Raw genomic sequence first — 55,676 nt, forward strand, 5'->3', positions numbered from 1 at the left:
TGGCAAGCAGATCGTCTGCGCAGCGATGCGCAAGCTGCTGAACATCGCCTATGGCGTCTTGAAATCGGGCCAGCCATTTGACGCAAAACTGGCCCTTGCTCACTAGGAATCAAGACGGTATCTACGCGGCGAGGCCCTGTTGTCGGTTCGGAGGCTTCGCGTTTGCGGGGGTTACGGCGCATGACGGTGGTGAACCGGGCGTAGGGTGGACCGCGCTTCATCGGTCCACCCTTCGGGGTCATGCCGGACACCGCCATGATCGCGCCACCCGGTGGGCAGGCTTATTGGGTCAACGACAGCGGCACGCCCCAGATCGGGTCTTCCTTGCCCTGCTGGCGCAGCGGGGTGAGCTGCAGGGGCACGAGCCGGGACAGCATCTCCCGGTGCCTGTCGCTCAGGTAGCGCGGGGAGATGACGGAGGTGGCGAAATCCATGGGCGCCGGCCAGGTGTAGACGGTGAGGTTCTGCAGCGGGCACTCGACCTTCTGCGCATCGGTCGCCCGGCACTTGGAGCGCTGGTACTGGGCGCTGGGGCTCTTCAGGTGCATGCGCGGAGCCAGCACCAGCTGCCCGCCCTGGACGGTGAAGCTGGCGAGCGCCTTGTCCGCCGGCAGGCGTGCCTGGACCTTGATCGACGGGACGTCCCGGGAGTCGGTCTGCTGGTAGTAGCCGGCCCCCGCGCCCTGGGTGGTCTGGCTGTACTGCTGCTCGCCCCAGGCCACGCAGGCGCCGCTGGCCACGTGCACGGCGGTGCAGACCTTCTCGCTCTTCAGCTCGCTGCCGTAGGTTGCGTCCTTCCACACCTCTTCGCGGTAGTACTCGCGGTACAGCTCGGTGGACAGGTACGCGGTGCCGTTGGGGCCTTTGCCCGAGCCGGCCGGGCCGCTGCGGGCGCCGACCTCGTCGAGCACGCCGCGAATCTGGTAGTCGTCGCCCCCGGTGAGCAGGTACTTGCCGGGCGGCAGGATGTGCACTTCGAAGGCCGTGAACAGGTTGTTGGGCTTGGGGTCGCGCTGCAGCTCGTTGGTCTTGAAGCGGCGGCCGAAGGTGATGGTCGGGTCGCTCTCGTTCTGCCAGATCACCGTGGGCGTCCACTGGGTCATGGTCAGCGCGTCGTTCAGCGTCTTGTGCGGCATCACGTCGGCCACCAGCACCACGGCCATGTTCGCCTTGAGCGCGGCGTCCACCTTGTCCAGCAAGGGCCCGTTGCTCGGGTCGTCCATGCCGTAGCCGCTGGTGTAGGGCTCGGGCACGCAACCGGCGAGGGAGAAGGCAAGCAGCAAGGCGGAAGGCAGGGCAAGAAGCGGGCGAGGCAGTCGCATGCATCGATCCTTGATAGGGGCCGGGACGGGATCGGCGATTGTCACCGCCCCGATGCGCCAGCGAAATAGTGCGGATGGGCTAGGCCGGCACGCTCGGCAAGCGTGCCGGCCGCTGCTCAGAACATCTCGTCCAGCTGCTCGAAGAACAGGCGCCTGGCCGGCTGGTCCGGGATACCCAGCCGGGCGATGAAGCGGTCGGCGGTTGCCGGCGACAGCTCCTCGGCGATGTTGCGGTGGGCGAAGGCGATGTCCAGCCAGCGATCCGCCAGGCCGCCGCGCCCCAGGTCGATGAAGTGCAGCCGCTCCCGGGCGTCGAGAAAGAGGTTGGCGTCGCACAGGTCGCCATGGGAGAAGACCCGGTCCTCGGTCGGCACGCTGGCGTGCAGGTGGCCGATCAGCGCCTCGGGCGTCGGCAGCTCGGGCCAGGTGTCCGGGTCCCAGTCATCGGCGATCAGCCCCTGGTCGACCAGGTACTCCAGCTCGTGCAGGCGCACGGCGGCCGAGGAATCGAACGGGCAGCCGTCGACCGGCACCGCCTGCAGCAGGCGCAGGGCTTCGGCGAAGGCCTGGTACACGGAGGGCTCGTCTTCCATCAGCTCGGCGAGCGGCCTGCCGGGCACCGCACGGGTGATCATGAACTCATGCCCGTCGCCGGCGGCGCAGGCCACCACCTCGGGCACCTGGAGCTTGCCGTCGAGCCACTGCAGGACGCTGGCCTCGCGCATCACGCTGTAGGTGGTGGGCGCGTAGATGGCGGCGCTCGCCTTGAGGAAGAAGCGGTCGTTGCCACGCTCGAACGCGTGGACTTCGCATGGGGACTCACCGACGCAATCCCGCGTCAGGGGCGCGCCGTCGATGAAGCACGCGATGCTCTGGGGCAGTACGAATGGCATGGAACCCGCCTGTCGTGGATGGAAAGCGCGCAACGATAGCGCAAGGCGTGAAGCCCGGCAGCGGCGCAATTGTGACAGGCGTTGAACAGCGGCCACGCCGGGTCAACGCCCTGCCGCGGCGGGTTCGCGCCCCTCCTCCTTGCCCAGCGACAGGAACACCACCAGCGCCAGGCCGGCGAGCAGCACGGCAGCGGACAGCAGCACCGTACCGTGGGCGGCGGCGAAGGCTTCGCGCCCGGCCTGGGCCAGCGAGGCGGCCAGGGTGGCGTCGAGGCGTTCGGCAGTGACCAGGGTGTCCGCCAGCGAGCGCATCGCCGGGTCCTTCACCGCCTCGGGCACACCGCCGGGTAGCTGGATGGCGGCCGCATAGACGCTGGAGAGCAGCACGCCGAAGGCGGTGATGCCCAGCCCCGTGCCCATCTCGTAGCCGGTGGCCTCCAGCGCGCCAGCGGCCCCCGCCTTGCTGGCCGGCGCGGCGCCCATGATGGCGATGGACGATGCGGTGAGGCCGATGCTCAGGGCCAGGCCCAGCAACACCAGCAGGCCGGCCACCCAGGCGCCGTCGTTCAGGTCGCTCAACCCCAGGCCCGCCAACGCGACGGCCGAGCACAGCAGCGTGGTGGTCGCCACCCGGCGCAGGCCGACCAGGGCGACGAGGTAGCCGGCCAGCGGCCCGCCGACACCGGCGGCGATCATCAGCGGCAGCAGGAACAGTCCGGCTTGCAGTGGCGTGCGGCCGAGCACCAGTTGCAGCTCCTGGGCGATGGTCAGCTCGGTGCCGGCCAGGGCGCCGGAGACCACCAGCGCCATGATCAGCCCGGAGCGGATCGCCGGCCGCGCGAACAGGCCGAGATCGAGCATCGGCTCGGCGCTGGTGAGCTGGCGGCGCACGAAGTCGGCCAGCAGCGCGAGGCCCAGCAGCAAGGTGGCGGCACTGGCCCAGGACGGGCCGCCGGGCGTGAGGCCGGATTTGAGCGCATGCACGCTGGCGATGATGCCGGCGATCAGCAGCAGTGCCTGGCCGATCTTCCAGCCACCGCTGCCACTGCCGGCATCACGGGGCACCAGCACATGGGCCAGGGGCCAGATGATCGCCATCAACGGCAGGTTGATGAGGAACACCGAGCCCCACCAGTAATGCTCCAGCAACGCGCCCCCCACCAGCGGGCCCAGGGCCGCACCGGCGGAGGCCACCGTGCCCCACAGGCCCAGGGCGATGCCCCGCTCCCTGGGCGACTCGAAGGCGCGCCGGATGATCGCCAGGGTGCAGGGCAGCACCATGGCTCCGCCCACCGCCATCCCCGCGCGGGCGGCGATCAGGGCCGCTGCCGTGGGGGCGTAAGCCGCCGCACAGGACATGGCGACGAACACCAGCAGGCCGGCGAGCAGCATGAAGCGGCTGCCGATGCGGTCCGCCAGGGTGCCCATGGGCACCAGCAGGCCGGCCATGATCAGCGGGTAGATGTCGATGATCCACAGCACCTGCTCGCCGCTGGCCCCGAGGGACAGGGTCAGCGACGGCACGGCGATGTGCAGCACCGTCATGTCGATGACGATGGGCAGGTAGGCCAGGACCACCACCAGCAGGATCAGCCAGCGGTTGCCCGGAGGGTGGCTCGAACTCATCGGCTCTCCAGGCTGGCGTCGGCACCGCTCCAGCCGCCACCCAGGGCGCGGAACAGGTCGACCAGGGCGAGCTGCCGCTGGGTGCTGGTCTCGATCAGCGTGGAGTCGTTGAGGAAGGCGCTGCGCTGGGCATCCAGGTAGCGCAGGTGGCTGTCCACGCCGCCTTCGTAGCGGGCCTTGGCCAGCTTCAGGGTCTCGTTGCTGGTGTTGGCCAGGGCGCGGCGGGCCGCTTCCTCGCGGCGCAGGGTGTCGGTGGCGGCCAGGGCGTCGGCCACTTCGCGGAAGGCGGTCTGGATGCTGCCTTCGTAGGCGGCCACGGCGGCGTCCTTGCGCACTTCGGCGAGGTCCAGGTTGGCGGCGTTGCGGCCGGCATCGAAGATCGGCAGCGTCAGGGTCGGCATGAAGCTCCAGGCGCGCGAGCCGCCATCGAACAGGCCGGACACCTCGGCGCTGGAGCTGCCATAGCTGCCGGTGAGGCTGATGCGCGGGAAGAATGCCGCCCGCGCCGCACCGATATCGGCGTTGCGCGATTTCAGCCGGTGCTCGGCTGCGAGGATGTCCGGGCGCCGCTCCAGCAGTGCCGAGGGCGCGCCGGGGGCGATGTCCTGGATCAGCAGCAGCTCGTCACGGGGCGTCTCGGGCAGCGAGCGGGCGGCATCCGGGGTGCCGACCAGCAGCACCAGCGCGTTGAGTGCCTGCTGCTTCTGCCGCTGGTTGGCCTCCAGTTCGGCGCGGGATTGCTCCACCAGCCCGAGGGCTTCCTGGTGGTCCAGCGCGGTGGCGGCACCGGCGGCGCGGCGCTGGGCGGTGAGGTCGAGGGAGTCCTCGCGGCTTTCCAGGGTCTGCCGGGTCAGGGCCAGGCGGCGCTGGGCGCCGTCGTAGGTCAGGTAGGCCTGGGTGACTTCGGCGACCAGGGCGATGCGCGCGCTGCGACCCGCTTCCTCGGTGGCCAGGTACTGCTCCAGGGCCGAGTCGGTGAGGCTCTTGACCCGGCCGAACAGGTCCAGTTCGTACTCGGGCAGGCTCACGCCCACCTGGTAGCTGCTGGTGACGCTGGAGGCACCGGTGCTGGAAAGCTCCCCCGGCACCCGCTGGCGATTACCCGAGGCACTGGCGGCGAGCCCCGGCACCCGGTCGGCGCGCTGGATGCGGTATTGCGCGCGGGCCTGCTCGATGTCGAGCAGGGTCTGGCGCAGCGAGCGGTTGTTGGCCAGCGCCTCCCCCACCAGCCGACGCAGGTCGGCGTCGACGATGAAGGTGCGCCAGTCCAGCTCGCTGGCGGCCTGGCCCTGCCTGGCGGCGGGGCCGGTCCATTGCGCGGCCACCGGGGCTTCGGGGCGTTCGTAGGTGGGGGCCATGGAGCAGCCGCCCAGGGTCAGTGCGATCAGGAGCGCCGATGCGCTGAAGACGTTTCTGTGCATGGCGATCACTCCAGGACCTTGGTGGTTTCTTGGCTGGCCGCCGGGCGGCTGCGCAGCAGGGACAGCACCCAGACGAAGCAGATGGGCACGAAGATGACGCCCAAGAGCGTGGCGCTGAGCATGCCGCCGATGACGCCGGTGCCGAGGGCGCGCTGGCTGGCGGCACCGGCGCCGGTGGCGAGGGTCAGCGGCACCACGCCGAGGATGAAGGCCATGGAGGTCATGATGATCGGGCGGAAGCGCAGGCGAGCGGCCTCGATGGCGGCCTCGCGCAGGCTGTGGCCCTGCTCCCAGAGCTCCTTGGCGAACTCGACGATGAGGATGGCGTTCTTCGCCGCCAGGCCGATGATGGTGATCAGGCCGACCTTGAAGTACACGTCGTTGGGCATGCCGACCGAGGTCACCGCGAGCACCGCGCCGAGGGCGCCGATGGGCACGATGAGCATCACCGACAGCGGGATCGCCCAGCTCTCGTAGAGCGCCACCAGCAGCAGGAACACGACCAGGATGGCCAGGGCGAACAGCTGCACCGCCTGGCCGCTGGCGACCTTCTCCTGGTACGACAGGCCCGTCCACTCGTAGCCGATGCCTTCGGGCAGCTGGCCCACCAGGTGTTCGAGCTCGGCCATGGCCTCGCCCGTGCTGACGCCGGGCGCGGCGTCGCCGGCGATGCGGATCGACGGGTAGCCGTTGTAGCGCACCAGTTGCACCGGGCCTTCTTCCCAGCGGGTGGTGACGAAGGCGGAGAGCGGCACCTGCTCGCCCCTGGCGTTGCTGACGTAGAGCTTGAGCACGCTTTCCGGCGTCATCCGCGCGCCCTGCTCGGCCTGCACCACCACGCGTTGCTGGCGGCCGGCGTTGGAGAAGTCGTTGATCACCGAGGAGCCGAACGCGGTGGACAGCGCGCTGCCGATGGTCTCGAAGCCGACGCCCAGGGCGCGGGCCTTCTCGCGGTCGATCTCCAGGCGCAGCTGCGGCGCTTCGGCCAGGCCTTCCATCATCGCGTAGAGGATCTTCGGGTTGCCGTTGGCCTGGCCCAGCAGCTGGTCACGGGCGGCCAGCAGGGCTTCGCGGCCGAGGCCGCCACGGTCCTGCAGGCGCAGGGCGAAGCCGCCGGAGTTGCCCAGGCCGTCGATGGGCGGCGGGGTCACGGCCATGATCGCGCCGTCGCTGACGCCGGCGAGGTTCTGGTTGGCCAGCAACGCCTCGGCCCCGGCCGATTGCTCGTCGCTGCGCTCGGACCAGTCCTTCAGGGTGGGGAACGCCAGCGCGGCGTTCTCGCCCATGCCGGAGAAGCTGAAGCCCATGACCAGGAAGGTGTTGGCCACCGCCTCGCGGGCGCCCAGGTACTGCTCCAGCTGCTGGCCGGTGACATCGGTGCGCGCACGGGTGGCGCCGGGCGGCAGCTGCACGTCGACGATCATGTAGCCCTGGTCTTCCACCGGTACGAAGGATTCCGGCAGGCGCAGGTAGAAGTAGCCGAGCAGTGCCACCAGGCCGGCGTACACCAGCATGAAGCGCCCGGCACGTTTCACCAGGCCGCCGTTGAGGCGGGTGTAGCCCTGGGTGAGGCCGGTGAAGCCGCGGTTGAAGGCGCCGAAGAAGCCGCGCTTCTCATGGTGCCCCTGGGGGATCGGCTTGAGCAGCGTGGCGCACAGGGCCGGGGTGAAGGTCAGGGCGAGGAAGCCGGAGAACAGGATCGACACGGCCAGCGACAGGGAGAACTGCTGGTAGATGACGCCCACGGAGCCGGCCATGAAGGCCAGCGGCAGGAACACCGCCGACAGCACCAGGGTGATGCCGACGATGGCGCCGGACACCTGGCCCATCGCCTTGACCGTGGCCGCGCGCGGCGACAGGCCTTCCTCGGCCATGATCCGCTCGACGTTCTCGACCACGACTATGGCGTCGTCCACCAGGATGCCGATGGCCAGCACCATGCCGAACATGGTCATCATGTTCACCGAGAAGCCCAGCAGGTACATGACGCTCAGCGTGCCCGCCAGGCACACCGGCACGACGATGGCCGGGATCAGGGTGTAGCGCACGTTCTGCAGGAACAGGAACATCACCAGGAACACCAGCACCATGGCTTCCAGCAGGGTGTGGATCACCTTCTCGATGGCCACGTCGACGAAGCGCGAGGTGTCGTAGGGCACCGAGTATTCGACGTCGTCGGGGAAGCTCACCGACAGCTCGGCCAGGCGTTGCTTGATCGCCTCGGCGGTCTGGATGGCGTTGGCGCCCGGGGACAGCTGGATGGCACCGGCCACCGAGGGCTTGCCGTTGAGGCGCGAGGAGAAGTTGTAGCTCTCGCTGCCCACTTCCAGGCGGGCCACGTCGGCCAGCTTCACCGAGGAACCATCGGGGTTGGCACGCAGCACGATGCGGCCGAACTCGGTCGCATCGTCCAGGGTGCCCTTCACCGCGAGGGTGGCGGTCAGCTCCTGCTCGGTGCTGCCCGGCGAGCTGCCGAAGGCACCGGCCGGCACCTGCACGTTCTGCCCACGGATGGCGGCGCTCACGTCGTCGATGGACAGGCCGTAGCCCACCAGCTTCTGCGGGTCGATCCAGACGCGCATGGCCGCTTCCGAGGAGAAGAACTGCAGCTTGCCGACGCCGGTCACCCGGCGCAGTTCGTTGTTGATGTTGCGCGCGGCGTAGTCGCCGAGGAAGGTGGTGTCGCTGCGCTGGGCACCTTCCTTGTAATTGAGGGCGTAGATGAGCAGGAAGCCGGCGCTGGTCTGCTCGACCTCGACCCCCTGGGTGAGCACGGCCTGGGGCAGGCGCGACTCGGCCTTCTTCAGGCGGTTCTGCACGTCCACCTGGGCCAGCTCCGGGTTGACGCCGGGCTGGAAGGTGACCACCACCTCGCCGGTGCCATTGGAGTTGCTGGTGGACTCGAAATACAGCAGGCCCTTGGCACCGTTGAGCTCTTCCTCGATCACGCTGGTGACCGAGTCCACCAGCACCTGCGCCGAGGCGCCCGGGTAGGTGGCGGTGATGGTGATCTGCGGCGGCGCGACGTTGGGGTACTGGGCCACCGGCAGCATCGGGATGACCAGCAGGCCGGCCAGGGAGATGAACAGCGCCACCACCCAGGCGAAGTTGGGGCGCTTGATGAAGAACAGAGACATGGACGTTTCCTCGTGGCGATACCGGCCTTACTGGCGGGCTGCCTGTTGCTCCTGGGTGGGACGCGCCTCGACCTTGGCGCCCGGCTGCAGGCCGGTGAGGCCGCCGACGATCACGCGGTCGCCGCTGGCCAGCCCCTGGCTGATCTGCCAGCGCGCGCCCTGCATGGCACCGGTGTGCACGGGGCGGGCCTCGACACGCTCGTCGGCGCCGATCACCAGCACCAGGGCGCTGCCGTCGGCCGCCCGCTGCACAGCGCGCTGGGGCACCAGGATGGCGTTGGCATCGCTGCCCTGGGGCGCACTCACCCGGACGTACATGCCGGGCAGCAGCACACCGTCGGGGTTGGCGAACTTGCCACGCAGGGACACCTGGCCGGTGCCCGGGTCCACCGAGACGTCGGTGAACAGCAGCTCGCCCTGGCGCTCGTAGTCGGTGCCGTCGACGTGGATGCGCAGCGCCTGGCTGTCGTCGGCGGAGAGCGTGCCGCCCTTGAGCGCTTCACGCAGGCGCAGGGCGTCGGCCACCGGCTGGGTGAAGTCGGCATAGATGGGGTCCAACTGCTGGATGCGCGCCATGAGCGTGGTCTCGCCCTGCCCCACCAGCGCACCTTCGGTGACCAGCGCGCGGCCGATGCGACCGGAGATGGGCGCCTTGACCGAGGCATAGCCGAGGTTCAGGCGCGCGGTCTCCAGGTCCGCCTGGGCCGTACGCACCGCCGCCCTGGCGCTGCGCAGGTCGGCGGTGGCGGTGTCGAAGTCCTGCTGGCTGACCGCCTCGATCCTGGCCAGCGGCTCGTAGCGCTTGACCCGCGCCTGGGCCTCGAAGAGGGTCGCCTCGGCGCGCGCCAGCTCGCCCTCGGCACGGGAAACCGCCGCCTTGAGCGGTGCCGGGTCGATCTGGAACAACAGGTCGCCGGCCTTGACGTCCGCCCCCTCCTCGAAACGCTTCTGCACCACGATGCCCGCGACCCGGGCACGCACCTCGGCCACACGCACGGGCTCGATGCGCCCCGGCAGCTCGGTGGTCAGCACCAGCGGCTCGGCCACCACCGCCACGACGTCCACCGGCCTGGCCACTTCGGCAGCCGCTTCCGGCTCGCCCGATGCCCCGCAACCGGCCAGCGCCATGGCTGCAACCCATACCGAGACGGTTCCTACTGCACGCAATCTGCCCATGTTTCACCCGGACCCTAGACTGGAAAGGCGCGCATGATCTTTCATAGATCTAAATGAGTCAATATTGTCTCATTTGAATCTTTTGTTATTAATCATGTCGTTCACCGTTGAAGCCCGAGGGTTTTTCTGCACAATGCGCCCAATCCGAAAATCAACGCAGGACCCTTCCATGGCGCTGACAGCACAAGACGAACGACTCATCAAGGCGCTGGCCGTCGCCTTCGTCGAGCGGCCGCGCGCCACGCTGAAGGAGCTGGCGGAAGCGGCCGGCGTGAGCAAGGCCACGCTGCACCGCTTCTGCGGCACCCGGGACAACCTGGTGGAGATGCTCATCACCCACGGCGAAACGGTGATCGGCCAGATACTCTCCGCCGGCGACCTGCAGCACGCCGAGCCGCTGGACGCGCTGCGCAGGCTGATCGGCGAACACCTGATGCACCGCGAACTGCTGGTGTTCCTGATGTTCCAGTACAACCCCGACACCCTCGACCCGAAGGCCGAGGACGATCGCTGGCAGAGCTATTGCGTCGCCCTGGACAGGTTCTTCCTGCGCGGCCAGCAGGAGGGGGTGTTCCGCATCGATATCAGCGCGGCAGTGCTCTCGGAGCTGTTCCTCTCGCTGATCTTCGGCATCGTCGACGCCGAACGCCGTGGCCGCATGGCCAGGTCCGGCTCGGCGGTGATCCTCGAGCAGATCTTCCTCCACGGTGCGGCGGCGCCGACCCGCGCCTGACGGCGAGAGTGGTCGCAGGCTGCCCCAGCTCCACCGAAGAGCGAACCGCCCCAGCAGCACTCGCGATCGGAGGGCCGCACAACGAAAAACGCCGCCTCCCCAGCAACGGGGAGGCGGCGCTCTTTCAGGGGCGCAGCGGCGGTCAGCGCAGGCCGTCGACCATCGCGGCGGCAACGCTGAGCACGTCCTGGCCGAGCTTCATGGAGCGCTTGCCGTCCCAGCCCGTTTCCGGGTTGGGGTTGTCGTCGTGGTCCTTGAACGGCATCTCGATGGTGAACGACAGGCAGTCGAACTCCATGCCGACGGCGTTGCAGGCCAGGGTGGTGTTGGCCTTGCCGGGTTCGTCCTTCGGGTAGCCGTAGCGGGTCTGGAAATCGGCGCCGATATCCACCAGGCGGTTGCGGAACTCGTCTTCCAGGCGTTCCAGGCGCTTGCTGTAGCCGGGGTTGCCTTCGCAGCCGGCGGTGAACACGTGGGGGATCTCCTCGTCGCCGTGGATGTCGAGGAACAGGTCCACGCCGACCTTGCGCATCTGCTGCTGGACGAAGAACACCTCGGGGCTCTCGGCCTCGCTGGCCGATTGCCAGGCGCGGTTGAGGTCCTTGCCGGCGGCGTTGGTGCGCAGGTGGCCACGGAAGGCGCCATCAGGGTTCATGTTCGGCACCAGGTAGAGGTCGGCCTTGGCCAGCAACTCGTTCAGCTCGGCGTCGTCCTTGTTCTTCAGGCGCTCGATCACGCCTTCCATGTACCACTCGGCCATGTGCTCGCCGGGGTGCTGCTGGGCGATGATCCAGATCTTGCGCTGGGCCGCCGGGTTGCGGCTGACCCGCAGCAGCTGGATGTCGCGGCCCTCGATGCTCTTGCCGGTGGCGAACAGCTCGGCGCCGGCGTTGGCCAGGGCGTCGGCGATCAGGCGGTCGTGGCGTTCGCGGCTGTAGGGCTCGAAGTAGGCGAACCAGATCTGCCCCTCGCGTGGCTGCAGGCCGAAGTGCAGGCCTTTCTCGTCGAAGTGGCTGGGCACGCGGAACCAGTTGACGTGGTCATAGGAGGCAGCGGCGTTGTAGCCGGTCCAGGCGTGGGCGTAGGCCGACTGGCCGGCGTTCACCAGGCTGAAGTCGTGGCGTTGGCCGGGGGTCATGCCCTCGACCTTGAAGTGGAACCACTGGAAGTGATGGCTCTTGAGGTCCGGGCGCATCGCCAGCAACAGGTGCTGCGGATTGCTGGCGTCCTTCACCTCGATATTGCCGCTATCGAAGTCCGAGCTGATTTTCATGGCTACCTCAGGCGTGGGTATCAGGGTTGCGCGAAAGGATGGCAGGTCGCCCGGCACGGCGAAACGCGCCAGGCGACAAAGAGTTGCGCAGAAGGGTAATCAGCGGGCTTCGAGGCGCGCCAGGCGCTCTTCGAGTTCGGCGACGCGGGCCTCCAGCTGCTCGATGCGCGAGTCGCTGGCGGCACGGCTCTCGCTGCGCTCCGGGGCGCTCTGCCGCGCGGCCAGCAGCTCGTCGAGGTCGGCCTTCTCGCCCAGCAGGTGCATGTAGCGATCCTCGCGCTGGCCCGACTGGCGCGGGATCAGGGTGACGAGGCCACGCGCGGCGAGGCGTTCGAGGTTGTGCTGCACCTGCTCGACGTCGTCGAACTCATGCATGCGGCCGCTGCGGGTCAGCAACTCGTTGAGGGTCTGCGGGCCGCGCAGCAGCAACAGGCCGAGCAGGATCAGCTGCCCATGCACCAGCTCCAGGGTCTTCTCCGCACGCTGCTCCCAGCGGTCGGCCCGGCTGCCCATCACCAGGCGCGCGAGCCCGCGTCCCTCGAGCACCCGCATGCCCTGCCCCACCTGGCCGGGAGTCAGGTTCATCACCGGCTCGCGGCTGGTCTTCTGGTTGCTGGCCAGTACCAGCGCGTTGAGGGTCAGCGGGTAGGACTCCGGCGTGGTGGCCTGCTTTTCGATCAGGCTGCCGAGCAGGCGGACCTCGACGGCAGAAAGGGGCTCGTTGCTGAAGGGGGTTTCGATCTCGCTGGACATGTCGCCATCCGATGGTGGGAAAGGGCCATAGCCTAGCGTGACTCCCCGCTCCTTTGCACCGCATCGCGTCCCTGGGCACGCAGTGTTCGCTTCCCTGAACAGCCGAGCCGGCCACGGTACCCGGAAGATGCCTTGATCAACCCAATCAATCGAATAAATAGATTGTTATCATTTGGCGAAAAAGTCTTTTACGGAAGGTTTCAAGTGCCTAACAACACCCCATTTTATTGCGTAAGTATCTGATTTATAAGCATTCCAACTCAACTATCGACGGGATCGATGTAGACCATTACCGATATCCACTTCTTTATCGATTTTTCATCCGTAACATTGGCCCCGTGTTCACTTTAAACCCCACTTGAAACCACGAGGCACCCAAAATGAAAAAGCAAATCCTTGCCAGCCTGTTCATCGCTTCCCTGTCCGCTACCGCGTTCGCCCTGCCCCAAGGCGCCGCGCAGACCCAGCAGACCGTCGCCAGCGGCGCCGAGCGCACCATCAATCGCCTGGCTGAAGACGGTTCCGACCGCACTCCCGGCTTCCGCGTTGCCGAAGACGGTTCCGACCGCACCCCGGGCTTCCGCGTCGCCGAAGACGGCTCCGACCGCACTCCGGGCTTCCGTGTCGCCGAAGACGGTTCCGACCGCACCCCCGGCTTCCGTGTCGCCGAAGACGGTTCCGACCGCACTCCCGGCTTCCGCGTTGCCGAAGACGGCTCCGACCGCACTCCCGGCTTCCGTGTCGCCGAAGACGGCTCCGACCGCACCCCGGGCTTCCGCGTCGCCGAAGACGGCTCCGACCGCACTCCCGGCTTCCGTGTCGCCGAAGACGGTTCCGACCGCACTCCGGGCTTCCGTGTCGCCGAAGACGGTTCCGACCGCACTCCGGGCTTCCGTGTCGCCGAAGATGGTTCCGACCGCACTCCGGGCTTCCGCTTCTCCTGACAGGCCGCTGCACAGGTTGCAATCCGACCCAGGAATCCCGTGCGAGGTCTGAGCGATGTACCCAGCCCGTAAATGCTGAAGGCGCCCTCGAGGCGCCTTCAGTGCTTCTACCCTTCCGCTTTTCCCGCCGTCACTCCGACGCCGTAGCCGGTGGCTGCAAAGGGCGCAGCGGAATCGGCGCCGACATCACGATGGACGTTCGCGTCTCGCCGAAGTGGTTGATGCTGCCGACGAAGCGTTCCAGGTGGCGGATGTTGCGCGTCACCACCCGCAGGATGAACGAGTCCTGCCCCGTCACATGCAGGCATTCCAGCACTTCCGGCATCTGCTGAAGCAGCGCGACCAGGCGTGCCTTGTCCGGCTGGGGCGTGGTCATGCCGATCAACGCCATCACCTCGTAGCCGACATGTTCGGCGGATACGCAGGCGCGATAGCCCTCGATCACCCCGGACTCTTCGAGGCGCTTGAGGCGCTCCGATGTCGCCGGCAGCGAAAGCGCCACCCGGTTGGCCAGTTCGGTGAGCGAAATACGCCCTTCGTCCTGAATGGCCTGGAGGATTTTCCAGGATTTGGCATCGATTTCCACTTTTAAGGCCTCTATCGAAATTCACATAAACAATTCAGGCAAAGCCAGGTAATTACCATAGTTATTGCATTCAAAGATCGGCATCAGCGCCGCAGAATAAGGCCATCCCAATGACCTCACCGGTGGCCCGGATGGACCTCGCGCTGTTCTTCAAATCCGCCCTGATCGGCTTGTCCATCGCTGCCCCCGTGGGCTCCGTGGGCCTGCTCTGCATCCAGCGCAGCCTGGACCACGGCGCCCGCATCGGCTTTCTCAGCGGCCTGGGCGCCGCGCTCGCCGACGCCTGTTTCGGTGCCCTGGGGGCCTTCGGGGTGCAGGCGCTGATCCAGGCCTTCGTGGCACTGGCCACGCCCCTGGCGCTGGTCGGCTCGGGCTTCCTCGCCTGGATGGGCCTGCGCCTGCTGCGCGCCACGCCGGCCCGCCGCGCCGCCGCCCTGGTCGAGCCCGGCAACGGCTGGAAGGCGCTGGCATCGGTCTTCGCGCTGACGCTCACCAACCCCATGACGATCCTGGCCTTCATCGCGGTCTTCGCCGGCCTCGGTGCCGGCGCGACGCCCGGTACGGCGAGCGCGCTGCTGATGGTCGCCGGGGTGTTCTGCGGCTCGGCGCTGTGGTGGCTGGCCCTGGCGCTGGGCGTGGCTGCCGTACGCCACCGCTTGAACGCCGGCCTGCTGCGGCGCATCGACCAGGCGGCCGGGCTGTTCCTGCTCGGTTTCGCCGCCTGGCAGCTGGCGCGGGTTCTGGCCGTCTAGGCCATCTGGGTGATGGTGCGGCGGAACCGGGTCAGGGCGGCGAAGAAGAAGGCGCTGCCGATGCCGATGATGGCGAGGAATTGCGGCCAGACGATGTCCAGCCCCGCACCGCGGTAGAGGATGCCCTGGGCCAGGGCGACGAAATGGGTGGTGGGCGCTGCCAGCATGATCTGCTGCACCAGCTCGGGCATGCTCTCGCGCGGGGTGGTGCCGCCGGAAAGGATCTGCAACGGCATCAGCACCAGGATGGTCAGCAGCCCCAGCTGGGGCATGGAACGCGCCACGGTGCCGAGGAAGATGCCCATCGACGTGGTGGCGAACAGGTGCAGCGCCGCCGCCACCAGGAACAGCCCCAGCGAGCCCTCGATGGGCACCGCCAGCCAGCCGCGCACCACGAACACCAGCGACAGCGCGGCCGCCACCAGTACCACCGCGCCCATGGACCAGACCTTGGCCAGCATGATCTCGAACGCCGACAGCGGCATCACCAGCAGGTGCTCGACGGTGCCGTGCTCGCGCTCGCGGATCAGCGCCGCGCCGGTGAGGATGATCGACAGCATGGTGATCTGGTTGATCACCTCCATCACGCCGCCGAACCAGGCCTGGGTCAGGTTGGGGTTGAACAGCGTGCGTACCGTCAGCTCCGCCGGCATCGCGTTCGTCCCCCGATAGCGGGCGACGAATTCGTTGACCTCGGTGGCAACGATGTTCTGGATGTAGCCCGCGCCGCTGAAGGCCTGGCCGATCTGCGTGGCGTCGACGTTGAGCTGCACCGCCGGGTTGCGGCCGGCGAGCACGTCGCGCTGGAAGTCGGGCGGGATGTCCAGGGTGAAGGTGTAGAGGCCGGTGTCCATGCCCCGGTCCATGCGCCCCTGGTCGATCAGTTCGGGCGCGCGGAAGTACGGCGGCTGGAAGGCGTTGACCAGGCGCGTGGAGAGCTGCGAGCGGTCCTCGTCGACCACCGCGATGGGCGCATGGTGCAGGGTTTCCGGAATGCCGGTGGCGGAGCTGTACACGCCCAGGCTGAAGGCCCAGAGGATCAGCAGCAGCATCGCGTAGTCGCGCTGCAGGCTGCGGAACTCCTTGAGCCCCAGGTTGAAGATATTGGCCAGGCTGCGCATGGGTCAGGCCTCCTGCTTCTTCAGCGCGAGCACGCTGAACAGGGTGAGCAACGGGATGGTCAGCAGCAGCGGCACGAAGTAGTAGGCCAGGTCGGCGAAGCCCAGTGCCTTGGAGAACACGCCCCGGCTGATGATGAGGAAATGGGTGGCGGGATAGGCCTGGCCGATGAGCGCCGCCGCGCCTTCCAGGGACGACACCGGGTGCACCAGCCCGGAGAACTGGATGGCCGGCACCATGGTGGCGATGGCGACGCCGAACACCGCGGCGATCTGGCTGCGCATGAAGGTGGAGAGGAACAGGCCGAGCCCGGTGGCGGCCGTGACGTAGCACAGCGCGGCGAGCACCAGGGTGACGAAGCTGCCCTTGAGCGGCACGCCGAACACGAACACCGCCAACGCCACCATCAGCAGGAAGCTGACCATGCCCATCGCCACATAGGGCAGCTGCTTGCCCAGCAGGAACTCCAGCCGCGTGACCGGCGTGACGTAGAGGTTGGTGATCGAGCCCAGCTCCTTCTCGCGCACCACGCCGAGGGCGGTGAGCATCGCCGGAATCATGATCAGCAGCAGCGGGATCACCGCCGGCACCATGGCCTTGAGGCTTTCCACGTCCGGGTTGTAGCGGTAGCGCACCTCGACGCTGGCGGCACTCCGGCCGCCCCCTTCGGGCGACTGCCGGCCGAGTTCGGCGAGGTAGCCCAGGTGCATGCCCTGCACGTAGCCGGCGACGGTGTTGGCGCGGGTCGGCATGGAGCCGTCGATCCACACGCCGATGGCGGGGCTGGCGCCACGCTTCAGATCACGGCCGTAGCCGGGCGGGATTTCCACGGCCAGGCTCAGCTCGCCGCTGCGCATGCGCCGGTCCAGTTCCGCGTAGTCCTGGATCGGCGCGCGCTCGATGAAGTAGCGCGAGCCGGAGAGGTTCAGTGCGTAGGCCTGGCTGGTGGTGGTCTGGTCGCGGTCGAGCACCGCATAGGAGAGGTCCTCGACGTCCATGCTGATGCCGTAGCCGATGATGAACATCAGCAGCACGGTGCCGAGCAGGGCCAGGGTCAGGCGGATCGGGTCGCGACGCAGCTCCATGGCCTCGCGCCGTGCATAGCTGAACAGCCGCTGCGGGCTGAAGCCGCGCCCGGCACGGGCGGTTTCGGTCGACCGGGTCGCCGGGGCCGCCTCGGCAGGGGCCTTGCCGGCGATGCCGGCGGCCTCCTCCAGGTAGGCGATGAAGGTCGCCTCCAGGCTCGGCAGGCCACGAGCGGCCACGAGGTTCGCCGGGGTGTCGCTGGCCAGCACGCGGCCGGCGTGCATCAGCGAGATACGGTCGCAACGCTCGGCCTCGTTCATGAAGTGGGTGGAGATGAAGATGGTCACGCCATCGTTGCGCGACAGGTCGATCATCAGCTCCCAGAAGCCGTCGCGGGCCACCGGGTCGACCCCGGACGTGGGCTCGTCGAGGATGAGGATCTCCGGCTCGTGGATCACCGCGACCGCCAGGGACAGGCGCTGGCGGATGCCCAGCGGCAGCGCTTCGGGCAGCTCGTCGGCCACGCCCGCCAGGTCGAAGCGCTGCATCATCGCCGCCACCCGCGCCTCGATGCGCTCGGCCGGCAGGTGGAACAGCCGCGCATGCAGCACCAGGTTCTGCCGCACCGTCAGCTCGCGGTACAGGGAGAACGCCTGGGACATGTAGCCCACCCGCCGCCGGGTGGCCATGTCGCCGGCATCCACCGGCTGGCCGAACAGCGCGCAACTGCCTTCGCTGGCGGGCAGCAGGCCGGTGAGCATCTTCATGGTGGTGGATTTGCCGCAGCCATTGGAGCCGAGGAAACCGAAGATCTCGCCGCGCTCGATGCGGAAGCTGACGCGGTCGACGGCGACGAACTCGCCGAAGCGGCAGGTCAGCCCGTCCGCCTCGATGGCCACGGCACGCTCGCCCTCGGGCAGCGGCGGGATCACCAGGCGCCGGTGGTCGCGGCGCTTCTCTTCCGGCAGCAGGGCGATGAAGGCCGCCTCCAGGCTGTCGGTGCCGGTCTGGGTGCGGATTTCGGCGGGGCTGCCGGTGGCCAGCACGCGCCCGGCGTCCATCGCCACCAGGCTGTCGAAGCGCTCGGCTTCTTCCATGTAGGCGGTGGCCACCAGCACGCTCATGCCGTCGCGGCCCTGGCGGATACGGGCGATCAGCTCCCAGAACTGGTTGCGCGACAGCGGGTCGACGCCGGTGGTGGGCTCGTCGAGGATCAGCAGGTCCGGGTCGTGGATCAGCGCGCAGCACAGGCCGAGCTTCTGCTTCATGCCGCCGGAAAGCTTGCCCGCCGGGCGCTCGCGGAACGGGTCGAGGCCGGTGCTGCGCAGCAGGTCGTCGATGCGCCGCTCGCGCTCGGCGCGGTCGTGGCCGAACAGGCGGCCGAAGAAGTCGAGGTTCTCGAACACCGTCAGCGTCGGGTAGAGGTTCTTGCCCAGCCCCTGGGGCATGTAGGCGACGCGCTGGCAGATGGCGCGGCGGTGGCGGGCCGAGCGCATGTCGCCGCCCAGCACCTCGATCTCGCCCTGCTGCATCTTCCGCGCGCCGGCCAGCAACGCCAGCAGGCTGGACTTGCCGACGCCGTCCGGGCCGATCAGGCCGACCATGCGGTTGGCCGGGATCGCCAGGTCGACCTCGTGCAGGGCGAAGGTTTGGCCGTAGGCCAGGCTGACCCCGGCCAGGTGGGCGACGCTGCCGTCGGAGGCGTTCATCAGGGCACCTTCACCTGCAGGTGCTGCGGCCATTGCCGTTCGGCATCCAGGCGCAGGTAGGCCATGCCGGGCACGCCGGTCTTCACCGCGGTCATGTGCTGCTTGAGCAGCGCCGGGTCGATGCGCGCCTTGACGCGGAACATCAGCTTCTCGCGCTCGCTGGCGGTCTCCACCGTCTTCGGCGTGAACTGGGCGACGCTGGCCACGTAGGAGACCTTGGCGGGGATCACGTACTGCGGCACCGCGTCGATGATCAGCCGCACCTCGTCGCCCAGGTGCACGCGCCCGGCCTGGCCGGCGGGCAGGAAGAAGGTCATGTAGACGTCGCCCAGGTCCACCAGGTTGAGCAGCTTGCCGCCAGCCGGCAGCACTTCGCCCGGCTGCGCCACGCGGTATTGCACGCGGCCGGCGCGGGGGGCCTTGAGCAGGCTGTCGTCGATGTCCGCCTGCAGCCGGGCGACGCTGGCATTGGCCGCCTCGATGGCCGACTGCGCCTCGATCACCTGGGACTTGGCCGCCTCGATGCCGGCCTGGGCGGAGATCACCTGGGAGCGCGAGGCGGCCAGTGCCGCCTGGGCGCTCTGCATCACCGCGCGATCATCGTCCAGTTGCTGCTGGGGCATGGCGTTGCGCTTGACCAGGGTCTCGGTACGGGCGAAGCGCTTCTGGGTGGCCACCAGTTCCGCCTCGCGCTGGCTGACCACCGCCTTGGCCGTGGCCTGCTCGCTCTCACGCTGGGCCACCAGCGCCTGGGCGGTGAGCCGCGCGTTCTGGGCCTGGCGCACCTGCGCCTGGGCCTGGGCCAGCTGCGCCTGCAGCACCTGGGTGTCCATCTGCGCCACCGGCTGGCCGGGGGTGAGGAAGTCGCCCTCGTCGACCATTATCTCGGACACGCGGCCGGCGAGCTTGGTCGCCACGTCCACCTCGGTGGCTTCGATCCGCCCGTTGCCGCTGGCGAACCCCTCGCCCAGGCCGACCGGCCGCAACACCCACCAGGCGCCGGCGGCCACCGCCACGGCGGCCAGCAGTGCCGCCGCCCAGGTCAGTTTCTGCTTGCTTGGCTGCTTCATCTTGGTATCCCGAATGGCTGGATTTCGATGGGGGAAATCATCTGCCAAACGGCAATGAGTCACATTGACTCATGTCAGGTCGGCCTTTTTCCGCCCCTTCCGGCTCGACTTCCATCCAGACGAAGCCACGGCAGGCACCAACGACTTGATGTATGATTGCGCGCCTCGAACACGGCCAACCACGATCAACCCGGCGCCCATGCGCCCCCGGACCGACCATGAACACCAGCGAAACCACCAGCCCCGAGCAACAGCCCCAGACCGAAGGCAGCGCCGAGGCGGCCGCCCCGGCCAAGGCCGTGAAGAAGCAGAACGTGCCCTGGTACCAGACCCTCAAGTCCCACGACCGCGGCCAGCGCCCCGGCGCGGCACCACGCGGCTCGCGCCGCTCGATGGGCAAGCGCTGATCCGGCGCACCGGCACAAAAAAAGCCAGCGTGATGCTGGCTTTTTTGTGGGCGCCCGGCGGGGTTACTGGCTGTTCTTGACCAGGCTCATGCGCTTCTCGGTGAACACGCAGATCACCCCGGCGTTGTTGTACATCACCTCGTGGTTGAAGTTGCAGTACGCCGCGGCAACGCTCAAGGGAAGCTGCTCGCTGCTCCAGCGGGCCGGCTTGAACCAGGACAGCTCGCCTTCCTTGCACTGGCGCGCCTCGGCATCGGAGCTGTAGGTGCAAAGCACAGACTGGTCGACTTCCCCCTTGAAGCAACCGGCCAGGGGAAGGAAGCAAAGGCCTGCCAACAGAAGTTTGGTGTGGGTACGCATGACAGCTCCGGAATCGGCATGTGAAGGAATCAGTGCCGATTTGAACCAGCCCAGCGGCACGGGTTCCGTGGCGTCGGCAAAGATTTCCAGCGCATCCGCCCAGCAGGCCCCCGCGTTCGCGGGGGTCCACTGAAGCTCAGCGCCTGCGCCGCCGTCACGCCCCAGGCGGCAAAGCATCGCCGCACGCGCGCAGCCCAAGGCTCTGGTGGAAGCGCAGCAGGTAGCCGTCCGGGTCCTGGAGGAGGAAGTTGAGCTCACCGTGCGCCTGCTCGTCCCGGCGGTACCAGCGTTCCTCGGCTGCGCGCCGCAAGGACACCCCGGCCGCCTCGATGCGCGCGACCAACGCGAGCGCGTCGGCGCAACGGATCGACAGGTTGAGCCCACGCCCGAATGGCGGTTCCAGGGGCTCGACCCGCCACTCCGAGGCCTCGCCGTCGTCCTCCTCCAGCATCAGCTGGGCCTCGCCGAAGCGCAGGTAGGCGAAGCGGTGCTCGGGGCGCTGGTACGCCACGTCGAAACCCAGGACACGGCAATAGAAATCCAGGCTGCGGGCGAAATCGACGACCAGCAACTCCGGGACCAGGGCATTGAAATGCATGATGGGTTCCTTGCTCAGATGCCCACCCCGCATGGGCGGGCGCGCCACCTTAGCGCAGGATTCACCGACACTAAAAGCGCGGAGCACGGGTCTATAGTCCCTGCATCTTTCCCATCCGTAACGGAGCCCTCAATGGATACGACCCCGCACAACCTCGCCACCCTCTTCGAGCAGCTCGGCCTGGCATCCGAGCACGACAGGATCGAGGCCTTCATCGCCGACCACCCCCTCGCCGACGGCCAGAAGATCCACGAAGCGCCCTTCTGGAACGAAGCCCAGAGCGCCTTCCTGCGCAATGCCCTGGTGCAGGACGCCGACTGGGCCGTGGAGGTGGACGAGCTGGCGGTGCGTTTGTCGAAGTGAGTCGGCGAACAGCCAGAGAAGCACGTGGCTCAGATGTAGGGTGTGCTGCGCGCACCTGGACTCGCCGGAAGCACCGAGCGGAGGTGCGCACGGCACAACCTACGGCACGCGTTTGTCCTGATGGGTTCGGAACTCCGGCCCTCACCAGCAGCGCCGATAGCTCAGCAACACTCCTAGGACGCGATGCCTGAAGACCGAATGAAAAACGGCCCATGGGGGCCGTTTCGTTTTGCTGCGCAGGTACACCCGCTCGATCAGAAGTCCTGCACGGTCGGGCGCAGCACCACTTCGCTGATGTCCACGTCCGCCGGTTGCTCCACCGCGTAGGCGATGGCCCGGGCGACGGATTCGGCGGGGATCGCCAGCTTGTAGAACTCGCCCAGGGCCTGGCGGCTTTCCTCGTGGGAGCTGCCCAGCTTCAGTTCCGAATCCACCGCGCCGGGGGAGATGACGGTGACGCGGATATCGCCGCCCACTTCATGACGCAGGCCGTCGCTGATGGCGCGCACGGCGAACTTGGTGCCGCTGTACACGGTGCCGCCCGGGCTGAACACCTTGTGGCCGGCCACCGAGGCGACGTTGATGAACTGGCCACTGCGCTGTGCCTGGAACACCGGCAGCGCCGCCGCGATGCCGTAGAGCACGCCCTTGATGTTGATGTCGATCATGCGGTCCCACTCCTGCACCGGGGTTTCGGAGAGCGGCGCGATGGCCATCAGGCCGGCGTTGTTGACCAGCACGTCGATGCGGCCGAAGGCCTCGATGCCGCCCTGGACCAGGGCGCGGACCTGCGCCGGGTCGGTGACGTCGGTGGCGAAGGCCACGGCCTTGCCGCCGGCAGCGGTGATTTCGCTGACCAGCGCGTCGAGACGGTCGACGCGGCGCGCACCGAGCACCACCGAGGCGCCCAGGGCGGCCAGGTGCCGGGCGGCGGCTTCGCCGAGGCCGCTGCTGGCGCCGGTGATGACGATGACTTTGCCGTTGATGTTGTTGCTCATGTCGGGTTCCTCAGGTTGGCTGCCGGCAGGAGGGGTTCCTGCTGCTGGAGGCCAGTATGGAAATCCGATGACGCCCAGGGAATGGAAGGATTAGGATTGCGGAATTCCAGATTCCGGAACAGTCCGAAGGCCGCCGACATGCTCAACCGAATGGAAATGCTGCGCATCTTCTGCATCGCCGCCGAGTCCGCCAGCTTTCGCGAAGCCGCCACGCGCCTCGGCGCCTCCCCGCAGACGGTGACCCGGGCGATCAAGGACCTGGAGCAACTGGTGGGCGAGCCGCTGTTCCATCGCAGCACGCGACAGGTGCAGATCACCGCCTACGGCGAACTGCTGGCGGCCCAGGCGCGGGAGACCCTGGGCAGCTTCGACCAGCTGTTCCAGCGCCACGTCCGCCGGGGCCGGGACGAGATGGCCGGCCGCGTGGGCGTCGCTGCACCCCGCTCCATCGGCCGGCGCTTCGTGCTGCCGCTGCTGGCCGAGTTGCAACGCGAGCACCCCGAGATCGTGCTGGACATGCGCCTGTCGGACCAGATGACGGATTCGGTCGACGAGCAGATCGATATCGGCGTGCGCATGGGCTTCATCCGCGATCGCCGCTACATCGCCCGCCCCACGGCGACCGTGCCGCTCTACGTGGTGGGCGCGCCGGCACTGATCGAGCGCGTCGGCACCCCGGAAGACATCGATGCCCTGAACCGGCTGCCGACCACCGCGCTGATCGACGGCAATACCGGGCGCCTCTGGCCCTGGACCTTCGCCGAGGACCGCCAGCTGCAACCGCAGCGCGCCGCCTTCACCACCGACGACCAGGAGTGCGAATGCGAGGCGGTGCTGGCGGGCGTCGGCTTCGGGCAACTGCCCAGCTACCTGGTGACGCCGCACATCCGCAGCGGACGCATGGTGCGGGTGCTGGTCGACGACGAATCGCCGTCCTGGCAGATGTTCGTCTACCGGCCCCAGCGCGGCCCGGTGTCACCCCGGGTGCGGCGGGTGTTCGATCGGCTGGTGGAACGGCTTTCCGATCCGACCTGGGTTCCGCTGGAACCCTGACCTCGCGGCAAATCGGATGGGTAGAGCGCGGCGAAACCATCGATCCGTACCTGGAACACCGCGATCATCGGCGCCCCCAGCATGGGTTTCGCACGGCTCTACCCATCCTACGAGTCGAACTCCGGCCCGTAGGATGGCGTGGAGCGCAGCGAAACCCATCGATCCGAGCCTGGAACACCGCGACCATCGGCGACCCCAGCATGGGTTTCCCACGGCTCTACCCATCCTACGAGTCGAACTGCGGCCCGTAGGATGGGTAGAGCGCAGCGAAACCCATCGATCCGTACCTGGAACACCACGATCATCAGCGCCCCCAGCATGGGTTTCGCACGGCTCTACCCATCCTGCGAGTCGAACTGCGGCCCGTAGGATGGCGTAGAGCGCAGCGAAACCCATCGATCCGTACCTGGAACACCACGATCATCGGCGACCCCCAGCATGGGTTTCGCACGGCTCTACCCATCCTGCGAATTGAACTCCGGCGCAGCGAAACCCATCACCGCCGTTGTCCGGGGTTCACTCGGCTATATCGATGACGATCTTGCCGAAGGCGGTGCCCTGCTCCACCGCGTCGTGGGCGTCGTGGGCGGTCGCCAGGGTGAAATGACGCGGGTCGAGCACCGGCTTTAGCTTGCCGGCCTCCACCAGGCGCGTGGCGTCGGCGAGGACTTCGCCGTGGTGGGCACGGCCCTCACCGGTAAGCATCGGCAGCAACACGAACACGCCATTGACGGTCGCCGCCCGCAGCGAGGATGGCGCCAGGCTGTGGGTGCCGAAGGCGGCACAGCTGACCACATGGCCACGGATGCGCACCGACTCCAGGGCGTCGTCGAGGGAGCTGCCGCCCACGGTGTCGTAGACCACGTCGAAGCCCTTGCCGCCGGTGAAGGCCGCCACGTAATCGGCCGCCTTGGTGGTGTGGTAGTCGATGGGCGTGGCGCCCAGGCCGCGCACCATCTCGTGCTTGGCCGGCGAGGCGGTGGCGAACACCTCGGCGCCGAAGGCCTTGGCGATCTGCACGGCGATATGGCCCACGCCGCCGGAACCACCGGTGACCAGCACCGTCTGCCCGGCATGCAGGCGCGCGCTGTCCACCAGGCCTTCCCAGGCGGTGAGGAACACCAGCGGCAGTGCCGCGGCTTCGCGCATGCTCAGGTTCTTCGGCTTCAGCGCCAGCAGGCGCCAGTCCACCGCAGAGAATTCGGCCAGGGTGCCTTGCAGGCCGCGCACGCCGCCGACCAGGCCGTAGACCTCGTCACCCACCTTGAAGCGGCTGACGCCCGCGCCCACCGCCTCGACCACGCCGGCCAGCTCGGTGCCCAGCACCGCCGGCAGCACCGGGTCGGCATAGGGCGCCCGGCCGGTGCGGATCTTGTAGTCGATGGGGTTGACCCCGCTGGCCTCGATACGCACCAGGACCTGGCCCTCGCCGGCGACCGGGCGGGCGATCTCCTGCTGGATGAAACGGCCGCTCTGGTAATCCTCGAGCACGAGGGCGCGCATGGTGACGGGGTTGGACATGGTTTCACTCCTTGCAATCAGTCTCGCCGAGGTCTGCCCCGGCATCCGGCGCCCACTATAGAGCCGCCGCGAAAGCGAGGAAACAGGCGGCGAAACCGCATCCTCCGGCAGCGCAACGGCAAGCATCGACGTCACTGATACTCACCATCAGCCCCTTTCAATTCTCCGATTGCCAGCGCACCGGCAAGATTCGCTCATCGGCCTTGTGCCCCATGAACCGAGATGCCAGCCATGACCGCCTACTCGAAAATCGTCGACAGCAGCTACCTGGTCACCCACGTCACCCTGGATGAATTCCATCTGCACTTCGAAACCGAAGTCGCCGTCTGCCAGGAAGACGGCACCTTCGAGATGCTCCAGGCGCCGACGCCGATTGCCGAGCGTCGCGCCCTGCGCCAGCTGATCCGCAACCAGGCCGCCTGATTCCGGCGGCCCGGTCGCGCCGCCTCAGGCCTTGACCTGGGCGGGGAACGGCAGGGTTCGCAGGCGCACGCCCACCGCCGCATGCAGGGCGTTGGCCAGTGCCGGGGCCAGGGGCGGAACCCCGGGCTCACCCACCCCGGTGGGCTGCTCGGTGGACGGCAGGATGTGCACCTCCACGGCCGGCATCTCGTTGATCCGCAACACCTGGAAGTCGTGGAAGTTGGATTGCTCCACCGCTCCGTCCTTCAGCGTCACCGCGCTATGCAGTGCTGCCGCCAGGCCAAAGCCGATACCGCCCTCCATCTGCGCCCGGATCACATCGGGGTTGATCGGCACGCCGCAATCCACGGCGCAGACCACGCGGTCCACCTTGTAGCTGCCATCGGCCTTCACCGTCACCTCCACCACCTGGGCCACATAGCTGCCGAAGGATTCGTGCACGGCGATCCCGCGACCGCGCTTCTCACCCTCGCCGCCAGCCTTGAGCGGCTGCTTCCAGCCGGCCTTGTCCGCCACCAGCTCCAGCACGCCGCGATGGCGCGGATGCTTCTCCAGCAGCGCGTGGCGGTAGTCGTACGGGTCCTTGCCGGCGGTGGTCGCCGCTTCGTCGATCAGCACCTCGGCAGCGAAGCCGGTGTGGGTGTGGCCCACCGAGCGCCACCACTGCACCGGGACGTGGATGTCCTCGGGGGTGGACAGCTCCACCTGCAGGTTGGGCACGGCGTAGGAGAGGTTCGCCAGCCCTTCCACGGAGGTGTTGTCGATGCCGTCCTTGATCAGGAAGGCCTCCATGCCGGTGCCCTTGATGATGGACTGGCCGACGATGCGGTGATGCCAGGCCAGCAGCTTGCCCTCGGCGTCCAGCGCGAGACGCGCGCGGTGCAGGTAGGCCGGGCGGTAGTAGCCGCCGCGGGTGTCGTCCTCACGGGTCCAGACCAGTTTCACCGGCGCCTTGATGCCCTTGTCGCGCGCGGCCTTGGCCACCGCCACCGCCTCCAGCGGGTAGTCGGAAAGCGGGTTGGCACGGCGGCCGAAGCTGCCGCCGGCGTAGAGCTGGGTGATGGCGACCTTCTCCACGGGGATGCCCAGGTACTTGGCCACCGTCACCTGGTCGCCGGTCTGCCACTGCTCGCCGTTCCACAGCTCGCAGGCACCGTCGGAGAGCCGGACCAGGCAGTTCATCGGCTCCATCGCCGCGTGGGCCAGGTAGGGGAATTCGAAGTCCGCCTCGATCAGCTTCGCCGGCTTGGCCAACGCGGCCTCGACGTCACCGCTGCGCGCGGCCATCAGCCCCGGCCTGCCAGCGCTCTCGCGGTACTTGGCGAAGATCTCGGCGCTGCCCAGCTTGAAGGCCTTGCTCTCGTCCCATTCGATGACCAGCGCGTCGCGGCCCTGGCGTGCGGCCCAGGTGTTCTTCGCCAGTACGGCGACCCCGGCACGGCCATGGGGCAGGTCGCGGAACTCGACCACCTCCACCACATCGGCGATGGCCTTGGCCTTGCTCGCGTCCACCGTCTTCGGCACGCCGCCGAAGCGCGGCGGGTAGGCGACCACCGCCACCAGCATGCCGGGCAGCTTGAAATCCTGGGTGAAGACGGCGCTGCCGTTGGTCTTGTCGTGGCTGTCCTTGCGCTTGGCGGTCATCTGGCCGATGAGCTTGAAGTCCTTGGGTGCCTTGAGCTTCACCTCGGTGGGCACCGATTCCTGCGCGGCCGCCTCGGCCAGCTCGCCGAAGCCGGCCTTGTTGCCGGAGGCGGCATGGGCGACCACGCCTTCGCTGACGGTGATGGATTCCGCCGGCACCTTCCACTTCTTGGCGGCGGCAGCGACCAGCATGGCCCGCGCGCTGGCCCCGGCCTTGCGCATCTGCTCGAAGGAGTTGGCCATGGCGCTGCTGCCACCGGTGCCCTGCAGGGTGCCGAAGGCCAGGTTGTTGTAGACGGCAGCGTTGGCCGGCGCGCCTTCGACCACCACACGGCTCCAGTCGGCGTCCAGTTCCTCGGCCACCAGGGTGGCGAGGCCGGTGTAGGCACCCTGCCCCATCTCCACATGCTTGGCGACCACGGTCACGGTGCCGTCGCGGGCGATGCGCACGAAGGCGTTGGGTTCGAAGCGCGCGTCGGCGGCGAACATCTCGGCGGCGTCCAGGAGCGGCGAGAAGAGCACGCCCAGGGCCAGCCCTCCGCTGCCCTGCAGGAAGGTCCGCCGGCTGATGTTGAGGATGCCGTTGCCCGGCGTGCTCTGGGTCTCGATCTTGCCCATGTCGTTGCTCCTCAGGCCAGTTGGCCGGCTGCTTCGTGGATGGCCGCGCGGATGCGCACATAGGTGGCGCAGCGGCAGATGTTGCCGCTCATGGCGGCATCGATGTCGGCGTCGCTGGGTTTGCGGTTACCCGCCAGCAGAGCCGTGGCCGCCATGATCTGCCCCGACTGGCAGTAGCCGCACTGCACCACGTCGAGCTTGCGCCAGGCGTCCTGCACCGCCTTGCCCACTGCGCCCTCGCCCACCGCCTCGATGGTGGTGATCTTCTTGCCCACCAGCATGGATACCGGGGTCACGCAGGCCCGCGTCGGCTGGCCATCCACGTGCACCGTGCAGGCACCGCACAGGGCCATGCCGCAGCCGTACTTGGTGCCGGTCATTTCGGCGACATCGCGCAATGCCCAGAGCAGCGGCATGTCGGGGGCGATATCGAGTTCCTTGTCTTGGCCATTCAGGTTCAGGGTGATCATCGGCTTCTCCACCTCTACGGGTATGGATTCATGGGGCGCCGGCCACGGGCGGGCCGGTTCAGGGCACGGTTGTTTCAGGGTAGAAGCTCCCTGGCCGCCCCACGGCCGTTGCGACGGCGGGACGACCAGCGGAGCGGGTATCAGGCACTCTGGCGTAGGCGCGCGATGTCGCGCTGCGGCGGCTCGCCGAACAGGCGGCTGTATTCGCGGCTGAACTGCGAAGGGCTCTCGTAGCCCACGCGGCTGCCGGCGGTGGCCGCATCCAGCGCCTCGGCGAGCATCAACCGGCGCGCCTCCTGCAGGCGCAGCTGCTTCTGGAACTGCAGCGGGCTCATGGCGGTGACCGACTTGAAGTGATGGTGCAGCGCCGAGGTGCTCATGTTCACCTCACCGGCCAGGGCACCGATCTGCAACGGGCGGTGATAGTTGTTCTTCAACCAGCTGACGGCCTTGGCGATGCGCTGGGTGTGGCTGCCGACGCAGGCGATCTGGCGCAATTGCGCACTGCGCTCGCCGAGCAGCAGGCGATAGAGGATCTCCCGCTCCACCAGCGGCGCCAGCACGCCGATATCCTCCGGCGTATCGAGCAGGCCGACCAGGCGGATCAGCGCGTCCTGCAGCGGCTCGTCCAGGCTGCACACCGAGATGCCGCGCGCGGAACTGGCGACCATGGGCGAACGCTCCATCTCCAGGAGCAACTGGCTGATGAGCGCGGGCTGCAGGTTCAGGCGCAGGCCGAGGTAGGGCACCTCGGGGCTGGCATCGAGGATCTGGCCGATCACCGGCAGGTCGAGGGAGACGATCAGGTACTGGGATTGGCCATAGATGTAGGTCTCGTCGTTGAGCATGGCCTGCTTGCGCCCCTGCACCACGATGCCAAGGGCAGGCTCGTAGAGACAGTGGATGGGCTCGGTGGCGGTGCTGGCGCGGAACAGCGACAAGCGCGGGATGGGCGTCTCGTGGATGCCGTCCTCCCGGGTGAATCGTTCAATCAATCGTGCGAGGCGTGCCTGCGCGCCCAGGGGGGCGCTTTGCCCCTGCTCTTCGAGGGTTGCGGGTGTGGTCATGGTTTCAGCCCTCCGGATCAGGCGACAACTCTACTTGCGCGCGCGGGGCGCGTCTCGGGCCCGGAAACACTTCGGCAGGATCAGGCAATAATCCTGCAGAATCCTGCTACCGAAGCGGGGGGTGGGAGTCGCACACTGCCACCCCTTCGATCCTGGGCGATCGCCGTCACCGACAGGCGCCCCGTTCTCCACCCAAACGAAATCCGGCGCACGTGGCGCCGGATCCGGTACAGCGGTCACCCCATCAGTCGGCGACGTGGATGACCACGCGGCCACCGGCCGGGCAGGTTTCCATGTAGCGGCTCGCTTCGACGAAGTCGGCGAACTCGAAGACCCGGTCGATGCTCGGCTTGAGCAGGCGGTCACCGGTCATCTGGTTGATGTGCGCCAGAGCCCGCTGCACGGCGGCCTCGTCACGCTCCAGGCCGGTTTCCGGATCACCGGTGAAGTCCATCACGCAGTGGCGGAAGAACTGCAGGTGCTTCTTGAAGGCGGCGCAGGCGGGGAAGGCCGCGTCATTGCCACCGTTGATGCCATAGAGGATCAACTTGCCGCGCGGCGAGGCGACATCGCCCAGCAGCTTCATCTGCGGGCCGGCGCACTGGTCCAGCACCACTTCGACGCCCTTGCCGGCGGTGAAGCGCTCGACCTCCAGGACCAGGTCCTGCTCCTCGGTGACGATGACCTTGTCGGCGCCCAGTTCCTTGAGGAAGGGGCGGCTTTCCGGGTAGCTGGTGGAGGCGATGACGATCGCCCCCAGCGCCTTGGCCAGCTGCACCGATTGCGGCGCCAGGCAATGCCCGGCCTCGGTGATCAGCACGTGCTGCCCGGGCTTGACCTTGGCCAGCTCGACCAGGGCGAAGTAGCCCAGCAGCAGCGGCGTGTAGTGCACGGCGGCCTCGACCGGGGTCAGCACGTCGGGGTAGCGGGTCAGGGCACGGCGCGGCATCAGCACGATGTCGCCCCAGGCCGGATAGGTATTAGGGGTGGCGGACGGGAAGCTGGCCACGGCCATGCCGGGCTGCAGGTCGTCGACGCCTTCGCCGACGGCCTCTACCACACCGGCCAGCTCGAAGCCGAGCCCGGCAGGCAGACGGGCCTGTTCGGAGGCCAGGTTCTGCCGCCAGAGCACGTCTTTCCAACTGACGCCCAGCGCCTGGGTGCGCACCAGAACTTCGCCGAACCCCGGTTTGGGGGTGGGCAGCTCTTCCAGCTTGAGCACATCGGCCTCGCCGAATTGATGAAAACGGATCATGCGGGACATCACACACCTCGCCTGTGACTCTGTCATGGCCATGGACTCTATCCGGGCTTTATCCCTAAAACCACCCGCGCGCATCAATAGTTGTCATAAACACGGATGATGTGAGCCTTGACGACCGCGCTGCAGAGCCTCATTTTTCACACACTCATTTCGGAAGTAGCCCTGCATGAACAGGAACGACCTACGTAGAGTTGACCTCAATCTACTGATCGTGTTCGAGACGCTCATGCATGAGCGCAGCGTGACTCGGGCGGCGGAGAAGCTCTTCCTCGGCCAGCCCGCCATCAGTGCAGCCCTCGCGCGGCTGCGTACCCTCTTCGATGACCCGCTGTTCGTGCGTACCGGCCGCAGCATGGAGCCGTCCGCCCGCGCAGTGGAGATCTTCGCCCTGCTCTCCCCGGCGCTGGACTCCATTTCCACGGCGGTCAGCCGTGCCGCCGACTTCGACCCGGCCACCAGCAACGCGGTGTTCCGCATCGGCCTGTCCGATGACGTCGAGTTCGGCCTGCTGCCCGCCCTGCTCCGCCGCCTGCGTGCCGAAGCGCCGGGCGTGGTGCTGGTGGTGCGCCGCACCAACTACCTGCTCATGCCCAACCTGCTGGCCTCCGGGGAGATCTCAGTGGGTGTCAGCTACACCGACGAGCTGCCGGCCAACGCCAAGCGCAAGACCATCCGCCGCTCCAAGTCCAAGCTCCTGCGTGCCGATGCCGTACCCGGCCCGCTGAGCCTGGAGGACTACTGCGCGCGCCCCCACGCGCTGGTCTCCTATGCGGGCGACCTGTCCGGCTTCGTCGACGAGGAACTGGAGAAACTGGGACGCAAGCGCCGCGTGGTGCTGGCCGTGCCGCAGTTCAATGGCCTCGGTGCCCTGCTCGCCGGGACCGACATCGTCGCCGTGGTGCCCGACTACACCGCCGCAGCCCTCACCGCCGCAGGCGGCCTGCGCGTGGAGGACCCGCCCTACGGCGGCCGTGCCTTCGAACTGTCCATGGCCTGGCGCGGCGCCCAGGACAACGACCCCGCCGAGCGCTGGCTGCGCTCGCGCATCCAGATGTACTGCGGCGACCCGGACAGCCTCGAATAATCCAGCCACGCACCGCTTGGCGACTGAAGTCGCCCCTACAGGGAGCAGCGCTCCGTCGAAACGTCCGGGTCCTGTTGGGGGCACGACTGCAGGGTGGATGACGCTTTTTTCATCCACCAGGCCCGTAGGGTGGGCCGGGCGGCGCTCCGCTTCAGCCCACCGAATCCCCACGGCACGGCACGGCGCTTCGCGAGCAGAGCTCGCGCCTACGACTGAGCGCCAGCGCAGGCCCGAATCGATGAAAAGAACAGCCATTCGCTTCTATCGATAGAACGCCCCGGATACCCCCCTGCAAGCAATCCCGTGAATGCTCGAAAACCGTGCAGTGGACCGCTGAAATCCCCATTCCAGTGCGGTTTTCCAGGGCAAGCCACTTACTATCAATGGAAAAAAGCGATTCATCACTGACGGTGATATTTATCTTCGTGGCGTTCGATTCGTGCATGGACGAGCCAGCCAGCAGACTCCGCCCATCTACAAATCCAATTGGCGGAGCTACACATGGAACAGTCCACGAAATCCACCTGGCGAACCGGCCTCACCCTCGCATCCCTGCTGGTGCTGGTGGCGTGCGGTAAGGCCCCCGAAGCCACGCTTGCACCCGCTGCCGCCAAGGTCAGCGTGGCCGAAGTGCTGCAACAGCCGATCAACGAATGGGACGAATTCACCGGCCGCCTGGAGGCGCCGGAATCCGTCGAGATCCGCCCGCGCGTCTCCGGCTACATCGACAGCGTGTCCTTCCGCGAAGGCAGCCTGGTGAAGAAGGGCGACCTGCTCTTCCAGATCGACCCGCGCCCCTTCCAGGCCGAAGTGAAACGCCTCGAAGCCCAGCTGCAACAAGCCCGCGCCAGCCAGACCCGCGCGCTGAACGAAGCCCGTCGCGGTGACCGCCTGCGCCAGAGCAACGCCATCTCCGCCGAGCTGGCCGATGCCCGCAGCAGCGCTGCCCTGGAAGCCCAGGCCGCCGTCGCCGCCACCCAGGCCGAGCTGGACAACGCCAAGCTCAACCTCAGCTTCACCCGCATCACCTCGCCCATCGACGGCCGCGTCAGCCGCGCCGAGATCACCGAAGGCAACCTGGTCAACGCCGGCCAGTCGCTGCTGACCTCCGTGGTCTCCACCGACAAGGTCTACGCCTACTTCGATGCCGACGAGCGCGTCTTCCTCAAGTACGTCGAACTGGCCCGCAAGGCCGGCGGCGATGCCCGTGGTGCCAGCCCCGTGTACCTGGGCCTGACCAGCGAGACCGGCAACCCGCACCTGGGCCAGCTGGACTTCCTCGACAACCAGGTCAACCCGCGCACCGGCACCATCCGTGGCCGCGCCGTGTTCGACAACAAGGACGGCCGCTTCACCCCCGGCCTCTATGCCCGCATCAAGCTGGTGGGCAGCGACACCTACCCCGCTGCGCTGATCAAGGACGATGCCATCGGCACCGACCTGGGCAAGAAGTTCGTCCTCGTCCTGGGCGAGAACAACACCGTGGCCTACCGCGCCATCGAGCTCGGCCCGAAGGTCCAGGGCCTGCGCATCATCCGCACCGGCCTGGCCAAGGGCGAGAAGATCGTGGTCAACGGCCTGCAGCACACCATGCCCGGCGCCACCGTCGATCCGCAGTCCGTGCCCATGGCCGACGAGAGCACCCTCGCCGAGCTGGCCCGCCTGCGCCAGAGCGTGGAAGGCCGTGACGCACCGCGTGTCGCCGAACAGAACGCCAAACCTGCCGTCGCTCCGCGCGGTTGAGGTAGTACGACATGAATTTTTCCCAGTTCTTCATCCTGCGGCCGATCTTCGCCGCCGTGCTGTCGCTGCTGATCCTGATCGGCGGCGCCATCTCGCTGTTCCAGCTGCCCATCAGCGAATACCCCGAGGTGGTCCCGCCCACCGTGGTCGTGCGCGCCAACTTCCCCGGCGCCAACCCCAAGGTGATCGGTGAAACCGTGGCCTCGCCCCTGGAGCAGGCCATCGTCGGCGTGGAAGGCATGCTCTACATGTCGTCCCAGTCCACCAACGACGGCAAGCTGACCCTGACCATCACCTTCGCCCTGGGTACCGACCTGGACAACGCCCAGGTGCAGGTGCAGAACCGCGTCACCCGGACCATGCCCACCCTGCCCACCGAAGTGCAGCGGCTCGGCGTGACCGTGGACAAGGCCTCCCCGGACCTGACCATGGTGGTGCACCTGACCTCGCCGGATAACCGCTACGACATGCTCTACCTGTCCAACTACGCCGCGCTCAACGTGAAGGACGAGCTGGCGCGCCTGGACGGCGTGGGCGACGTGCAGCTGTTCGGCATGGGCAACTACTCCCTGCGCGTCTGGCTGGACCCGAACAAGGTGGCCTCGCGCAACCTCACCGCCACCGACGTGGTCAACGCCATCCGCGAGCAGAACCGCCAGGTTGCGGCCGGTGCCCTGGGTGCGCCGCCGTCCGATGCGGGCAACAGCTTCCAGCTCTCGATCAACACCCAGGGCCGCCTGGTGACCGAGGAAGAGTTCGAGAACATCATCATCCGTGCCGGCGACGACGGCGAGATCACCCGCCTGCGCGACGTGGCACGCATCGAGCTGGGCTCCAGCCAGTACGCCCTGCGCTCGTTGCTGAACAACCAGCCGGCCGTGGCCATCCCGGTGTTCCAGCGCCCCGGCTCCAACGCCATCGAGATCTCCGACTCCGTGCGGGGCCGCATGGCCGAGCTGAAGAAGAGCTTCCCCCAGGGCATGGACTACGAAATCGTCTATGACCCGACCATCTTCGTGCGCGGCTCCATCGAGGCGGTGGTCCACACCCTGCTCGAAGCCATCGTGCTCGTGGTGCTGGTGGTGATCCTGTTCCTGCAGACCTGGCGCGCCTCGATCATCCCGCTGGTGGCCGTACCGGTCTCGCTGATCGGCACCTTCGCGGTGATGCACCTGTTCGGCTTCTCCCTCAACGCCCTGTCGCTGTTCGGCCTGGTACTGGCCATCGGCATCGTGGTGGACGACGCCATCGTCGTCGTGGAAAACGTCGAGCGGAACATCGGCCTCGGCAAGTCGCCGGTGGACGCCACCCGCCAGGCCATGAAGGAAGTGACCGGCCCCATCGTCGCCACCGCCCTCGTGCTGTGCGCCGTGTTCGTGCCCACCGCCTTCATCTCCGGCCTCACCGGGCAGTTCTACCAGCAGTTCGCGCTGACCATCGCCATCTCCACCGTGATCTCGGCCTTCAACTCGCTGACCCTGTCCCCGGCGCTGGCCGCCGTGCTGCTGAAAGACCACCACGCGCCCAAGGACCGCTTCTCGCGCATCCTCGACAAGCTCTTCGGTGGCTGGCTGTTCGGCCCGTTCAACCGCGTCTTCGAGCGCGCCGGCAACGGCTACGTCGGCACCGTGCGCCGCGTGCTGCGCGGCAGCTCGGTGGCCCTGCTGGTCTACGGCGGCATCCTGGTGCTCGGCTACATGGGCTTCTCCAGCACCCCGGCCGGCTTCGTGCCGCAGCAGGACAAGCAGTATCTGGTGGCCTTCGCCCAACTGCCCGACGCCGCGACCCTGGATCGCACCGAAGCGGTGATCAAGCGCATGTCCGAGATCGCCGCCAAGCACCCGGGCGTGGAAAACACCGTGGCCTTCCCCGGCCTCTCCATCAACGGCTTCACCAACAGCCCCAACAGCGGCATCGTGTTCACCCCGCTCAAGCCCTTCGACGAGCGCCGTGACCCGTCCATGTCCGCCGGTGCCATCGCCGCCGAGCTGAACAAGGAGTTCGCCGGCATCCAGGACGCCTACATCGCCATCTTCCCGCCGCCGCCCGTACAAGGCCTCGGCACCATCGGCGGCTTCCGCCTGCAGGTGGAGGATCGCGGCAACCTGGGCTACGAGGAGCTGTACAAGCAGACCCAGAACATCATCAACAAGGCGCGCCAGCTTCCCGAGCTGAACCCCATGTCGGTGTTCACCAGCTACCAGGTCAACGTCCCGCAGGTGGATGCCAACATCGACCGCGAAAAGGCCAAGACCCACGGCGTCGCCATCAGCGACATCTTCGACACCATGCAGGTCTACCTCGGCTCGCTGTACGCGAACGACTTCAACCGCTTCGGCCGTACCTACCAGGTCAACGTCCAGGCCGACCAGCCGTTCCGCCTCGAACCCGAGCAGATCGGCCAGCTGAAGGTGCGCAACAACCGTGGCGAGATGATCCCGCTGTCCACCTTCGTCAAGGTCGACAACGCCTCCGGCCCGGACCGCGTGATGCACTACAACGGCTTCATCACCGCCGAGATCAACGGTGCCGCCGCCCCGGGCTACAGCTCCGGCCAGGCCGAGGAAGCGATCGCCAAGCTGCTCAAGGAAGAACTGCCCAACGGCATGACCTACGAATGGACGGACCTGACCTACCAGCAGATCCTCGCCGGCAACACCGCGATCTTCATCTTCCCGCTCTGCGTGCTGCTGGCCTTCCTGGTGCTGGCCGCCCAGTACGAAAGCTGGAGCCTGCCGCTGGCGGTGATCCTGATCGTGCCGACCGTGCTGTTCTCGGCCATCGTCGGGGTAATGCTCGCCGGTAGCGACAACAACATCTTCACCCAGATCGGCTTGATCGTCCTGGTGGGCCTGGCGTGCAAGAACGCCATCCTCATCGTCGAGTTCGCCAAGGAGAAACAGGAAGAAGGCCTCGACCGCCTGGCCGCGGTCCTGGAAGCCTGCCGCCTGCGTCTGCGCCCGATCCTGATGACCTCCATCGCCTTCATCATGGGCGTGGTACCCCTGGTGCTCTCCTCCGGCGCCGGCGCCGAAATGCGCCACGCCATGGGTGTAGCGGTGTTCAGCGGGATGATCGGCGTGACCTTCTTCGGCCTGCTGCTGACCCCCGTGTTCTATGTGCTGATCCGCGGCTTCGTCGAGAAAGGCGAAGCCCGCAAGGCGGCCAAGGCCCAGAAACTCAAGGAACTGCACGCATGATCAACAAGGCTTTCGCCCCTGCCCTGCTGGCCCTCGCCTTGAGCGCCTGCGCCGTGGGCCCGGACTACAAGGCCCCCGACAGCGAGCCCGCGCGGCTCGCTGCCGCGGACGCCGGCCACTACGACCGCGCCCGCTTCGAAACCCTCTGGTGGCAACAGTTCGACGACCCGACCCTGAACCAGCTGGTGCAGCAGTCCCTCGAACAGAACCGCGAGCTGCGCGTGGCCTTCGCCCGCCTGCGCGCCGCCCGCGCCATCCGTGACGACGTCGGCAACGACCAGCTGCCGACCATCACCAGCCGCGCCAGTGCCGAAGTCGGCAAGGGCCAGCAGCCCGGCCAGACCGAGCAGCGCGTCAACGCCGAGCGCTACGACCTGGGCCTGGACATGGCCTGGGAGCTGGACCTGTTCGGCCGCATCCAGCGCCAGATCGAGGCCAGCGATGCCGAGATCGGCGTCGCCCAGGCCGAACTGCAACAGCTGCAGGTCAGCCTGATCGCCGAATTGGTGGACGCCTACGGCAACCTGCGCGGCGCCCAGCTGCGTGAACGCATCGCCCGCGAAAACCTGAAGAACCAGCAGGAATCCCGCGGCCTCACCGAGCAACTGCGTGACGCCGGCGTCGGCAACGAGCTGGACGTGCTGCGCGCCGACGGCCGCCTGGCCGCCACCGAAGCCACCCTGCCGCAACTGCAGGCCCTCGAAGTGCGCTCGCGCAACCGCATCGCCACCCTGCTCGGCCAGCGCCCGGAGCAGCTGACCGTGGACCTGGCGCCCAAGCCGCTGCCGGTGATCGCCAAGGAACTGCCCATCGGCGACCCCGCCGAGCTGCTGCGTCGCCGCCCCGACGTCGCCGCCGCCGAGCGCCAGCTGGCCGCCGCCACCGCCAATGTCGGCGTGGCCACGGCGGACCTGTTCCCCCGGGTCAGCCTCTCCGGCTTCCTCGGCTTCACCGCCGGGCGCGGCTCGCAGATCGGCTCCTCCGCCGCCCGTGCCTGGGGCGTGGCGCCGACCATCAGCTGGGCCGCCTTCGACCTCGGCAGCGTGCGGGCCCGCCTGCGCGGCGCCGAAGCCGAAGCCGACGGCGCCCTGGCCGGTTACGAGCAGCAGGTGCTGCTGGCCCTGGAAGAGTCGGAGAACGCCTTCAGTGACTACGCCAAGCGCCAGCAGCGGCTGATCGCCCTGGTCCGCCAGTCGGAGGCCACCCGCGCCGCCGCCCAGCAGGCCGCCGTGCGCTACCGCGAAGGCACCGTGGACTTCCTCGTGCTGCTGGACGCCGAACGCGAGCGCCTGGCCGCCGAAGACGCCCAGGCCCAGGCCGAAGTGGAGCTCTACAGCGGCATCGTCGCCATCTACAAGGCCCTCGGCGGCGGCTGGCAACCCCAGGCCTGACCTCTCCTCCTGGCTCGGCCGCCCCCCGGCCGACCTCTCGCCCCGCGACGGTGCCCCTGTCGCGGGGCTTTTTTTGCCTGACGAAATCCAGCCGGCGCGCTGCCCCATCGTGGGAGCGAATTCATTCGCGATGGAGCATCCGACCACTCGCGGCCCAGTGCCGGCGGCAGGTCTTTCGCGGCTGAAGCCGCTCCCACAGGGAGTGTCCGCAGCGAGGCCGGGGATCGCTGTGTTGGGCCTCGCTGCGCTCGGCACCAACCTACGCACCGTGCCACCGTAGGTCGGGTGCAACCCGACGCCTGCGGTGCAAGACTTTCGCGGGTTTCACCCACCCTACGAAGCTGAACGCTGTGTAGGGTGGATGACGCTCTTTTCATCCACCAGGCGATGCATCAACCCCTCACCGCAACGGCGAGAAACGCGCCGGCAGGCACGCGGTGGAGTGCATGTCGCGCAGCTGCGGGCCGGAGTTTTCCGGCGGCCAGACGCCATCGGCCACCGCGCGGGTGCGCACGTCGAGGCGTTGCTCCAGGCTGGCGTAGGGCCAGATGTGCAGATAGCGCGGAGTGCGGCCATCGGTAGCGTAGAAGGCTGCGTAGACCTGGGAATAGTCCTCGCCGGTGCGCGGGCCGACGGCCTTCTTCCAGCCTTCCAGGGTCGGCGCCAGGCCGGAGGGGATCAGGTCGTACACCCGCAGTTCGTAGAAGGGCCCATGGGCGCCCGGTGCCAGGGGTTCGAGGAAGGGGAACAGCGTGTAGTTCTCCACCTTCATGTCGGTCATGAAGCATTCGATGCCGAAGGCGTCCCGCGCCAGCAGGTAGCGCTCGCGCTCGGCCTGGCGGGCCAGCTCGTCGGTGAAGCCGCGCAGCACGATGACCTGGTTCAACGGGCCGATTTCCGAGGCCCAGCAGCCCATCAGGGTGCAGCCGGGGCCGCTGCTGGCCAGGGTTTCTTCCAGGCGTGCCAGGGCATCGGCCGTGGTGCGCACACGCAGGGTGAAGGTGATCAGTTCGAACAGGCGCATCGTTACCTCGTGGTCCGTGGTTCATGTAGATACGGCGGCGGGCACTGTGCCCGCCGCCCGGCAACCGGGGCCGCGAGGGACGTGCTCACGCCTGCCTCAAGGCCCCGTTGAAACGCGGGGCGAGCCCCATCAGGTCGAGCTTGCGGGTGAATTCGCCGAGGCGGCGCAGCTTGTAGGCCTCCACGTCCACACCTGCGTAGTCATAGAAGCCCTGCCCCTCGCGCAGGCCGTTGCGGCCCTCGTGCATGTTGTCGGCGATCACCTGGGGCGAGGCGAAGCGCGGGTCGATGGCACCGGCCAGGTAGCGCGAGGCGTAGTAGAGGATGTCGCCGCCCCCCCAGTCGATGAATTCCAGCAGGCCCAGCACCGAGAAGCGCAGGCCGAAGCCGACGCGGATCGCGGTGTCGATATCCTCGGCGCTGGCCACGCCCTCTTCCACCATGCGCGCGGCCTCGTTCATCGCCAGGGCCTGGATGCGCGGCACGATGTAGCCCGCCGCCGGGGCGCAGAGCACCGGCACCTTGCCCACCCGGCGCAGCAACGCCAGCAGGCGCTCGACCACCGTGCCGTCGGTGGCCTCGCTGCGGCTCACCTCCACCAGCGGGATCAGGAAGGCCGGGTTGAGCCAGTGGGCGTTGACGAAGCGCCCGGGGTGGCTGACCAGCCCGGCCAGTTCGGTGACCAGGAAGGTGGAGGTGGTCGAGGCGATGATGCAGTCGCCGCTGCAATGCAGGCTCAGCCAGGCGAAGCACTCGCGCTTCACCTCCAGCACCTCGGGCACCGCCTCGAACACCAGCTCGGCGCAGGCCAGGTCGGCCCGCGCCTGCTCGCGGTCGCACAGGCGCACGCGGCCCAACGCCTCGTCCGCCTGCCCGGGTTCGAGCACGCCGAGGCGTACCAGGGTCTGCAGCTCGCTGGCGAGACTGGCGCGCACCTTGTCGAAATACCCCCGCTGCTGCTCGGCATCGCGGGCCTTGATGTCGATGAGGGTCACCGGCAGCCCGGCGTGCATGAAGGCCAGGGCGATGCCTTCGCCCATGCGCCCGGCGCCGACCACGGCGATGCGCGCGGCCATCAGTGGATGCCCTCGCGCAGCAGCTCGACCATCTCGGCGCGGCTCAAACCCGCCAGGCCGAGGCGCTCCAGGGTGCGGCCCTCGGCATAGAGATCGAAGCCGGCCACCGCCGAGGCGATGCTCAGCAGGCCCTGGGCGACGGGCATCGGTACACCGGCCCAGCGGCCGACCGAGACCAGGAAGGACAGGCCCAGGCGCGTGTCTTCCAGCATGTAGCGGTGGCGCTGCAGGTCGATGTCCTCGCGCCAGTCGCCGCTGTCGGTGAGCGTGCCGTGGGCACCGCGGCCGTACATCCACTCATCGCCCTCGGTGGTGTTGTAGTGGTCGGCCAGGGGGAAATGCGGCGCCGGGTAGCCGAGGGCCTCGCGCAGGGCCATGCGCTCGGCGTCCAGCGCGGTGGTGACGCGGCGGATGGCCGGCTGGGTGCCTTCGTTGTGGATGTCCCAGGTCTCGAAGTGCTCCAGGGGGCCGGCGTTCATCATGATCAGCGGCGGGTGGATGATCGGCCCGGCGTTCATCAGCGCACCGCTGAGGCCGTCCTCGATGGGCTCGACGCTCGGGTAGGCCTGGCGCAGCAGGGCGAAGGCCGGCTCGGCCAGGCGGCTGGGGAACACCCCGGTGGGCAGGCGCGTGGCGTAGCCGCTGATCACCACGTCGGCCGCGCCGTGCTTGCGGGCCAGGTAGGGCAAGGTGCCGGTCTCGGCGAAGGCCACTTCGGCGCGGTTACCAGCCTCGTGCATGGCCTTGGCGAACAGGTAGCTGCCGAAGGTGCCCGGCGGCAGGAACAGCACCTGGCCGTCGCGCAGCAACGGCGCCATTTCCCGCGCCAGGCTCTCGTGGGTGGTGGACGGCAGCGGCACCACCAGCAGCTCGGCGAAAGCCACGGCTTCGGCCAGGTCGTCGGTCAGGCCGAGGTTGGCGCCCTCGCCGCCCACCGCCACCTGGCGGGTGCCCCGGTAGTCCTTCACGGTGAGGCTGCCGATCGCCGCAAGCGCCCTGAGCGCCGCGCCGTCACGCCGCCACAGGCACACGCGATGGCCCTTTTCCGCCAGTTCGATGGCTGCTGCGTAGCAACCGTGTCCACCGCCGATAACGCTGATGTTCATGGGTCAAGCTCCTCGTTCAAGAGCCTCGATCCTAGGGGCCCGACCCGCACCTGGCTGCGCGGAATGCGCAACGAGGATTCGGAATGTGCAAGGGATTGGTGCCGGTTCGGCAATCAATCCCGCAGGGGCGAACTCATTGGCTATGTCTGCGTTAAGTGTTGCTATAAGAATTGAGCCCAGCTGATTGCCGAGCTCTGGTGATGTTTCTGGTTTCGCCCCCCCGGGCGAGTCTCTTTTGGCAGTCGCCCCAAAAGAAACCAAAAGGGCTTGCCCCATCATCCGGCCCCGGCTTCGCCGTGGTTCCCTCACTCCATCGTTGCTCTGGGGGCCGGCGCGATGGGCCATCCATGGCCTGGCGCGCCTCTCGCGGCATCCATGCCGCTCGCCCCCCGGCGCAACGACTGCGTTCGGCCTCCTGGAGGGGCGTTGGCGGCTGCTCCAACTTTCTTCGTCCAGCGCATCGCCACGTGGTGCGCACAGGCTTTCGTAGGATGGGTCGGGCGGCGTTCCGCGAGCGAAGCGAAACCCATGCGGTGGAGGTGGCACAAACCCTCAAGCGCCCGGAAAGTACCGTGCTTGAGCGCTTGCATTAAAACCACAACAGCTAACGCCGACAGAGCCAATTCATTCGCCCAAGGGCCGCGCAGCGGCCCGCGTGTCCCCTCCCCGCGCAGGCCCCACATCGCCGCACGCCACAACACCGCTGGTGGATGAGAAGAGCGTTATCCACCCTACGCCCCGGTCATCGTCGTTGATCGGAAAAGGCACGGTGCTGCGGCGGCTCTGTGGGAGTGGCTTCAGCCGCGAAAGGCCCATCGCCGGCACAAAAAAACCACGCCGGCATGACCACCGGCGTGGTTGAAAACAGCGGGGAAAATCGGGTGAAACCCCGCCGGAACCAGGAGCCTCAGGCTTCCAGGGCGCGGACGCGATCGCGGCGCGCTTCTTCATCCGGCTTGGCGGCGGCCTGCAGCTGGAAGTCGAAGTCGATCTCGGCGAAGCGTCCTTCGATGCCACGGGCGTCGGCCGCAGCGGCGTCCTCGATGAAGCGCACCTCGGCCACCAGGCCTTCGCGGGTGGCGTAGGCGAAGTCGTCCCACAGGTACTGGTCGCCCGAGAGGTTGATCTGGGTGGTCAGGTGGCGATGGCCGGGGGCGGAGATGAAGAAGTGGATGTGCGCCGGGCGGTTGCCGTGGCGGCCCAGGCTGTCGAGCAGCTCCTGGGTGGGGCCGTCCGGCGGGCAGCCGTAGCCGGAGGGCACGATGCTGCGGGCACGGTAGCGACCTTCGCCGTCGGTGATGATGCGGCGGCGCAGGTTGAACTCGGACTGGGTGCTGTCGAAGTAGGAATAGGTGCCATTGGTATTGGCGTGCCACAGGTCGACGGTGGCGCCGGCGATGGGCTGGCCCTCGGCGTCCAGCACCTGGCCCTGGAGGAACAGCACGGTGCCCAGGTCGGTGCCGTCGTCCATGCGTGCCTCGCCCTCGGACAGCGGCGCACCGGCCACGTAGAGCGGGCCCTCGATGGTGCGCGGGGTGCCACCGCTGTAGCCGGCGGCTTCGTCCTGGGCATCCAGCAGCAGGTCCAGGTAGTGCTCGACGCCCAGGCCGGCCACCAGCAGGCCGGCCTCCTGGCGGCTGCCCAGGCGGTTGAGGTAATCCACCGCCTTCCAGAACTCCTCGGTGGTCACCTCCAGGTCCTCGATGATCTTCACGGTGTCGAGGAGGATGCGGTTCACCAGCGTCTTCATGCGCGGGTTGCCCTGGTCGTTGTCGAAGCCGGAGGCTTGCTTGAAGAACTGCTGGACGCTTTCGGTCTGGGAGAGTTTGACAGTCATGGTTGGAACCTCATCTTGTAGTTATTGGCCGGGCTTGGCTGGGGCTAGGCGGCGATCAGCGATCGTCCTGGTGGATCGACGAAGGGTGGCGGCAGAGCCCGTCGACCTCGATCTCCATGTAGGGGAACAGCGGCAGCTGCATCAGGGTGCCATGCAGCTCCTCGACGCTGGCCAGGTCGAACACGCTGTAGTTGGCGTAGTGGCCGGCGATGCGCCACAGGTGGCGCCACTTGCCCTCGCGCTGCAGGCGCTGGGCCAGTTCCTTCTCGTCGGCCTTGAGCTTCGCGGCCTTGTCCGGGTCCATGTCGAGCGGCAGCTTCACGGTCATCTTCACGTGGAACAGCATGCGTGGGTCTCCTTCTTCAGGCGGTATCAGGTGCGACGGAAGCGCGCCAGGCGCTCCTCGTCGAGGGTCAGGCCGAGGCCGGGCAGGCGCGGCACGTGCAGCTGGAAGTCCTGGTAGCGCGGCGGCTCGGTGACGATCTCCTCGGTCAGCAGCAGCGGGCCGAACAGTTCGGTGTCCCAGGCCAGTTCGGCCAGGGTGATGAAGGCATGGGCCGCGGCCAGGGTGCCGACGCTGCCTTCGAGCATGGTGCCGCCGTAGAGGCCGATACCGGCCGCCTCGGCGATAGCGGCAGTGCGCAGTACGGCGCGCGGGCCGCCGTTCTTGGCGATCTTCAGGGCGAACACCGGGGCGGCGCCTTCGCGGGCCAGGTTGAAGGCGTCCTCGACGCATTCGATGGACTCGTCCGCCATGATCGGCGCCGGGCTGCGCATCGCGAGGCGCGCCTGGCCGGCGCGGTTGTTGCGCGAGATGGGCTGCTCGATCAGGTCGATGCCGTTCTCGCCCAGTACCTGGCAGGCACGCAGGGCGACGGCCTCGTCCCAGTACTGGTTGACGTCCACGCGCACGCTGGCACGGTCGCCCAGGGCCTTCTTGATGGCGATGACGTGGCGCAGGTCCTGGTTCACCTCGTTGGCGCCGATCTTCAGCTTGAAGATGCGATGGCGGCGCACCTCCAGCATCTGCTCGCCCTCGGCGATGTCGCGGGCGGTGTCGCCGCTGGCCAGGGTCCAGGCCACTTCCAGGCTGTCGCGCACACGGCCACCGAGCAGCTCGCTCACCGGCAGGCCCAGGCGCTTGCCCTGGGCGTCCAGCAGCGCGGTTTCCACCGCCGAGCGGGCGAAGGTGTTGCCCTTCACCACGCGGTCGATGCGCTGCATGGCGGCATTGACGTTGCTGGCGTCCTGGCCGACCAGCAGCGGCGCGAAGTAGCGGTCGAGGTTGGTCTTGATGCTCTCGGGGCTTTCGTAGCCGTAGGCCAGGCCGCCGATGGTGGTGGCTTCGCCGATGCCCTCGATGCCGTCGGCGCAGCGGATGCGCAGGATCACCAGGGTCTGGTTCTGCATGGTGTGCATCGCCAGCTTGTGCGGGCGAATGGTCGGCAGGTCGACGATGATCGCTTCGAGGGACTCGATCGCGGTAGAAATCATTTCAATACCCATCAGGTTCTGTTTTCAATGAACTGGAGCCTAAATCCACGATTCAACCGGTTCCAATATTGAGTTTGTCTGGCACCATACTCACCAGGTATCAAACCAGGCACAGAGAGATCCCCATGGAGCTTCGCCACCTGCGCTACTTCCAGGCCCTTGCCGAAACCCTCAACTTCACCCGCGCCGCCGAGCGCCTGCATATCGCCCAGCCCCCCTTGAGCCGGCAGATCCAGCAGCTCGAGGAAGAGCTCGGCGTCACCCTGCTCGAGCGCGGCCGGCCCCTGCGCCTGACCGAGGCCGGGCGCTTCTTCCACGAGCACTCCAGCGCCCTGCTGGAGCAATTGGCCAAGGTCTGCGACAACACCCGGCGCATCGGCCAGGGCGAGAAGACCTGGCTCGGCATCGGCTTCGCCCCCTCGACCCTCTACGGCGTGCTGCCGGAGCTGATCCGCCGCCTGCGCAGCGACGCCGAGCTGGAGCTCGGGCTCAACGAGATGACCACCCTGCAGCAGGTGGAGGCGCTCAAGGCCGGGCGCATCGACATCGGCTTCGGCCGCATCCACATCGAGGACCCGGCCATCCACCAGCAGGTACTGACCCTGGACCCGCTGGTCGCCGCCCTCCCCGCCGGCCACCCGCTGCTGGCCGCCCCGGCGAGCCTGGAGGCCCTGGCCCGCGAGCCCTTCGTGCTCTACCCGGGCAACCCGCGCCCGAGCTACGCCGACCATGTGCTCGCGCTGTTCGCCACCCACGGCTTGCAGATCCGCGTGGCGCAGTGGACCAACGAACTGCAGACCGCCATCGGCCTGGTCGCCGCCGGCATCGGCATCACCCTGGTGCCCGCCTCGGTGCAGCTGCAGCACCGCGACGACATCGGCTACACCCGCCTGCTGGAAGGCAACGCCACCTCGCCGATCATCATCAGCCGCCGCGTCGGCGACAGCTCCCCGGCATTGGGGGACTGCCTGGCGCTGATCGAGGAGCTGGTGGCGAAGTGAGCTGCCTTGACGCCCCTCGCCCGGTGCCACAAGGTACGGAGCATCGTTTGCCGCAGGAGCCCATGACATGCCGACCGCCACACTCAGCGCAAAGGGCCGGATCACTCTCCCCTTGCAGGTTCGCGAATCCCTGGGACTGACGGAGGGGGACCGCGTCGAATTCATCGAGATCGAAGCCGGCAAGTTCGCCGTAATGGCCGCCGGCACGTCCATACGCAGCCTCAAGGGCGCGGTGTCCATGCCGACCACCCCGGTCAGCATCGAGGACATGAACGAAGCCATCGAGCGAGGTGGCTCATCCGCGCGATGATCGGGCTCGATACCAACGTGCTGGTCCGTTATCTGGCCCAGGACGATCCTCGGCAGAGCGCCCTGGCGACTCGACTGATGGAAGGGCTCAGTGTCAGCGCGCCGGGTTATGTATCCCAGGTCTCGCTCGTGGAGCTGGTCTGGGTCCTCACCTCCTGCTACCGGCTGCCCAAGGCGGAACTGGTAGCGCTGCTGGAAACGCTTCTGCGCAGCCAGGAGCTGGTGATCGAGCGGGCCGACCTTGCCTGGAAGGCCCTGCATCGTTTCAGCGTCGCCAATGCCGACTTCGCCGATTGCCTGATCGAACGTAGCGCCGACTCGGCGGGCTGCGAGAAGGTGATGACCTTCGATGCAAAGGCAGCCAGGACTGCCGGCATGCATCTGCTGGAAGGTTGAAGCGAAATAAAAAAAGACCCGCAAAGGAGTGGCCGGGCCGAGGTGAAAACAAAGGGGTTGGTACACAGGCCAGGTGTTGCATCGACTTTGCAGGATGGGTCGGGCGACGTTCCGCGAACGGAGCGAAACCCGTGCTGCTCCGGGGCCGCTACGCGACCCCGGGCGAATGAATTCGCCCCTAAAGGTGACGTGATCCGGCCCGGCAGTGCGCTTCCAGCCTTTGCAGGAAGCGACAACGCCGGGCCGGCCCTTCATGCCCTGCTGCTCAGAACTTGAAGGTGTAGGTGGTGATCAGGCGGTTCTCCTTGTAGTCCGCCCCCGAGGCCGCGCCGTTGCCGTAGCGGGTCTTGACGTCGATGTTGCGCCACTCGAAGCCGACGCCCTTGAGCGGGCCGCTCTGCACCACGTAGCTGAGGAAGATGTTGCGTTCGCTCTCGACGTTCTCGTCCAGGGCGTTGTTGCCGCGATCGATGCCGGTGCCGCGCAGGTAGCGGGTCATCAGCTTGAGCCCGGGCACGCCGTAGCCGGCGAAGTCCAGGTCGTAGCGCAGCTGCCAGGAGCTCTCGTTGGGCTTGACGAAGGCCACGGTGGACCAGTTCACCAGGTACGGCTGCGGGGCATAGCCGTTGAGCGTGGGGAAGGTGCTGTCGCCGAGCATCCGCTGGTAGCCGACGCCGATGGCGTGGGAGCCCTTGCGCAAGGTGGTCATGGCGCCGTAGGAGCGGTTGTCGATCTCGCCGTAGAGTGCCTTGCCGTCCTCCTTGTTGTCGAAGTAGCGCAGGTCGGTCTTCAGGCCGAAGCCGTCGCCCAGGTCGGCGTTATGGGTCAGGCCGCCGTAGTGCTGCTCGTAGATGTCCTCCAGCTGGCCGTAGAAGTAGGTGGCCGAGAGCGCCGGGCTGAAGGCGTAGGTGGCGCCGCCGAAGTTGAGGCCGTCGCTGCGGCGTTTGATGTCCGGGCCGTTGAACAGGTACATCTTCTCCCGGTCGGACGACTCGCGCCCGCTGATCTCGGTGAAGCGCCCGCCGGTGAGGGTGAGCTTGTCGATCTCGCGGGATTCGACCAGGAAGCCGTGGTAGGTGGTGACCAGCTGCCGCGAGTCGTCCATGAAGGCCACCGGCAGCATCGGCCGGTGCTCGCCGATCTTCAGCTCGGTCTTGGAGTACCTGACCTTGGCGGTCAGCGCGGCGCGGCCGTAGTCACGCACCTGCTCGCCCTTGCTGTCGTCGTAGGGAATGATGCTGTCCGGGCCACGGCCACCACCGCCATCCAGGCGATAGGCATATTGCGCGGACAGGTCGAGGCCGAACTGGATCGGGCCTTCGGTGTAACCGGAGATGGCGCGGAAGTCGAAACCCTGGGTCCAACTGCCGATACGCGACTTCGGTGCATCGCTCTGTTTGTAATCACGGTCGATATAGAAGTTGCGCAAGCCGAGGCTCACTTGCCGATCATCGAGAAAGTCCGCCTGGGCGGTAATCGGCGCGAGCGCACCCATCAGGCTCGCGGCAGCAACGCCGCGGGCCAGCCAGCTTTTCTGAAACATGGGATGTTCCTTTAATACATGTGCAAGGCACTAGAGTGGGAGCAGATTAATTGGCAAATCAGCAAACGCAGGCAGTTAATCCGCAGTGTTGTTTTTATGACCACTTACTGCAAAAAGGCGAAACAGACCCATTACCCGAACATCAGTAACGGGCACCCTCCTTTATTGTTATGTGTTTCATACAGCAGACTTTGCGCGGGAATCACTCGCAAAGTTTCCGGCGATGAACACCGAAACTTTCTACACCGGGACGTTGCTCTTCCCCGGCCTTGAAGCGTTATCAGCAGGCTGCCTTGGAGGCATCGCCGAGGCGGTGGTAGGCGCGGTCGAAGTACACCAGCCCCTCCCGGTTGTCGCCGTGGCGGATGCCCAGCACCTCGCAATAGAAGATGGTGTGCGAGCCCACTTCATGGGCCTGGGCGATGCGGCAGTCGAAGCTCACCAGCGCGCCGTCCAACAACGGGGCGCCGCTTTCCAGGGTGCTCCAGCTGGCGGCGGCGAAACGCTGTTCGGAATCCAGTTCGCGGTTGGCGAACACCGCCGAGATGTCCTTCAGCTCGGCGCTCAGCACATTGACGCTGAGCACGCCGTTGCTCTTGAAGTGCACGTTGGAGAACGAGGAGCGGTTCATGCACACCAGCAGCGTCGGCGGCTGGTCGGTGACGCTGCACACCGCCGAGGCGGTGAAGCCGAAGCGCCCGGCGGCGCCATTGGTGGTGATGACCGAAACGGCGCCGCCCAGCAGCGCCATCGCATTACGAAATCCCGTGGTGTCGACCATGGTTCTACCCTCCGGTATTCAGATGTCCAGGACCAGCTTCGGGGTCCTGGCGCGCGAGCAGCAGACCAGGATCTGGTCGTTGGCGGCCTTCTCCTCGTCGGTCAGGTAGACGTCGCGGTGGTCCGGCTCGCCTTCCAGCACGTCGCACAGGCAGGTGCCGCAGACGCCCTGCTCGCAGGAGATCTCCACCTTGATGCCGACGGTCGCCAGCGCTTCGAGGATGCTCTGGCCCTCGGCCACCTGCACCGTCTTGCCGCTGCGTGCAGCGACCACTTCGAAGCCTTCGCCACTGGCGTCGACCTCGACCTGGAAGTACTCGCGGTGGATGTTGGCCTCGGCGTAGCCCGCCTCGCGCGCCGCGCCGATCACCCAGTCCATGAACCCGGCCGGGCCGCAGACGTAGACATGCACGTCGGCCTGGGGCGTGCCCAGCACGCGCGGCAGGTCGAGCTTCTGCGCCGGCTCATCGTCGAAGTGGGTCTGCACGCACCCGGCGAAGGGGGCGGCGGCCAGCTCGTCGAGAAAAGCGGTGCGGCTGCGCGAACGGCCACAGTAGTGCAGCTCGAACTCGCTGCCGGCAGCCTGCAGCGCATGGGCCATGGCGATCATCGGGGTGATGCCGATGCCGCCGCCGATGAGGATCGAACGGCGCGCATCGGTGGCCAGTGGGAACAGGTTGCGCGGGGTGCTGATCTGCACCTCGGTGCCTTCCAGCAGGCTGTCATGCACGCCCAGGGAGCCCCCGCGCGAGGCCGGGTCCTTGAGCACGCCGAGGCGGTAGAGGCTGGAGTCGGCCGGATCACTGCACAGCGAGTACTGGCGCACCAGGCCGGGGGCGACGTGGATGTCCACGTGGGCCCCGGCTTCGAAGGCAGGAAGCGTCGTGCCGCCGACGGGAAGCAGGTCGAGGACGACGACGCCGTCGCCCTGCAACTGGCGCTTGTGCACCACGACCTTGAGGAGTTGTTCTGTCATCTCGGGTTCACCCGCATTGCACGTCATGGAAAGAAGGCGGCCGTTCGGCGGCCGTCGCATCGTTGTTCGATTGCGCCTCAGCGCATGTACAGGCCGCCGTTCACGTCCCAGGTGGCGCCGGTGGTGAAGTAGGCTTCCGGCCGCGTCAGTTGCACGACCAGGTCGCCGACAAAATCCGCATCGCCCAGGCGCCTGACCGGGATATTGGCCAGCAGCCCCTCCATGCGCTCCGGCGGGACCGCCGCGCGCACCGCCGGGGACTCGATGGGCCCCGGGGCGATGGCGTTGACGGTGACGCCGCTGGCGGCCAGCTCCTTGGCGAAGACCTTGGTCAGGGTGACGATGGCGCCCTTGGAGGCGGCGTAATGCGCGCCGGTGGCGGTGCCGCCGTTCTGCCCGGCCAGGGACGCCAGATTGACGATGCGCCCGTAGCCGGCCGCCGCCATGTGCGCGCCGAACACCTGGCAGCCGACGAACACGCTGCGGGTGTTGAGGCTCAGCACCCGGTCGAACTCCTCGGGGCTGATCTGCATCACAGGCGTGGTCAGGGTCATCGCGGCGTTGTTGACCACCGCATGCAGCGCACCGAAGCGCTCCAGGGCCGCACCCAGCGCCGCCTCGAAATCGGCCTTGCTGGCCACATCCAGCTGCAGCGCCAGGCTGCGTTCACCGCTGGGGTCGAGGCGGTCGGCGGCGGCCCGGGCACGCTCCAGCGACAGGTCGGTGATCACCACCGAATGGCCGGCGGCGAACAGCCGGCCGGCGATGGCGAAGCCCAGGCCCTGGGCGGCGCCGGTGACGAGTGCGATCTGGCTCATGACCGGCTCCCCAGGGTCTGTTCATGAGCTCGCGAGCTAGAGCGAGACAAGGAAGCAATGGCTGAGAGAGCGGAATTTACGTGCTGTAAATGAGCATCTCGAAGCCATTGATGACGCCGTATCGCCGACGCGCAGCAGCTCATGGGCAGGCCCTCACAGGATGTAGCCGATACCGGCGAGGGTATCGGTGGAGTTGATGAGCTGGATCAGCTTGCGCTGGATGCGGAAGCCCTCGCCTTCGCGCTGGAGCTCGAAGGTGATGTCGGCGGTGTAGTGCTTGAGCACGTCCTTGCGGAATTCCCGCAGGTTCTGCGCGCAGCGCACGGTGACCACGCCGCCCTCCTCGCCCAGCACGCGGAAGCGCGACAGGGCGCGCACGGTGCGAGCGCGCGGGCTGGTGGAGATGGACTCGCCGCCGATCAGGCGCTGCACGCGCAGCTTGCGCATGTGATGGTCGTCGTAGGCGTAGTTGAGGGTGTTCTCGAAGTCGGTCTCGTTGGGGTCGATGGGGATGATGTAGGTCCCCTTGTCGGCCCAGAGGTCCAGCCAGGCGTCGAACTCGCCGTGGTCGAGCATGTCCGCTTCCTGCCAGATGAAGGCGCTGACGTGGTTGAGCAATTCAAGGTTCATGATCGGTCTCTCAAGTAGTGCGTCGAGCAGCGGTGCCGTCTCGTCTTTCGCTCGCGGAAGTGCTGAGCTCATACAGGCATGTGCCATCCGGGTTGGATATCGATCCGCCCTAGGCCGACATCATCTTTTTCCACTGCTGGTAGGCCGCGCGCATGCCGGTCTCGGCACTCACGTCGCTGACCCGCCCGTCCTCGCTGGGCTTCTCGCCCGGCAGGCCGCGGTTGAGCATGATCCACAGGTCGGTGCCGGCCTGGGCGCCCTTCTGCACGCGCTCCCAGGCCTCGGAGTCGTCCGGGGTGCCGAAGCCCATGGGGCCCTGGAAGTGCTCGTGCAGGCGCAGGCGGTAGCGGTTGGCCACGGCCGGGCCGCCGTCCATGGTGATCACCGCGTGGTGGATCTCGGTCTCGTTCACCGAGATCGGCTGCAGCACGCGGAAGAAGGCCATGGAGCAGGCGACGTTGGGGAACAGGTTGAGGTTGAAGCCCGAGCCGCCGACGGCGCGGACGATGCGGCGCACCTGCTGCTCGTCGATGCCTTCGCCGCGCAGCTCCTCGGCCAGGGCCTCGAAGCGCTCGGGGATGGGTTTGTCGAGGTCGGCCTCGAGGTCGACCAGGTCCGGGATCATCACCATCACGCTGTGGCCGTTGCCCAGGTCCTCGACGTAGCCCGGGCCCTTCACGAAGTCGAAGAGTTCCAGGGTCTGCTCGTCCACCGAGGACAGGAACGACTTGTGCACCAGCGGGAAGTGGTAGGCGTCGGTGGTGTTCTCCAGCTGGATCTTCCAGTTGCCGGGGAAGCGGAAGCGGTGCTCGCCGGAGACCTTCACGCCGTAGCCGGCGCCCTGCTTCATGAACAGGTCGATCCATTTCTTCGCCGGGCCGAGGAAGTCCACCAGCGGCTCGATGTCGTCCTTGAAGGTGGCGAAGATCATGCCGTTGTACTGCTCGACGCGCAGGCTCACCAGGGGCAGCTCGCCCTTGTCCAGGCAGTCGGCGTAGCTCTCCGGGTGCGGCACGCCGCGCAGGCTGCCGTCCAGGCCGTAGCTCCAGCCGTGGTAGGGGCAGACGAAGCTGTTGGCCTTGCCCTTCTTGTGCTCGCAGACGGTGGCGCCACGGTGGCGGCAACGGTTGAGCAGCACGTGCACGTCCTTCTTGCGGTCGCGCACCACGATCACCGGCTGCTTGCCGATGTAGGTGCTCTTGTAGCTGCCGTTATCGGGGATCTCGCTGGCGTGGGCGACCCAGATCCAGGTGCTGTAGAACACCTTCTCCAGCTCCTCGTCGAAGATGCGCCCGTCGGTGTAGAGCGAGGTGTGCACGCGGTCGTGCTGCACCAGGTCGGCCGGGGTTGCGGCCAGGTTCACGGTTTCGATCAGGTTGGTCACGATCACTCCTCGTCGGCGCTGGGTGCCGACTTGATTTTTCTCGCCGTGCCGGCAAGTCGGAGCTTCCGGTCGGCGCGATCTTTGTAGGGTGGGCTTCAGCCCACGTCTGGCCTTTCTGTGGTGGGCTGAAGCCCACCCTACGTTTGTTGGTTCTTGCCCGGCACCGGCAGGTGCGCGGCGCTGTTCCAGGTATCCACCGGGCGGCTGAACAGGTTCTCGGTCTGGAAGTGCGCCATGCGCCAGGCGCCCTCCTCCTCGCGGAACTCCACCGTCAGGCGCGCCGCGTTGAGGTGCGAGGCGCCGCTGGCGAAGGTCGAGGTCTGCAACATCACCCAGCTGCCGGTCGCAACGCCGCCCTCCACGCGGATCAGTTCCGAACAGAGGAAGTGCACGTTGAGGGCGAAGTGCGCGGGCTCGACCATGTAGGTGGCGAACATCCCGGCGATGGCCTCGCGGCCCCGGTACCCGCCGAAGCTCCTGGCGTACTTGGCGCCCTTGCCTTCCCAGACCGCATCTGTGGTGAACAGCCCGGCCAGCTCGTCGAGCGGGGTGCTGGCATCCAGCGCGTCGCACAGCACCATGTAGCGGTTCATGCAGGCGCGTATGGCGTTCTCGCTTTCCAGCTGGCGCAGGCGCGCCTCCAGGGCTTCGGTCGACATGGCGGTCACGCGCGCTGGATGATCAGTTCGCGGCCGGTGCGGGCCTCGACCTTGCAATAGCGCCACAGCTTGTAGGGGCCGGTGCCCACGGCGGTGGTGCGGAACAGGTTGCAGGCGGCGTGCACCGTCTCGATGTCCGGCACGTCGGCCAGCAGGTAGGTGGTCCAGGGGTAGCCGGTGGACGGGCCGACCATGCTCTGGTCGTCGTCCATGTTGCCGAACACGGTCACGCCGGGCAGGTCGTGGATGCCGTTCCACATGGCGCTGAACGCGGCCCAGACTTCCAGCTGCTCTTCGCGCGGGGCGTCGAAGAAGTTCTGGTTGATTCCCATGCAGAACAACACACGCAGGGCTTTTTTCTCGCTCATCACAATCACCGATCAGTCAGTTGGAATTCACAGGTAGCCGGGCAGCGGCTTGTTGCCGAAGAAGATGGCGCCGGCGTTCTGGTAGGTCATGTCACCCATGAAGGCGTGCTGGGTGATCACCAGGGTGTCGTTGACGAAGCGCGACAGCGGGTTGTCGCGGTACACGCCGCTCATGCCGGAAAGCATCTGCGCGCTGCGCGCCACCTCGGCGGAAACACGGGTCGCGTGGGTCGAGGACAGGCGCAGCAGGTTGGTCTGTTCCACCGACACCGCCTCGCCGGCGAGGATGCTGGCCCAGGCGCTTTCCATCGCCTCGTAGAACCAGGCGCGGGCGGCGCGCAGTTCGGCTTCGGCCTTGGCCACCTGCATCTGCGCCAGGGGGCGGTCGGAGAGCGCCGGCGCACCGGTCACCGAGAAGCGGCCGCTGGCCATGCCGCTGAGGTAGTCCAGCGCGGCGCGGGCGACGCCCAGGCCGACCACGGACAGCACCTGGGTGGCGAAGGACAGCGACGGGTAGCGGAACATCGGCTCATCGAGGTTGGCCGGGCCGCCGCGGACGAAGGTCCAGTCCTCGGGCACCACCACGCCGTCGATCACCACGTCGTGGCTGCCGGTGCCGATCAGGCCCACCACGTCCCAGGTTTCCTCGATCTTCACTTTTTCCCGCGGCATCACCGCCAGGCGCGGCAGGCCGAGCATCTCGCCGTTCCTCGGGGCGATGCCGACGCCGATCAGCGAGGCGCCCATGCAGCCGCTGGAGAACTTCCAGCGGCCGTTCACCTCCAGCCCGCCCTCGACGAAGGTGGCCGGTTGCGGCGGGAAGATGCCGCCGGCGAAGACCACGTCCGGGCCGTTGGCGTAGACCTGTTCCAGGGTCGCCAGGGGCAGCGAGGCCAGGTACACGGGGTTCATGCCGAAGCTCGCCACCCAGCCGGCGGAGCCGTCGGCGATGGAGATGTCCTCGATCATCTGGCAGAACTCGATGGGCGAACGCTCATCGCCACCGAAGCGCCTGGGCACCAGGGCGCGGTAAACGCCCAACGCCTTGAAGCGCTCGATGATGTCCTGGGAGATGTATTTCTGCCGGTCGAATTCCTCGCTCCGGGCGCGCTCGCGGATCTCGGCGAGCAGCGCCTGGAACGCGTCGTTGGCGGTGATCGACACGGGGCGCTGGTAGTCCAGCTCGCTTAGCGCAGACATGGTGTGCTCCAGGGTTGGCATGGGGTTAAGGCTCCAGGCGCCGCACCAGTTCGCGGGCGACTGCGCAAAGCAGTTCGTCCGCGCCCTTGGCGGCGATCAGTTGCAGGCCCACCGGCAGTTGCGAGGCGCCCACCAGGGGGATGCTCAGCGCGGGGTGGCCGGTGAGGTTGAAGGGGCGCACGAAGGCGGTCATGCCGATCACCGCGCGGGTGTCGGCGGCATCCGCCGTCAGCAGCGGGTAGTCGGGCATGGTCGGCATGGCGAGAATCGGGCACTGCGTGAGCGCCGCGTCCACCTCGGCGGTGAAGGCCGCGCGGCAGGCTTCGGCTGCGGCCAGCGCCTCGTCGGTGGTGGCGCCGGCGGCTTCCAGGCGGCCGGCGATATCGGCGCCGACCTTGCCGCTGGCCAGCAGGTGCTGGCAGGCGTTCCAGGTCTCGCGGTTGATCACCGTGAGGCCGGCGTCATAGGCGGCGCGCATGCCCGGCAAGGGCAGCGCCTGCAAGGGGAAATCCGCGGCGGCCAGGGCCGCGTCGACGGCGAACTGCACCTCGTCCAGCGCCTGCACCGGCACCACGCCGATGCGCACGCCCTCTATGGAGGGCAGCGGGCCGAAGTCGGGGGCGATCAGGCCCATGGCCTCGATCAGCATGTCCATGTCACGGGCGAAGGGGCCCACGCAATCCAGCGACGACTGCGCCGGCATCACCCCGTGGCGGCTCACGCGGCCGAAGCTGGGCTTGAGGCCGAACACGCCGCAGCAGGCGGCGGGGATGCGCACCGAGCCGCCGGTGTCGGTGCCGAGGGAGAAGTCGCAGAGCCCACCGGCCACTGCCGTGGCGGAGCCGCTGGAGGAACCACCGGGGATACGCCCGGGGTAAAGCGGGTTGTCCGGCGTGCCGGTCCAGGCATTGATCCCGGTGGTGCCGAAGGCCAGCTCATGGAGGCTGGTCTTGCCGATGATGCGGCAACCGCCGTCGAGCAGCGCCTGGACCACATCGGCATTGCGGGTGGCGTCGGGGGCCTCTTCCAAAGCACGGCTGGACGCGCGGGTCGGGTAGCCGGCGATGTCGATGGTGTCCTTCACCATCACGGTCCTTCCGGACCCTCCCAGCTGCAGTTTCTCGACGACTGTCGCCATGCCTTCACCTGTATTCGATTTGTTCGCGCTGTGCGCTTTCAGGGAAGCCTTTCGCCTGCCTGAGCAGGTGAACGCTTAAATCTAAAATCGGAATATTTACGTGAATTGTCAATTGAATTTTGGCAAATAAATCCGTGTGTAGATTCGGTGCATTTTTCTCTGTTTCGCACCCTTTCCGTGCATTTCGGTAACAG

The 55,676-nt window shown here is 67.6% G+C and carries 50 protein-coding genes and 1 pseudogene; 15 read left to right on the forward strand and 36 right to left on the reverse strand.

What is annotated here, in order from left to right; all coding sequences use genetic code 11:
• Positions 1-106: pseudogene (locus tag DMX10_RS19835) on the forward strand (IS110 family transposase); the annotation flags it as partial.
• Between the two features lie 175 nt (positions 107-281).
• Here the strand turns inward: DMX10_RS19835 and DMX10_RS19840 are convergent.
• From DMX10_RS19840 to DMX10_RS19865, 6 genes are all read right to left on the reverse strand, one after another.
• Complete coding sequence (locus DMX10_RS19840; protein WP_111262668.1) at positions 282-1,322, reverse strand: hypothetical protein; 1,041 nt, start codon at positions 1,320-1,322, stop codon at positions 282-284.
• A gap of 116 nt (positions 1,323-1,438) precedes the next feature.
• Complete coding sequence (locus DMX10_RS19845; protein ID WP_111262669.1) at positions 1,439-2,215, reverse strand: APH(3') family aminoglycoside O-phosphotransferase; 777 nt, start codon at positions 2,213-2,215, stop codon at positions 1,439-1,441.
• 102 nt (positions 2,216-2,317) lie between these two features.
• A complete protein-coding gene (locus tag DMX10_RS19850) occupies positions 2,318-3,841 on the reverse strand; it encodes an MFS transporter (RefSeq protein WP_111262670.1) in 1,524 nt (507 codons plus the stop codon).
• Positions 3,838-5,262 carry an efflux transporter outer membrane subunit gene (locus DMX10_RS19855; protein WP_111262671.1) on the reverse strand — a complete coding sequence of 475 codons (1,425 nt, stop codon included), beginning with the start codon at positions 5,260-5,262 and terminating at the stop codon, positions 3,838-3,840. Before DMX10_RS19855 ends, DMX10_RS19850 begins: the two co-directional genes overlap by 4 nt.
• Positions 5,263-5,267: 5 nt before the next feature.
• Positions 5,268-8,399: an efflux RND transporter permease subunit gene (locus DMX10_RS19860; RefSeq protein WP_111262672.1), complete on the reverse strand. Its 3,132-nt coding sequence runs from the start codon at positions 8,397-8,399 to the stop codon at positions 5,268-5,270.
• A gap of 27 nt (positions 8,400-8,426) precedes the next feature.
• On the reverse strand, positions 8,427-9,575 hold the full coding sequence (locus DMX10_RS19865; RefSeq protein ID WP_111262673.1) for a MexC family multidrug efflux RND transporter periplasmic adaptor subunit: 1,149 nt from the start codon (positions 9,573-9,575) through the stop codon (positions 8,427-8,429).
• Between the two features lie 169 nt (positions 9,576-9,744).
• Here DMX10_RS19865 and DMX10_RS19870 point away from each other — a divergent pair, with 169 nt between their 5' ends.
• Complete coding sequence (locus tag DMX10_RS19870) at positions 9,745-10,308, forward strand: TetR/AcrR family transcriptional regulator (RefSeq protein WP_111262674.1); 564 nt, start codon at positions 9,745-9,747, stop codon at positions 10,306-10,308.
• A gap of 142 nt (positions 10,309-10,450) precedes the next feature.
• On the opposite strand, the gene DMX10_RS19875 is transcribed toward DMX10_RS19870, so the two are convergent.
• Together DMX10_RS19875 and DMX10_RS19880 are read right to left on the reverse strand one after the other, a co-directional pair.
• Positions 10,451-11,581 (reverse strand): M14-type cytosolic carboxypeptidase, encoded by a 1,131-nt coding sequence (locus DMX10_RS19875; protein ID WP_111262675.1) that lies wholly within the window; start codon positions 11,579-11,581, stop codon positions 10,451-10,453.
• A gap of 99 nt (positions 11,582-11,680) precedes the next feature.
• On the reverse strand, positions 11,681-12,334 hold the full coding sequence (locus DMX10_RS19880; protein WP_111262676.1) for a YceH family protein: 654 nt from the start codon (positions 12,332-12,334) through the stop codon (positions 11,681-11,683).
• Positions 12,335-12,714: 380 nt separating this feature from the next.
• Between DMX10_RS19880 and DMX10_RS32985 the strand changes: the two genes are divergently transcribed.
• Positions 12,715-13,278: a hypothetical protein gene (locus DMX10_RS32985; RefSeq protein ID WP_178082985.1), complete on the forward strand. Its 564-nt coding sequence runs from the start codon at positions 12,715-12,717 to the stop codon at positions 13,276-13,278.
• Positions 13,279-13,408: 130 nt separating this feature from the next.
• Here the strand turns inward: DMX10_RS32985 and DMX10_RS19890 are convergent, their stop codons facing one another.
• A complete protein-coding gene (locus DMX10_RS19890) occupies positions 13,409-13,864 on the reverse strand; it encodes an Lrp/AsnC family transcriptional regulator (protein WP_111262677.1) in 456 nt (151 codons plus the stop codon).
• A 131-nt stretch (positions 13,865-13,995) separates the two neighbouring features.
• Between DMX10_RS19890 and DMX10_RS19895 the strand changes: the two genes are divergently transcribed.
• Complete coding sequence (locus tag DMX10_RS19895; RefSeq protein ID WP_111262678.1) at positions 13,996-14,616, forward strand: LysE family translocator; 621 nt, start codon at positions 13,996-13,998, stop codon at positions 14,614-14,616.
• Here DMX10_RS19895 and DMX10_RS19900 read toward each other — a convergent pair.
• From DMX10_RS19900 to DMX10_RS19910, 3 genes are read right to left on the reverse strand one after another with little or no spacing between them, the layout of a single operon-like run.
• On the reverse strand, positions 14,613-15,737 hold the full coding sequence (locus DMX10_RS19900; RefSeq protein ID WP_111262679.1) for an ABC transporter permease: 1,125 nt from the start codon (positions 15,735-15,737) through the stop codon (positions 14,613-14,615). The two genes, DMX10_RS19895 and DMX10_RS19900, sit on opposite strands and share 4 nt — an antisense overlap.
• A gap of 3 nt (positions 15,738-15,740) precedes the next feature.
• On the reverse strand, positions 15,741-18,470 hold the full coding sequence (rbbA, locus tag DMX10_RS19905) for a ribosome-associated ATPase/putative transporter RbbA (RefSeq protein ID WP_111262680.1): 2,730 nt from the start codon (positions 18,468-18,470) through the stop codon (positions 15,741-15,743).
• On the reverse strand, positions 18,470-19,540 hold the full coding sequence (locus DMX10_RS19910) for an HlyD family secretion protein (RefSeq protein WP_111262681.1): 1,071 nt from the start codon (positions 19,538-19,540) through the stop codon (positions 18,470-18,472). The genes rbbA and DMX10_RS19910 overlap by 1 nt, the downstream gene beginning before the upstream one ends.
• Positions 19,541-19,758: 218 nt before the next feature.
• Between DMX10_RS19910 and DMX10_RS19915 the strand changes: the two genes are divergently transcribed.
• Entirely contained in the window at positions 19,759-19,947 is a 189-nt protein-coding gene (locus DMX10_RS19915) for a hypothetical protein (RefSeq protein WP_111262682.1), read from the forward strand.
• Positions 19,948-20,010: 63 nt separating this feature from the next.
• On the opposite strand, the gene DMX10_RS19920 is transcribed toward DMX10_RS19915, so the two are convergent.
• Together DMX10_RS19920 and DMX10_RS19925 are read right to left on the reverse strand one after the other, a co-directional pair.
• Positions 20,011-20,307 carry a hypothetical protein gene (locus tag DMX10_RS19920; RefSeq protein WP_111262683.1) on the reverse strand — a complete coding sequence of 99 codons (297 nt, stop codon included), beginning with the start codon at positions 20,305-20,307 and terminating at the stop codon, positions 20,011-20,013.
• Positions 20,308-20,461: 154 nt separating this feature from the next.
• Positions 20,462-20,905 carry a bleomycin resistance protein gene (locus DMX10_RS19925; protein WP_371921710.1) on the reverse strand — a complete coding sequence of 148 codons (444 nt, stop codon included), beginning with the start codon at positions 20,903-20,905 and terminating at the stop codon, positions 20,462-20,464.
• 132 nt (positions 20,906-21,037) lie between these two features.
• On the opposite strand from DMX10_RS19925, the gene DMX10_RS19930 reads away from it, so the two are divergent.
• Positions 21,038-21,268 (forward strand): DUF2789 domain-containing protein, encoded by a 231-nt coding sequence (locus DMX10_RS19930; RefSeq protein WP_111262684.1) that lies wholly within the window; start codon positions 21,038-21,040, stop codon positions 21,266-21,268.
• Between the two features lie 254 nt (positions 21,269-21,522).
• Here the strand turns inward: DMX10_RS19930 and DMX10_RS19935 are convergent, their stop codons facing one another.
• A complete protein-coding gene (locus DMX10_RS19935; RefSeq protein ID WP_111262685.1) occupies positions 21,523-22,266 on the reverse strand; it encodes an SDR family oxidoreductase in 744 nt (247 codons plus the stop codon).
• Between the two features lie 138 nt (positions 22,267-22,404).
• Between DMX10_RS19935 and DMX10_RS19940 the strand changes: the two genes are divergently transcribed.
• On the forward strand, positions 22,405-23,319 hold the full coding sequence (locus DMX10_RS19940; protein WP_111262686.1) for a LysR family transcriptional regulator: 915 nt from the start codon (positions 22,405-22,407) through the stop codon (positions 23,317-23,319).
• A gap of 516 nt (positions 23,320-23,835) precedes the next feature.
• Here DMX10_RS19940 and DMX10_RS19945 read toward each other — a convergent pair.
• Complete coding sequence (locus DMX10_RS19945; protein ID WP_218281330.1) at positions 23,836-24,840, reverse strand: zinc-dependent alcohol dehydrogenase family protein; 1,005 nt, start codon at positions 24,838-24,840, stop codon at positions 23,836-23,838.
• 231 nt (positions 24,841-25,071) lie between these two features.
• Between DMX10_RS19945 and ptrC the strand changes: the two genes are divergently transcribed.
• Positions 25,072-25,263, forward strand: a complete 192-nt coding sequence (gene ptrC / locus DMX10_RS19950) for a type III secretion system co-regulatory protein PtrC (RefSeq protein WP_111262723.1) — start codon at positions 25,072-25,074, stop codon at positions 25,261-25,263.
• Between the two features lie 24 nt (positions 25,264-25,287).
• Here ptrC and DMX10_RS19955 read toward each other — a convergent pair whose 3' ends face one another.
• The 4 genes from DMX10_RS19955 to DMX10_RS19970 all read right to left on the reverse strand — a co-directional run bounded on the left by DMX10_RS19955 (position 25,288) and on the right by DMX10_RS19970 (position 30,326).
• A complete protein-coding gene (locus DMX10_RS19955; protein ID WP_111262687.1) occupies positions 25,288-27,525 on the reverse strand; it encodes a xanthine dehydrogenase family protein molybdopterin-binding subunit in 2,238 nt (745 codons plus the stop codon).
• 11 nt (positions 27,526-27,536) lie between these two features.
• A complete protein-coding gene (locus tag DMX10_RS19960) occupies positions 27,537-27,995 on the reverse strand; it encodes a (2Fe-2S)-binding protein (RefSeq protein ID WP_111262688.1) in 459 nt (152 codons plus the stop codon).
• A gap of 140 nt (positions 27,996-28,135) precedes the next feature.
• Complete coding sequence (locus DMX10_RS19965) at positions 28,136-29,062, reverse strand: AraC family transcriptional regulator (protein WP_111262689.1); 927 nt, start codon at positions 29,060-29,062, stop codon at positions 28,136-28,138.
• Between the two features lie 244 nt (positions 29,063-29,306).
• Positions 29,307-30,326 carry a zinc-dependent alcohol dehydrogenase family protein gene (locus DMX10_RS19970; protein ID WP_111262690.1) on the reverse strand — a complete coding sequence of 340 codons (1,020 nt, stop codon included), beginning with the start codon at positions 30,324-30,326 and terminating at the stop codon, positions 29,307-29,309.
• 166 nt (positions 30,327-30,492) lie between these two features.
• Between DMX10_RS19970 and DMX10_RS19975 the strand changes: the two genes are divergently transcribed.
• The 4 genes from DMX10_RS19975 to DMX10_RS19990 all read left to right on the forward strand — a co-directional run bounded on the left by DMX10_RS19975 (position 30,493) and on the right by DMX10_RS19990 (position 37,744).
• Positions 30,493-31,410 (forward strand): LysR family transcriptional regulator, encoded by a 918-nt coding sequence (locus DMX10_RS19975; protein WP_111262691.1) that lies wholly within the window; start codon positions 30,493-30,495, stop codon positions 31,408-31,410.
• 501 nt (positions 31,411-31,911) lie between these two features.
• Positions 31,912-33,153: a multidrug efflux RND transporter periplasmic adaptor subunit MexE gene (gene mexE / locus DMX10_RS19980; RefSeq protein WP_111262692.1), complete on the forward strand. Its 1,242-nt coding sequence runs from the start codon at positions 31,912-31,914 to the stop codon at positions 33,151-33,153.
• 11 nt (positions 33,154-33,164) lie between these two features.
• On the forward strand, positions 33,165-36,353 hold the full coding sequence (locus DMX10_RS19985) for an efflux RND transporter permease subunit (protein WP_111262693.1): 3,189 nt from the start codon (positions 33,165-33,167) through the stop codon (positions 36,351-36,353).
• Complete coding sequence (locus DMX10_RS19990) at positions 36,350-37,744, forward strand: efflux transporter outer membrane subunit (protein ID WP_111262694.1); 1,395 nt, start codon at positions 36,350-36,352, stop codon at positions 37,742-37,744. Before DMX10_RS19985 ends, DMX10_RS19990 begins: the two co-directional genes overlap by 4 nt.
• A 400-nt stretch (positions 37,745-38,144) precedes the next feature.
• On the opposite strand, the gene DMX10_RS19995 is transcribed toward DMX10_RS19990, so the two are convergent.
• The 6 genes from DMX10_RS19995 to DMX10_RS20025 form a co-directional block, all read right to left on the reverse strand.
• On the reverse strand, positions 38,145-38,768 hold the full coding sequence (locus tag DMX10_RS19995; RefSeq protein WP_111262695.1) for an NIPSNAP family protein: 624 nt from the start codon (positions 38,766-38,768) through the stop codon (positions 38,145-38,147).
• A gap of 85 nt (positions 38,769-38,853) precedes the next feature.
• Complete coding sequence (locus DMX10_RS20000; RefSeq protein ID WP_111262696.1) at positions 38,854-39,843, reverse strand: 3-hydroxybutyryl-CoA dehydrogenase; 990 nt, start codon at positions 39,841-39,843, stop codon at positions 38,854-38,856.
• Entirely contained in the window at positions 39,843-40,949 is a 1,107-nt protein-coding gene (locus tag DMX10_RS20005) for an NAD/NADP-dependent octopine/nopaline dehydrogenase family protein (RefSeq protein ID WP_111262697.1), read from the reverse strand. Before DMX10_RS20005 ends, DMX10_RS20000 begins: the two co-directional genes overlap by 1 nt.
• A gap of 907 nt (positions 40,950-41,856) precedes the next feature.
• A complete protein-coding gene (gene catA, locus DMX10_RS20015) occupies positions 41,857-42,786 on the reverse strand; it encodes a catechol 1,2-dioxygenase (protein WP_111262699.1) in 930 nt (309 codons plus the stop codon).
• A gap of 55 nt (positions 42,787-42,841) precedes the next feature.
• Entirely contained in the window at positions 42,842-43,132 is a 291-nt protein-coding gene (catC, locus tag DMX10_RS20020; protein ID WP_111262700.1) for a muconolactone Delta-isomerase, read from the reverse strand.
• A gap of 26 nt (positions 43,133-43,158) precedes the next feature.
• A complete protein-coding gene (locus DMX10_RS20025) occupies positions 43,159-44,280 on the reverse strand; it encodes a muconate cycloisomerase family protein (RefSeq protein WP_178082987.1) in 1,122 nt (373 codons plus the stop codon).
• A 125-nt stretch (positions 44,281-44,405) separates the two neighbouring features.
• Between DMX10_RS20025 and DMX10_RS20030 the strand changes: the two genes are divergently transcribed.
• The 3 genes from DMX10_RS20030 (at position 44,406) to DMX10_RS20040 (ending at position 45,986) form a co-directional block, all read left to right on the forward strand.
• The gene (locus DMX10_RS20030; RefSeq protein WP_111262702.1) at positions 44,406-45,281 is read left to right on the forward strand and encodes a LysR family transcriptional regulator; all 876 of its coding nucleotides are present in this window, start codon (positions 44,406-44,408) and stop codon (positions 45,279-45,281) included.
• A 67-nt stretch (positions 45,282-45,348) separates the two neighbouring features.
• The gene (locus DMX10_RS20035; RefSeq protein WP_111262703.1) at positions 45,349-45,591 is read left to right on the forward strand and encodes an AbrB/MazE/SpoVT family DNA-binding domain-containing protein; all 243 of its coding nucleotides are present in this window, start codon (positions 45,349-45,351) and stop codon (positions 45,589-45,591) included.
• Complete coding sequence (locus DMX10_RS20040) at positions 45,588-45,986, forward strand: PIN domain-containing protein (RefSeq protein ID WP_111262704.1); 399 nt, start codon at positions 45,588-45,590, stop codon at positions 45,984-45,986. Before DMX10_RS20035 ends, DMX10_RS20040 begins: the two co-directional genes overlap by 4 nt.
• 265 nt (positions 45,987-46,251) lie before the next feature.
• Here the strand turns inward: DMX10_RS20040 and DMX10_RS20045 are convergent, their stop codons facing one another.
• The 10 genes from DMX10_RS20045 to DMX10_RS20090 all read right to left on the reverse strand — a co-directional run bounded on the left by DMX10_RS20045 (position 46,252) and on the right by DMX10_RS20090 (position 55,482).
• Complete coding sequence (locus DMX10_RS20045) at positions 46,252-47,529, reverse strand: OprD family porin (RefSeq protein ID WP_111262705.1); 1,278 nt, start codon at positions 47,527-47,529, stop codon at positions 46,252-46,254.
• 280 nt (positions 47,530-47,809) lie between these two features.
• Positions 47,810-48,310 (reverse strand): flavin reductase, encoded by a 501-nt coding sequence (locus tag DMX10_RS20050; protein ID WP_111262706.1) that lies wholly within the window; start codon positions 48,308-48,310, stop codon positions 47,810-47,812.
• Between the two features lie 18 nt (positions 48,311-48,328).
• On the reverse strand, positions 48,329-49,285 hold the full coding sequence (locus DMX10_RS20055; RefSeq protein ID WP_111262707.1) for a PDR/VanB family oxidoreductase: 957 nt from the start codon (positions 49,283-49,285) through the stop codon (positions 48,329-48,331).
• A gap of 77 nt (positions 49,286-49,362) precedes the next feature.
• Positions 49,363-50,103 carry an SDR family NAD(P)-dependent oxidoreductase gene (locus DMX10_RS20060; protein ID WP_111262708.1) on the reverse strand — a complete coding sequence of 247 codons (741 nt, stop codon included), beginning with the start codon at positions 50,101-50,103 and terminating at the stop codon, positions 49,363-49,365.
• A 153-nt stretch (positions 50,104-50,256) separates the two neighbouring features.
• Positions 50,257-50,733 carry an aromatic-ring-hydroxylating dioxygenase subunit beta gene (locus tag DMX10_RS20065; protein ID WP_111262709.1) on the reverse strand — a complete coding sequence of 159 codons (477 nt, stop codon included), beginning with the start codon at positions 50,731-50,733 and terminating at the stop codon, positions 50,257-50,259.
• Positions 50,734-50,842: 109 nt separating this feature from the next.
• The gene (locus DMX10_RS20070) at positions 50,843-52,117 is read right to left on the reverse strand and encodes a Rieske 2Fe-2S domain-containing protein (protein ID WP_111262710.1); all 1,275 of its coding nucleotides are present in this window, start codon (positions 52,115-52,117) and stop codon (positions 50,843-50,845) included.
• 137 nt (positions 52,118-52,254) lie between these two features.
• Positions 52,255-52,776: a nuclear transport factor 2 family protein gene (locus DMX10_RS20075; protein ID WP_111262724.1), complete on the reverse strand. Its 522-nt coding sequence runs from the start codon at positions 52,774-52,776 to the stop codon at positions 52,255-52,257.
• Between the two features lie 5 nt (positions 52,777-52,781).
• Positions 52,782-53,144, reverse strand: coding sequence for a hypothetical protein (locus tag DMX10_RS20080; RefSeq protein ID WP_021217328.1), 363 nt, complete (start codon positions 53,142-53,144; stop codon positions 52,782-52,784).
• A 27-nt stretch (positions 53,145-53,171) separates the two neighbouring features.
• Positions 53,172-54,344, reverse strand: coding sequence for an acyl-CoA dehydrogenase family protein (locus DMX10_RS20085; RefSeq protein WP_111262711.1), 1,173 nt, complete (start codon positions 54,342-54,344; stop codon positions 53,172-53,174).
• 25 nt (positions 54,345-54,369) lie between these two features.
• Positions 54,370-55,482: an amidase gene (locus DMX10_RS20090; RefSeq protein WP_111262712.1), complete on the reverse strand. Its 1,113-nt coding sequence runs from the start codon at positions 55,480-55,482 to the stop codon at positions 54,370-54,372.
• Positions 55,483-55,676: the final 194 nt, after the last annotated feature.

Origin of the sequence: Pseudomonas sp. 57B-090624, from assembly GCF_003234055.1 — a bacterium.
GTDB lineage: Bacteria > Pseudomonadota > Gammaproteobacteria > Pseudomonadales > Pseudomonadaceae > Metapseudomonas > Metapseudomonas tohonis.

Coding starts and splice junctions, on each gene's coding strand:
- DMX10_RS19960 (WP_111262688.1), bottom strand. CDS start 27,995: ATGATCACCCTGAACCTGAATGGCCAAGACAAGGAACTCGATATCGCC.
- DMX10_RS20050 (WP_111262706.1), bottom strand. CDS start 48,310: ATGGTCGACACCACGGGATTTCGTAATGCGATGGCGCTGCTGGGCGGC.
- DMX10_RS19850 (WP_111262670.1), bottom strand. CDS start 3,841: ATGAGTTCGAGCCACCCTCCGGGCAACCGCTGGCTGATCCTGCTGGTG.
- DMX10_RS20080 (WP_021217328.1), bottom strand. CDS start 53,144: ATGAGCGAGAAAAAAGCCCTGCGTGTGTTGTTCTGCATGGGAATCAAC.
- DMX10_RS20025 (WP_178082987.1), bottom strand. CDS start 44,280: ATGATTTCTACCGCGATCGAGTCCCTCGAAGCGATCATCGTCGACCTG.
- DMX10_RS19945 (WP_218281330.1), bottom strand. CDS start 24,840: ATGTCCAACCCCGTCACCATGCGCGCCCTCGTGCTCGAGGATTACCAG.
- DMX10_RS20065 (WP_111262709.1), bottom strand. CDS start 50,733: ATGAACCTTGAATTGCTCAACCACGTCAGCGCCTTCATCTGGCAGGAA.
- DMX10_RS19860 (WP_111262672.1), bottom strand. CDS start 8,399: ATGTCTCTGTTCTTCATCAAGCGCCCCAACTTCGCCTGGGTGGTGGCG.
- DMX10_RS19985 (WP_111262693.1), top strand. CDS start 33,165: ATGAATTTTTCCCAGTTCTTCATCCTGCGGCCGATCTTCGCCGCCGTG.
- ptrC (WP_111262723.1), top strand. CDS start 25,072: ATGACCGCCTACTCGAAAATCGTCGACAGCAGCTACCTGGTCACCCAC.
- DMX10_RS19930 (WP_111262684.1), top strand. CDS start 21,038: ATGGATACGACCCCGCACAACCTCGCCACCCTCTTCGAGCAGCTCGGC.
- DMX10_RS20005 (WP_111262697.1), bottom strand. CDS start 40,949: ATGAACATCAGCGTTATCGGCGGTGGACACGGTTGCTACGCAGCAGCC.
- DMX10_RS19975 (WP_111262691.1), top strand. CDS start 30,493: ATGAACAGGAACGACCTACGTAGAGTTGACCTCAATCTACTGATCGTG.
- DMX10_RS19840 (WP_111262668.1), bottom strand. CDS start 1,322: ATGCGACTGCCTCGCCCGCTTCTTGCCCTGCCTTCCGCCTTGCTGCTT.
- DMX10_RS19955 (WP_111262687.1), bottom strand. CDS start 27,525: ATGGGCAAGATCGAGACCCAGAGCACGCCGGGCAACGGCATCCTCAAC.
- DMX10_RS19910 (WP_111262681.1), bottom strand. CDS start 19,540: ATGAAGCAGCCAAGCAAGCAGAAACTGACCTGGGCGGCGGCACTGCTG.
- DMX10_RS19875 (WP_111262675.1), bottom strand. CDS start 11,581: ATGAAAATCAGCTCGGACTTCGATAGCGGCAATATCGAGGTGAAGGAC.
- DMX10_RS19880 (WP_111262676.1), bottom strand. CDS start 12,334: ATGTCCAGCGAGATCGAAACCCCCTTCAGCAACGAGCCCCTTTCTGCC.
- DMX10_RS20085 (WP_111262711.1), bottom strand. CDS start 54,344: ATGTCTGCGCTAAGCGAGCTGGACTACCAGCGCCCCGTGTCGATCACC.
- DMX10_RS20055 (WP_111262707.1), bottom strand. CDS start 49,285: ATGACAGAACAACTCCTCAAGGTCGTGGTGCACAAGCGCCAGTTGCAG.
- DMX10_RS32985 (WP_178082985.1), top strand. CDS start 12,715: ATGAAAAAGCAAATCCTTGCCAGCCTGTTCATCGCTTCCCTGTCCGCT.
- DMX10_RS19895 (WP_111262678.1), top strand. CDS start 13,996: ATGGACCTCGCGCTGTTCTTCAAATCCGCCCTGATCGGCTTGTCCATC.
- DMX10_RS19915 (WP_111262682.1), top strand. CDS start 19,759: ATGAACACCAGCGAAACCACCAGCCCCGAGCAACAGCCCCAGACCGAA.
- DMX10_RS19900 (WP_111262679.1), bottom strand. CDS start 15,737: ATGCGCAGCCTGGCCAATATCTTCAACCTGGGGCTCAAGGAGTTCCGC.
- DMX10_RS19995 (WP_111262695.1), bottom strand. CDS start 38,768: ATGCGCCTGTTCGAACTGATCACCTTCACCCTGCGTGTGCGCACCACG.
- DMX10_RS20040 (WP_111262704.1), top strand. CDS start 45,588: ATGATCGGGCTCGATACCAACGTGCTGGTCCGTTATCTGGCCCAGGAC.
- DMX10_RS20060 (WP_111262708.1), bottom strand. CDS start 50,103: ATGAGCCAGATCGCACTCGTCACCGGCGCCGCCCAGGGCCTGGGCTTC.
- DMX10_RS20075 (WP_111262724.1), bottom strand. CDS start 52,776: ATGTCGACCGAAGCCCTGGAGGCGCGCCTGCGCCAGCTGGAAAGCGAG.
- catA (WP_111262699.1), bottom strand. CDS start 42,786: ATGACTGTCAAACTCTCCCAGACCGAAAGCGTCCAGCAGTTCTTCAAG.
- DMX10_RS19940 (WP_111262686.1), top strand. CDS start 22,405: ATGCTCAACCGAATGGAAATGCTGCGCATCTTCTGCATCGCCGCCGAG.
- mexE (WP_111262692.1), top strand. CDS start 31,912: ATGGAACAGTCCACGAAATCCACCTGGCGAACCGGCCTCACCCTCGCA.
- DMX10_RS19865 (WP_111262673.1), bottom strand. CDS start 9,575: ATGGGCAGATTGCGTGCAGTAGGAACCGTCTCGGTATGGGTTGCAGCC.
- DMX10_RS20000 (WP_111262696.1), bottom strand. CDS start 39,843: ATGGCCGCGCGCATCGCCGTGGTCGGCGCCGGGCGCATGGGCGAAGGC.
- DMX10_RS19920 (WP_111262683.1), bottom strand. CDS start 20,307: ATGCGTACCCACACCAAACTTCTGTTGGCAGGCCTTTGCTTCCTTCCC.
- DMX10_RS19870 (WP_111262674.1), top strand. CDS start 9,745: ATGGCGCTGACAGCACAAGACGAACGACTCATCAAGGCGCTGGCCGTC.
- DMX10_RS20035 (WP_111262703.1), top strand. CDS start 45,349: ATGCCGACCGCCACACTCAGCGCAAAGGGCCGGATCACTCTCCCCTTG.
- rbbA (WP_111262680.1), bottom strand. CDS start 18,470: ATGAACGCCTCCGACGGCAGCGTCGCCCACCTGGCCGGGGTCAGCCTG.
- DMX10_RS20090 (WP_111262712.1), bottom strand. CDS start 55,482: ATGGCGACAGTCGTCGAGAAACTGCAGCTGGGAGGGTCCGGAAGGACC.
- DMX10_RS20030 (WP_111262702.1), top strand. CDS start 44,406: ATGGAGCTTCGCCACCTGCGCTACTTCCAGGCCCTTGCCGAAACCCTC.
- DMX10_RS19965 (WP_111262689.1), bottom strand. CDS start 29,062: ATGACCACACCCGCAACCCTCGAAGAGCAGGGGCAAAGCGCCCCCCTG.
- DMX10_RS19990 (WP_111262694.1), top strand. CDS start 36,350: ATGATCAACAAGGCTTTCGCCCCTGCCCTGCTGGCCCTCGCCTTGAGC.
- DMX10_RS20045 (WP_111262705.1), bottom strand. CDS start 47,529: ATGTTTCAGAAAAGCTGGCTGGCCCGCGGCGTTGCTGCCGCGAGCCTG.
- catC (WP_111262700.1), bottom strand. CDS start 43,132: ATGCTGTTCCACGTGAAGATGACCGTGAAGCTGCCGCTCGACATGGAC.
- DMX10_RS19855 (WP_111262671.1), bottom strand. CDS start 5,262: ATGCACAGAAACGTCTTCAGCGCATCGGCGCTCCTGATCGCACTGACC.
- DMX10_RS19935 (WP_111262685.1), bottom strand. CDS start 22,266: ATGAGCAACAACATCAACGGCAAAGTCATCGTCATCACCGGCGCCAGC.
- DMX10_RS19845 (WP_111262669.1), bottom strand. CDS start 2,215: ATGCCATTCGTACTGCCCCAGAGCATCGCGTGCTTCATCGACGGCGCG.
- DMX10_RS19925 (WP_371921710.1), bottom strand. CDS start 20,905: ATGCATTTCAATGCCCTGGTCCCGGAGTTGCTGGTCGTCGATTTCGCC.
- DMX10_RS19970 (WP_111262690.1), bottom strand. CDS start 30,326: ATGTCCCGCATGATCCGTTTTCATCAATTCGGCGAGGCCGATGTGCTC.